This window comes from Methylobacter psychrophilus (genome assembly GCF_025583945.1).
Lineage (GTDB): Bacteria > Pseudomonadota > Gammaproteobacteria > Methylococcales > Methylomonadaceae > Methylobacter_C > Methylobacter_C psychrophilus.
In genome coordinates, this window is sequence record NZ_JAOEGU010000035.1 from 1 (window position 1) to 41,161 (window position 41,161).

The 41,161-nt window shown below is 41.8% G+C and carries 47 protein-coding genes, 1 tRNA gene and 1 pseudogene; 30 read left to right on the forward strand and 19 right to left on the reverse strand.

Going from position 1 to position 41,161, the window contains the following annotated elements:
* Positions 1–889: pseudogene (locus N7974_RS14530) on the forward strand (IS630 family transposase); the annotation flags it as partial.
* Positions 890–1,041: 152 nt separating this feature from the next.
* Here the strand turns inward: N7974_RS14530 and N7974_RS14535 are convergent.
* Genes N7974_RS14535 through N7974_RS14550 form a run of 4 tightly spaced genes read right to left on the reverse strand, consistent with a single transcriptional unit; the run spans position 1,042 to position 2,498 of the window.
* Complete coding sequence (locus tag N7974_RS14535) at positions 1,042–1,485, reverse strand: hypothetical protein (protein ID WP_262966317.1); 444 nt, start codon at positions 1,483–1,485, stop codon at positions 1,042–1,044.
* Positions 1,485–1,925: a phage holin family protein gene (locus tag N7974_RS14540; protein ID WP_262966318.1), complete on the reverse strand. Its 441-nt coding sequence runs from the start codon at positions 1,923–1,925 to the stop codon at positions 1,485–1,487. Before N7974_RS14540 ends, N7974_RS14535 begins: the two co-directional genes overlap by 1 nt.
* 13 nt (positions 1,926–1,938) lie before the next feature.
* Positions 1,939–2,169 carry a DUF883 family protein gene (locus N7974_RS14545; RefSeq protein WP_262966319.1) on the reverse strand — a complete coding sequence of 77 codons (231 nt, stop codon included), beginning with the start codon at positions 2,167–2,169 and terminating at the stop codon, positions 1,939–1,941.
* A gap of 14 nt (positions 2,170–2,183) precedes the next feature.
* The gene (locus N7974_RS14550; protein WP_262966320.1) at positions 2,184–2,498 is read right to left on the reverse strand and encodes a BON domain-containing protein; all 315 of its coding nucleotides are present in this window, start codon (positions 2,496–2,498) and stop codon (positions 2,184–2,186) included.
* A gap of 495 nt (positions 2,499–2,993) precedes the next feature.
* Here N7974_RS14550 and N7974_RS14555 point away from each other — a divergent pair, with 495 nt between their 5' ends.
* The 5 genes from N7974_RS14555 to N7974_RS14575 all read left to right on the forward strand — a co-directional run bounded on the left by N7974_RS14555 (position 2,994) and on the right by N7974_RS14575 (position 7,058).
* Entirely contained in the window at positions 2,994–3,896 is a 903-nt protein-coding gene (locus N7974_RS14555) for a L,D-transpeptidase family protein (protein WP_262966321.1), read from the forward strand.
* Between the two features lie 260 nt (positions 3,897–4,156).
* Entirely contained in the window at positions 4,157–4,666 is a 510-nt protein-coding gene (locus N7974_RS14560) for a DUF1993 domain-containing protein (protein ID WP_262966322.1), read from the forward strand.
* A gap of 345 nt (positions 4,667–5,011) precedes the next feature.
* Entirely contained in the window at positions 5,012–5,542 is a 531-nt protein-coding gene (hemG, locus tag N7974_RS14565; protein WP_262966323.1) for a menaquinone-dependent protoporphyrinogen IX dehydrogenase, read from the forward strand.
* A gap of 142 nt (positions 5,543–5,684) precedes the next feature.
* Positions 5,685–6,473 carry a bestrophin-like domain gene (locus tag N7974_RS14570; protein WP_262966324.1) on the forward strand — a complete coding sequence of 263 codons (789 nt, stop codon included), beginning with the start codon at positions 5,685–5,687 and terminating at the stop codon, positions 6,471–6,473.
* 225 nt (positions 6,474–6,698) lie between these two features.
* Positions 6,699–7,058, forward strand: coding sequence for a hypothetical protein (locus N7974_RS14575; protein WP_262966325.1), 360 nt, complete (start codon positions 6,699–6,701; stop codon positions 7,056–7,058).
* A gap of 35 nt (positions 7,059–7,093) precedes the next feature.
* On the opposite strand, the gene N7974_RS14580 is transcribed toward N7974_RS14575, so the two are convergent.
* From N7974_RS14580 to N7974_RS14590, 3 genes are all read right to left on the reverse strand, one after another.
* Positions 7,094–9,049, reverse strand: a complete 1,956-nt coding sequence (locus N7974_RS14580) for a heavy metal translocating P-type ATPase (RefSeq protein ID WP_262966326.1) — start codon at positions 9,047–9,049, stop codon at positions 7,094–7,096.
* Between the two features lie 143 nt (positions 9,050–9,192).
* Entirely contained in the window at positions 9,193–9,759 is a 567-nt protein-coding gene (locus N7974_RS14585; protein WP_262966327.1) for a cytochrome b/b6 domain-containing protein, read from the reverse strand.
* Positions 9,760–9,915: 156 nt separating this feature from the next.
* The gene (locus N7974_RS14590) at positions 9,916–10,842 is read right to left on the reverse strand and encodes an MlaA family lipoprotein (RefSeq protein ID WP_262966328.1); all 927 of its coding nucleotides are present in this window, start codon (positions 10,840–10,842) and stop codon (positions 9,916–9,918) included.
* Positions 10,843–11,717: 875 nt separating this feature from the next.
* On the opposite strand from N7974_RS14590, the gene N7974_RS14595 reads away from it, so the two are divergent.
* Positions 11,718–12,224 carry a hypothetical protein gene (locus N7974_RS14595; RefSeq protein ID WP_262966329.1) on the forward strand — a complete coding sequence of 169 codons (507 nt, stop codon included), beginning with the start codon at positions 11,718–11,720 and terminating at the stop codon, positions 12,222–12,224.
* 113 nt (positions 12,225–12,337) lie between these two features.
* Here the strand turns inward: N7974_RS14595 and N7974_RS14600 are convergent, their stop codons facing one another.
* Both N7974_RS14600 and N7974_RS14605 read right to left on the reverse strand, forming a co-directional pair.
* The gene (locus N7974_RS14600) at positions 12,338–13,426 is read right to left on the reverse strand and encodes a D-alanyl-D-alanine carboxypeptidase family protein (protein ID WP_262966330.1); all 1,089 of its coding nucleotides are present in this window, start codon (positions 13,424–13,426) and stop codon (positions 12,338–12,340) included.
* A 297-nt stretch (positions 13,427–13,723) separates the two neighbouring features.
* Complete coding sequence (locus tag N7974_RS14605; RefSeq protein WP_262966331.1) at positions 13,724–14,713, reverse strand: glycoside hydrolase family 17 protein; 990 nt, start codon at positions 14,711–14,713, stop codon at positions 13,724–13,726.
* A gap of 867 nt (positions 14,714–15,580) precedes the next feature.
* Between N7974_RS14605 and nqrM the strand changes: the two genes are divergently transcribed.
* Genes nqrM through sbcB form a run of 3 tightly spaced genes read left to right on the forward strand, consistent with a single transcriptional unit; the run spans position 15,581 to position 17,666 of the window.
* The gene (nqrM, locus tag N7974_RS14610; protein WP_243217819.1) at positions 15,581–15,772 is read left to right on the forward strand and encodes a (Na+)-NQR maturation NqrM; all 192 of its coding nucleotides are present in this window, start codon (positions 15,581–15,583) and stop codon (positions 15,770–15,772) included.
* A 48-nt stretch (positions 15,773–15,820) separates the two neighbouring features.
* Entirely contained in the window at positions 15,821–16,213 is a 393-nt protein-coding gene (locus N7974_RS14615; RefSeq protein ID WP_262966332.1) for a CBS domain-containing protein, read from the forward strand.
* 4 nt (positions 16,214–16,217) lie between these two features.
* Positions 16,218–17,666 (forward strand): exodeoxyribonuclease I, encoded by a 1,449-nt coding sequence (gene sbcB / locus N7974_RS14620; RefSeq protein WP_262966333.1) that lies wholly within the window; start codon positions 16,218–16,220, stop codon positions 17,664–17,666.
* Between the two features lie 89 nt (positions 17,667–17,755).
* Here sbcB and N7974_RS14625 read toward each other — a convergent pair whose 3' ends face one another.
* From N7974_RS14625 to N7974_RS14630, 3 genes are all read right to left on the reverse strand, one after another.
* On the reverse strand, positions 17,756–18,082 hold the full coding sequence (locus N7974_RS14625; protein WP_262966334.1) for a hypothetical protein: 327 nt from the start codon (positions 18,080–18,082) through the stop codon (positions 17,756–17,758).
* Positions 18,028–18,288, reverse strand: coding sequence for a DUF6538 domain-containing protein (locus N7974_RS20790; RefSeq protein ID WP_394813123.1), 261 nt, complete (start codon positions 18,286–18,288; stop codon positions 18,028–18,030). Before N7974_RS20790 ends, N7974_RS14625 begins: the two co-directional genes overlap by 55 nt.
* A 57-nt stretch (positions 18,289–18,345) precedes the next feature.
* Positions 18,346–18,432 (reverse strand) — tRNA-Leu (locus tag N7974_RS14630).
* 223 nt (positions 18,433–18,655) lie between these two features.
* Between N7974_RS14630 and rnr the strand changes: the two genes are divergently transcribed.
* The 15 genes from rnr to N7974_RS14705 all read left to right on the forward strand — a co-directional run bounded on the left by rnr (position 18,656) and on the right by N7974_RS14705 (position 32,444).
* A complete protein-coding gene (gene rnr / locus N7974_RS14635; protein WP_262966335.1) occupies positions 18,656–20,947 on the forward strand; it encodes a ribonuclease R in 2,292 nt (763 codons plus the stop codon).
* Between the two features lie 115 nt (positions 20,948–21,062).
* The gene (gene rlmB / locus N7974_RS14640) at positions 21,063–21,818 is read left to right on the forward strand and encodes a 23S rRNA (guanosine(2251)-2'-O)-methyltransferase RlmB (RefSeq protein WP_262966336.1); all 756 of its coding nucleotides are present in this window, start codon (positions 21,063–21,065) and stop codon (positions 21,816–21,818) included.
* A complete protein-coding gene (gene ccmA, locus N7974_RS14645; protein WP_262966337.1) occupies positions 21,818–22,441 on the forward strand; it encodes a cytochrome c biogenesis heme-transporting ATPase CcmA in 624 nt (207 codons plus the stop codon). Before rlmB ends, ccmA begins: the two co-directional genes overlap by 1 nt.
* Complete coding sequence (gene ccmB, locus N7974_RS14650) at positions 22,441–23,115, forward strand: heme exporter protein CcmB (protein ID WP_262966338.1); 675 nt, start codon at positions 22,441–22,443, stop codon at positions 23,113–23,115. Before ccmA ends, ccmB begins: the two co-directional genes overlap by 1 nt.
* Before the next feature lie 411 nt (positions 23,116–23,526).
* Positions 23,527–24,291, forward strand: coding sequence for a heme ABC transporter permease (locus N7974_RS14655; protein WP_262966339.1), 765 nt, complete (start codon positions 23,527–23,529; stop codon positions 24,289–24,291).
* Positions 24,288–24,440 (forward strand): heme exporter protein CcmD, encoded by a 153-nt coding sequence (ccmD, locus tag N7974_RS14660; RefSeq protein WP_262966340.1) that lies wholly within the window; start codon positions 24,288–24,290, stop codon positions 24,438–24,440. The genes N7974_RS14655 and ccmD overlap by 4 nt, the downstream gene beginning before the upstream one ends.
* 6 nt (positions 24,441–24,446) lie before the next feature.
* Positions 24,447–24,890: a cytochrome c maturation protein CcmE gene (gene ccmE / locus N7974_RS14665; protein ID WP_262966341.1), complete on the forward strand. Its 444-nt coding sequence runs from the start codon at positions 24,447–24,449 to the stop codon at positions 24,888–24,890.
* A 1-nt stretch (position 24,891) separates the two neighbouring features.
* Positions 24,892–26,835, forward strand: coding sequence for a heme lyase CcmF/NrfE family subunit (locus tag N7974_RS14670; protein WP_262966342.1), 1,944 nt, complete (start codon positions 24,892–24,894; stop codon positions 26,833–26,835).
* 161 nt (positions 26,836–26,996) lie between these two features.
* Positions 26,997–27,527 (forward strand): DsbE family thiol:disulfide interchange protein, encoded by a 531-nt coding sequence (locus N7974_RS14675; RefSeq protein ID WP_262966343.1) that lies wholly within the window; start codon positions 26,997–26,999, stop codon positions 27,525–27,527.
* Positions 27,527–28,003, forward strand: coding sequence for a cytochrome c-type biogenesis protein (locus N7974_RS14680; protein WP_243217235.1), 477 nt, complete (start codon positions 27,527–27,529; stop codon positions 28,001–28,003). Before N7974_RS14675 ends, N7974_RS14680 begins: the two co-directional genes overlap by 1 nt.
* Entirely contained in the window at positions 28,000–29,241 is a 1,242-nt protein-coding gene (gene ccmI, locus N7974_RS14685) for a c-type cytochrome biogenesis protein CcmI (RefSeq protein WP_449566811.1), read from the forward strand. The genes N7974_RS14680 and ccmI overlap by 4 nt, the downstream gene beginning before the upstream one ends.
* Positions 29,238–30,623: an oxygen-independent coproporphyrinogen III oxidase gene (gene hemN / locus N7974_RS14690; RefSeq protein ID WP_262966344.1), complete on the forward strand. Its 1,386-nt coding sequence runs from the start codon at positions 29,238–29,240 to the stop codon at positions 30,621–30,623. The genes ccmI and hemN overlap by 4 nt, the downstream gene beginning before the upstream one ends.
* Before the next feature lie 7 nt (positions 30,624–30,630).
* Positions 30,631–30,843, forward strand: coding sequence for a SlyX family protein (locus tag N7974_RS14695; RefSeq protein WP_243217237.1), 213 nt, complete (start codon positions 30,631–30,633; stop codon positions 30,841–30,843).
* Between the two features lie 166 nt (positions 30,844–31,009).
* Positions 31,010–31,474: a peroxiredoxin gene (locus N7974_RS14700; protein ID WP_262966345.1), complete on the forward strand. Its 465-nt coding sequence runs from the start codon at positions 31,010–31,012 to the stop codon at positions 31,472–31,474.
* 199 nt (positions 31,475–31,673) lie between these two features.
* On the forward strand, positions 31,674–32,444 hold the full coding sequence (locus N7974_RS14705) for an SDR family NAD(P)-dependent oxidoreductase (protein ID WP_262966346.1): 771 nt from the start codon (positions 31,674–31,676) through the stop codon (positions 32,442–32,444).
* A 55-nt stretch (positions 32,445–32,499) separates the two neighbouring features.
* On the opposite strand, the gene N7974_RS14710 is transcribed toward N7974_RS14705, so the two are convergent.
* The 5 genes from N7974_RS14710 to N7974_RS14730 form a co-directional block, all read right to left on the reverse strand.
* Positions 32,500–33,159: a TlpA family protein disulfide reductase gene (locus tag N7974_RS14710; RefSeq protein ID WP_262966347.1), complete on the reverse strand. Its 660-nt coding sequence runs from the start codon at positions 33,157–33,159 to the stop codon at positions 32,500–32,502.
* 12 nt (positions 33,160–33,171) lie between these two features.
* Complete coding sequence (gene trhO, locus N7974_RS14715) at positions 33,172–34,164, reverse strand: oxygen-dependent tRNA uridine(34) hydroxylase TrhO (protein ID WP_262966348.1); 993 nt, start codon at positions 34,162–34,164, stop codon at positions 33,172–33,174.
* 192 nt (positions 34,165–34,356) lie between these two features.
* Positions 34,357–34,821 carry a bacterioferritin gene (gene bfr, locus N7974_RS14720; protein WP_262966349.1) on the reverse strand — a complete coding sequence of 155 codons (465 nt, stop codon included), beginning with the start codon at positions 34,819–34,821 and terminating at the stop codon, positions 34,357–34,359.
* 12 nt (positions 34,822–34,833) lie between these two features.
* The gene (locus N7974_RS14725) at positions 34,834–35,049 is read right to left on the reverse strand and encodes a (2Fe-2S)-binding protein (protein WP_262966350.1); all 216 of its coding nucleotides are present in this window, start codon (positions 35,047–35,049) and stop codon (positions 34,834–34,836) included.
* Positions 35,050–35,369: 320 nt separating this feature from the next.
* Positions 35,370–36,092 (reverse strand): retropepsin-like aspartic protease family protein, encoded by a 723-nt coding sequence (locus N7974_RS14730; RefSeq protein WP_262966351.1) that lies wholly within the window; start codon positions 36,090–36,092, stop codon positions 35,370–35,372.
* Positions 36,093–36,246: 154 nt separating this feature from the next.
* Between N7974_RS14730 and N7974_RS14735 the strand changes: the two genes are divergently transcribed.
* Positions 36,247–37,089: a transglutaminase-like domain-containing protein gene (locus N7974_RS14735; protein WP_262966352.1), complete on the forward strand. Its 843-nt coding sequence runs from the start codon at positions 36,247–36,249 to the stop codon at positions 37,087–37,089.
* Between the two features lie 200 nt (positions 37,090–37,289).
* On the opposite strand, the gene N7974_RS14740 is transcribed toward N7974_RS14735, so the two are convergent.
* The gene (locus N7974_RS14740; RefSeq protein WP_262966358.1) at positions 37,290–37,742 is read right to left on the reverse strand and encodes a DUF1249 domain-containing protein; all 453 of its coding nucleotides are present in this window, start codon (positions 37,740–37,742) and stop codon (positions 37,290–37,292) included.
* A gap of 8 nt (positions 37,743–37,750) precedes the next feature.
* A complete protein-coding gene (locus tag N7974_RS14745) occupies positions 37,751–38,155 on the reverse strand; it encodes a 6-pyruvoyl trahydropterin synthase family protein (protein ID WP_262966353.1) in 405 nt (134 codons plus the stop codon).
* Between the two features lie 259 nt (positions 38,156–38,414).
* Between N7974_RS14745 and accA the strand changes: the two genes are divergently transcribed.
* From accA to N7974_RS14765, 4 genes are all read left to right on the forward strand, one after another.
* Positions 38,415–39,383: an acetyl-CoA carboxylase carboxyl transferase subunit alpha gene (gene accA / locus N7974_RS14750; RefSeq protein WP_262966354.1), complete on the forward strand. Its 969-nt coding sequence runs from the start codon at positions 38,415–38,417 to the stop codon at positions 39,381–39,383.
* A gap of 173 nt (positions 39,384–39,556) precedes the next feature.
* Complete coding sequence (locus N7974_RS14755; RefSeq protein WP_262966355.1) at positions 39,557–39,790, forward strand: exodeoxyribonuclease VII small subunit; 234 nt, start codon at positions 39,557–39,559, stop codon at positions 39,788–39,790.
* Positions 39,783–40,679 carry a (2E,6E)-farnesyl diphosphate synthase gene (ispA, locus tag N7974_RS14760; protein ID WP_262966356.1) on the forward strand — a complete coding sequence of 299 codons (897 nt, stop codon included), beginning with the start codon at positions 39,783–39,785 and terminating at the stop codon, positions 40,677–40,679. The genes N7974_RS14755 and ispA overlap by 8 nt, the downstream gene beginning before the upstream one ends.
* Positions 40,680–40,857: 178 nt before the next feature.
* On the forward strand, positions 40,858–41,161 hold a 304-nt coding region (locus tag N7974_RS14765), incomplete at its 3' end, for a 1-deoxy-D-xylulose-5-phosphate synthase N-terminal domain-containing protein (RefSeq protein WP_317451614.1).

Consider the following 41,161-nt stretch of genomic DNA (forward strand, 5'->3'; position numbering starts at 1 on the left):
GAGCAAAGTCAATTCGCGTTAAAAGCCGTACTATTGATGGTGAGAATGAAGCCCGTTTGATCGCGTTAAGTTGTGGCGATGCACCTGAAGGGCGTAGCCGCTGGACATTACGTTTACTTGGACAGCAGATGGTTGAGCTGGGTTATATCGAAAGTGTATCGCATGAAACTATCCGGCAAACCTTAAAAAAAACGAGTTAAAACCTTGGCAAAATAAAGAGTGGTGTATTCCGGCTAAAAAAAATGCTGAGTTTGTTTGCGCTATGGAAGATACGCTTGATGTTTACAAGCGACCTTATGATGAAGCGCAACCACTAATTTGCATGGATGAAAGCAGTAAGCAACAGATTAAAGACACGCGAACACTAATACCGGCAAAGCCTGGCACCGTCGCTCGGTACGACACGGAATATGAACGTAATGGCGTGAGTAATGTTTTTATGTTTTTTGAACCCTTACGGGGCAAACGGTTTGTTGAAGTAACCGATCAAAGAACGGCTATTGATTGGGCGCATCAGATCCGTAATCTGGTTGATGTCCATTACCCGCAGGCTAAACGTATTACCCTGGTTATGGATAATCTGAATACCCATACTGGCGCCTCTTTATATAAGGCATTTGAGCCAAAAGAAGCGAGAAGAATTCTTGAAAAACTGGAAATACACTACACGCCCAAGCATGGTAGCTGGTTAAATATGGCTGAAATAGAATTAAGCATCCTGTCACGGCAATGTATGGATCGCCGCATTCCAGATCAAGAAACTTTAAAAACAGAAATTTCCGCGTGGCAAGAAAAAAGAAATGCTATTGCTCGCTCTATGAAATGGCGATTTACCACTGAGGATGCGCGGATAAAACTGAAGAAACTTTATCCGACATTATCAGATTGACTGAGTACTAGCGATATAGATGAAAATGTGCCAAATAAGGTCGTTATGAGGCCATAATAACGTCAAAATAGGAAAATTCAGATTAACACTGGAATTTTTTTATCTTCATCTGGAGTCATTCCTTCGATAGTCGACATTCTCGGATAGCAGTCCTAGTGCATTGAGCTTCGATGGTTTTTCTCGCCATTTATATCGTTTGACACCGGATGTCCGGGTTGATTGGGTGCTTGACGATTTGAAGACGCTCTTGATTGCTCGAAGGTCTTCATTATCCACGCTATAGGTAAAGCCATATATAAAGTATGTGCCGAGGCAATGAGGTTCAGTGCCGTTGTTAATGGTAAGGTATCTGTAGTTATTGACTTATCTGTATTGCTAAGGTTGTCAGGTACTCTGCGCTTGGTAAGTTCGCCAATGATAAAGCCGATGCCACCGGCCAGTAGTAAAGTTGTTGGAGTGGTCATTTGTTGGTGTATTTTACGAAGCAAGGTTGTGGAACGAACACTGACCTTGCGCTGACGGATTAATGCAAGCTGCTCCATATCTTTGATTTGAGCTTCAAGAGATTTGGATTTACTTAGGCAGGTCTTCATCATTACTTCTCCGTATTCTGAAGCTCTGGGGAAATGGGCTGAAGGGCCCGAAGGGTCGACGGAAACTGCATATTGCGGCTCTTGTCGCGTATTACCCCACAAAGGATTATCGCAAGCAACAAATTTAAAGTGACCGCCAGCAGAATGGCACTACTGGCCATTACCACGCCATTTTCGATCAGCCAGAGAGCTACAGCAGCCATTAACCCCAACCAAGCGCTACCAAGCAAGATGGCGATTATTACGCCTGCTATGATCATGATTATCAGGCTATTACCGGCTTGCTGTGTCTCCAGTATGGCAAGCTGAAAGCGAGCCAAGATTAAGCCACGCAGTTCGTGCCATAACGCTTGGGCATCTTTAAGTACGCCGGAACTACTTGGCGTATCGTTACTATTTGAATCCTGCCCCTGGGTGTTTTTTTCCAGGGCATCCGGGTTCATGATAATTTACGATTTAACGTTTACTTAACAGACGGCTCAGAAAGAATCCTGCCGCTGCCGCGATACCTAACGATGCCATAGGATTTTCGCGGACATAACTACGGCAAGTCTCTACCAATTGTTGTTCGGAAATTTTTAGTTCTGCACCTTTTTCGTTGATAGTTTCGGCGGCTTGATTGCTTGCATTGGCGATTTTATCAATAGTCTCATGTGCAGATTTGGATGCTTTTTTGATTGTTTCCATAATGGTTTCCTTGTCTATTTAAGTTTCATGTCATTATTAACTGACTTTACGCCACCAACGTCACGAGTCAGTTTAACCGCTTTATTAATATCTGCACGCGAACTTACAAAACCGCTCAATTGCACGATGCCCTTGAAAGTTTCAACGTTAATTTCTGCAGAATTTAAACCAGGCTCGTTGAGTATGGCTGCCTTAACCTTGCTGGTGATGATGCTGTCATCAACGTATTCGCCGGTTGCTTCATGCTTTTGCGTTGATGCACAACTCACGCTAGCCAATAATGTCAGTGCCAAAAAAAATGCGGAAAAAAATCTGCCAAGTTGTTTCATAGGTAAATCTCCAATTAAGTGTTTATTCCGTTAAGCTAAAAGCCTTTGCAAGGCTTAAGGCGAGTTCAAGAATCAAGAATCGGTAAGGTATGGTTTTAAATGACTCCCAGATTTTGGATGATTCTGGAGACAGTCAATACTACAATTTCACTATAACTACAAAACTAAACACAGTCAGTACGATAGCGCACATAACGGCTTGTGAAAAGAGCCATGTAGAATTTTTAAGGAATATATGCTGTCAGGCTTTTCGTATCAAGAATAAAATAAGTAGTAAGGGAGATTAATGTAGTGGCTTATAAAGCACTATTATCTACAATATGTAGACTCAATGGTATCGTTGGTTAGTCTGTGTGAATTACAATAGCTATTGATTATAAGTGCTATGAAATAATGCTGTCGTTTAATTAAACGGGCCTATTCAATGCGATAAATAGTCCATTGCTGTTGCAATGCAGCATAGATCAGCACAAATAAACAATCCATCCATCCATTATGAAAGCATTATTCGCATTGATAGTTCTCGTTTTGCTGACCGGGTGTGGTAGCTTTACACTTGCGCTAAAATCTGTGCAACGATTCTATGCTGATTTGCCAAAATCAAAGGTCGTCACAAGGGTTTCAGTTAATAAGGACAATGTTTCCGGGTTAAAAACGTCGGCGCCTGTGGAGACGTTGCCACCACCATTAACGACAAATTCTACAGAGAGTGCAGGCACTTCGCCAGGAACATCAACAGTCGCTCCGACGACGCCATTGAATTCGGGTTCGTTTACTCCTTCCAGAATTCTTAAAGTCGGCTCACAAGGCGAGGCGGTATTGGCTCTGGAGAAACGGCTTATGGAACTTCGTTACGACGTGGGGACTGTCGATGGTTTTTACGATCAACAGACGTTGCAGGGTGTTTTAGCGTTTCAAAAGTATGCCCAATTAAAGCGCACTGGTACATACACATTAAAAACACAAGAAGCCTTGCCACAAGCAGAAGTTCCTTCAGGATTGCATCCCGAGATGGGGTTGCCGCGTATCGAGATAAATCTTACGCGTCAGGTGCTGATGCTTTTTGATAAGCAGGGACTCAACCGTGTTATCGCGGTATCAACCGGTTCGAATCGCAAGTATTGCGAAATATCGAAAAAATCGGGAGAGCAGGTTTGTGGTGTGGCTCGCACGCCGCGTGGCAAGTTTCGCATTCAATGGAGAATTTCCGGTTGGCGCGAAAGTGATCTGGGTAAACTTTATAACCCATTGTATTTTAATGGCGGATTTGCCATTCATGGTTCACCGTTAGTTCCGGCCGACAACGTGTCTCATGGTTGTGTCCGAATATCCATAGCAACGTCACAATGGTTTTATGATACTGTAAAAGACGGTACGCCGGTTATTGTGTTTGATTGATTTTTACCGATCTGTTTATGTTAACGACACTAACGCTGTCTATATAATTATCTGCATAACACCCGTGAGTTATTTAGAACCATGAATTAATTTCGCACGGTACGCCCTACATAAAGTAATGTGGTTTTATCAACGTTTAATTTTATAGGTGGTTACCTTGTGGAACGACCCCGTGTTGAATTTACCAAACCCGGCTTATCCATGAGATACTTACCGACAGTGTAAAACAATAACTTTAATCAATTAACCGAGCAAAATCTATGTCCAATTATATGTACACCACGTCCGTACCCGTTTTTAAACAGTTATTGACCAGCCTCAGCGCTATTTTGAGTAAAGCGGAAGAATATGCCACTGAAAAAAAATTTGAACCGCAAGTATTACTGGATGCGCGGCTGTTTCCTGATATGTTCCCTTTGAACCGTCAAGTGCAAATTGCCGCTGATTTTGCCATTAGTGTAACTGCCCGGCTGGCGGGTATTGAGGTACCTGCTTATGATACTAACGAACAGACATTTTCCGAATTACAAGAACGAATTGCCAAGGCCCTGGCTTTTATCGAAAGTCTGACACCTGTGCAATTTGAAGGTAGTGACAAGCGTGAAATCGTGTTGCGCCCAGGGACACCAAAAGAGAAAAAATTGTTGGGTAATACCTACTTGTGCAACTACGGGTTGCCGCAATTTTTCTTCCACATCACCACTGCCTATGATATTTTACGGCATAATGGACTGGAAGTTGGTAAAGGCGATTTTATGGGTGCTTATTAAGTCTGTATGTTCAAGAGTAAAGTAATTGCAGTGCATGATGACTATTTTACTAATGCTTGAAACTTGATTCAAAAAGATCAATTAAAGTCGCCAGTTTCCAGTGAATGGTTGGTCTGAGTTGATTGTTGTTTTAGTCTGGTTATTTGTCAGACGTTAACAGGAAAACTGACAAGAGGTGAGCTACTAATGATTGTAAGCTCTTTTTCAGTGAAATCATGTTAACGTTGGACATATAGACTTTCAAAAAATTAAATTTCCAATTTGCGTCGCTGTAAACTTATACAGATATAATTCCTTGAAGGGATAGTATCTGTCGACAAAGAAATTATTTATCTGAAAATCCATATGGCCAACATTCTTATTGTTTATTCAAGCACTGACGGGCAAACTCAAAAAATTTGTCATCGACTGCGAACTGTCATTGAGCAAGAAGACCATCTGGTTGCCGTCATTTCGGTTACTGAGGCGACCCAACTCGATTTGGCGAAGTTCGATAAAATTGTCATAGGAGCCAGTATCCGCTACGGACACCACAGCTCCGAAGTTATTACGTTTATTGAGAAAAACAGGCGGCTTTTGGACAGGAAACCGAATGCTTTTTTTTCGGTAAATTTGGTTGCCCGCAAACCAGAAAAATGCAGGCCGGAAAACAATCCTTATCTGCAAAAATTTCTCAGACAAATAGTCTGGAAACCTAAAGAAATGGCTGTTTTTGCCGGTAAGCTTGATTATCCTGGTTACCGGTCTTTTGACCGTTCACTAATCAGGCTGATTATGTGGATGACCAAAGGTCCGACCGATCCTATGGCCGTTATTGAGTTTACCAATTGGCTGCAGGTAGATTTGTTTGCTCGGCTTATCATTGATATGAAGTAGTTGATAAGGGTATGCTGCTTTTTTTGATCATATTTTTGTCGTACACATTTTTAGATAAATCAGCTATGTCGAACGATATGGGAAAATTCCGTATTGACTCATAAACGATCAACAGATAGCATTTATTTTTTAGGAGAAATACATGCCTTTAAATCAATGGTTGCTGTTTTATGTTCCGACTACTTTGCTGGCTATTTTAGTGATCGGGTTATTCCTTGGGGTAACCATAGGTTCGCTTTTTCTGGTCAGAAGGTTTATTCCCTTTCACCAGCTTAAAACCCATAATGATGTGGCAGGTTTTATCTTCTCCACCATCGGCGTTATTTATGCCGTATTGCTGGCTTTTATGGTTATTGTCTCTTGGCAAAACTTTGCCAGGGCTGACAGAAATGTTGCCCAAGAAGCTATTTGTATTGAAGATCTTTACCGGGATTCTACCGGTTTTCCGCCTGTTTTTAAGAATGCTGTGAGATTGGCGCTAAGAAACTATGCCTCTGCTATTGTTAACGATGAATGGACGACACTGGCAGTTGGGAAGCGCAGCGAAAAGGTGCAGGCCGCTTCCGATATAATTTGGGATCTTTATACGTCTTTTTTGCCTGAAAATGAAAGTCAGGCAATATTTTTTGAACAATCCGTGGTGAAATTAAATGAAGCCGCTGAACTGCGACGTGAGCGGATATTGGCCGCAGGGCCTGGGATTCCGCCGATTCTTTGGGTTGTATTGTTATCCGGCGGCTTGATTACGATACTGTTTACGATATTTTTTGGAACAGAAAACTTTGTCGCTCAATTGATTATGTCCTCAATGTTGTCTACCCTGGTCGCCTTGTCGCTTTTTACCATTATGACGCTTGACTTTCCGTTTACCGGATCGGTGACGATATCAACGGATACCTTTAGAACAGTACTGGTGCATTTTAAGCTTTAAACAGAAGACCTGTATAGCTTGCCTTTGAAGCCAAGGTGCGTTTGGTACACCAACCGTGCTTGATTGATTAAGGGCTCTATAGTCTTTCAGAAATTAAATTTCCATTCATGTCGTTGTAAGTTCATACAGATACCATCCCTTGAAGGGATGGTATCTGTATGCATCGAAATTATTTATCTGAAAACTTATATATTGTGACAAAGCTGTGTAGAGTAGAGAATCATTATGAAAGATTATCCGAAAAATATTAACCGACTGCTCCGGCAATACCTGATTAAAGCTTATGGGCAAGAATTACACCGTGAGCTGGAAAAATTGGATCTCGATTTTGCTCAGTGGCGTGATGGAAAAATAGATAACGGTGAGCTTAATTATCGGGTCCATCAATACCACGAAGGTCCTTCCCGTGAGCTATACAAAAAATACAATAACTCGTTTGATGATATGAATGTTGCTTATGCCATTGTGACAGGCATACTCAATCGGGATGAAATTCCGACTCAATTACTGGAAGCTATTTCCGATTCGTTGGCATATTATCAGGCAATTAAAGAACAAGGCAACTTGAAAGAGCCGGGTGAATAATCCTCGAAAACACTGAGTGTAAAGTGGCTGATTTATCAAAAATCGGAGAGTGTTTTTGGTGGGATGGCGGCTCTTAAGGCATTTAAAACAGCCAGCACATCAATAACTTCCTGGGTTACGGCTCCTGCTACCGGCGACAGATAACCCAAGCCGGCAAAACCCATACCGATCAAGCTTAGCGCCATACCACCTACCGCGCTTTGCAAGGCAATTTTACGCATTCGCTCACCGATATGAAACAGCTCATCGACTTTTAACAACGAGCTATCCATAATCACTGCATCTGCTGATTCGCCGGTAATATCACTGTTTTGACCAAAGGCTATACCAATAGTCGCGGCGGTTAAGGAAGGGGCATCATTGATACCATCACCCAGAAATATGGTTTTTGCCATTTTTGTTTCTTTGCGTACCAATTCCAGTTTCTGTTCAGGGCTTTGGCTAAAGTAAACATGTTTAATGCCAACTTGTTCTGCCAGATAACGCACTTCGGATTCCCTGTCACCGGACACCAGCATCACCCGTTCAAACAAGTGATTAGGTTGCAAGTGATTGATAAAGGAAGAGCTGTCAGTGCGAACTTCATCACGAAATTGCAGCGTTCCGGCATAATACCCATTAATTAGTACAACACATTCAAGGCCTCCTGACAGGGGCGGCAATTCTTCAGTGCCAGTCAATGCTGTTTCAATAAAATTTTTACGGCTGGTTATTTGTATCTGTTTACCCATTACGGTGCCGGTAAGGCCTTTACCGGGTAATTCGGCGATATTGGTTACCGTTAATAAAGATAATCCAGCTTTTTCTGCGGCTTTAATAATTGCACCGGAAAGTGGATGTTTTGAATAACGCTCCAGACTGGCTGTTAGGGTTAATACGTCTTGCTCAGTCTGGTTTTTTCCGGGTATCAAGCCCGTTAATGAGGGGCGACCATAAGTTAGCGTGCCGGTTTTATCAAAAATTGCAGTGCGGCAGGTACCTATCGTTTCCAGAATAGCCGGATTTTTGATGATAATTTCCCGTCTGGCTGCCAGCGAAATTGAGCTGATAATGGTAACGGGTATGCCAATTAATAAAGGGCAGGGCGTGGCAACAACCAGTACGGCCAGAAAACGAACGACATCGTCACTGATTAGCCAGGCAGTTAGGGCAATGAGTACCGCTAATGGCGTATATAACGCACCCAGTTGATCGCCCAGTCGTCTGATGTTGGGACGATATTGCTCGGAAGAGCGCATAACTTCCATGATTTTTGCATAACGGGAATCAACAGAAAGTTTGTCGGCACGAATAGTTAAGGCCGAATCACCGTTAATCGCGCCGGATATGACCAGTGAACCTATGGTTTTCGACATCATATAAGGCTCGCCGGTTAAATAGGATTCATCCATTGTGCCGGTTCCTTCCAGAACGGTACCGTCAACGGGACAAATTTCATGAGGGAGGACCAACAAGATATCGTTGATAGTTACCTGTTCTGTAGTAATGTCGGTTAGCGTATCAGCTGATTTTTTATGTGCCACTGACGGCATACGCTTGGACAGCGCTTCAAGTACTGAAGACGCTTTACGAACGGCATAGTGTTCGAGGGCCGCACCACCCGAGAGCATTAATACCACCAGACTTCCGGCCAGATATTCATCCAGTAAAATTGCCGTGACGATGGATATTCCTGCCAGTAAATCGGCACCAAAATCGCCGTGACATAGTTTTATGATGAGCTGATAAAGTAAAGGCATACCACCCAGTAGCAAAACCGCCAACAGCGGTAGTTGTACCAGTACAGTAGAAAAGGTTGTCTGTCCCTGATAGAGGGAGGCAATTGCTGACGTTAAGGCAGTATTGATGGACAGTGTATAAACGTCATGACCTGTATCAAGCCCATACCTTAGTATCAGATAACAACTAATACCGAGTATGCTCAAAATGGCAATGCCATTTTCATACTTTGAAGTGGCTACAACTTGCTGCTCTTTATTGGCGGTGGTCATGTTTTTTGTAGTGTTGGGTTAGCATAGCCAATACTCAAGATGGTGATTGCAGAATTTATTTTATGTCGCTAAAGGCTGCATGGTCCTGATCCAGAAAAAAGCAGTATAACAGGTCAATTCAATGCAATGCAGATCGACACGACTTATTTTTCTGCAGGTTTTTTAAGGCCGTTCCACATCGCTTTTGCCAGATTTTCGTGGTGTATAACACTTTCAGCGATTACCCCGACAATATGTACAATCACCAAGAATAGGGTCAAATTGGCAAAGAACTCATGAGTCTCTTCCCATAAATCTTCCCTACTTGAGTCTATAATGCCGGCTAATGGTCCTGCACCCTGATCTGCACCATAAACAGCAAATCCTGTGATGGAAGTCAGTAACAGACTAACGAGTAACAACATAATCATGGCAGCACCGGCAGGGTTGTGGCCAAGAAAACGTTGAGCATTTAAGGAAATCAGGTCTTTGATATAGGCAATTGATTGAATCGGGCTACATAAAAAATTTGAGAATCTGGCATAGTCATTGCCAATAAATCCCCAGATTAACCTAAACACCAGTAAACCAAATATCAGATAACCCGCCCAAACATGAATTGTTAATAAATCATCTTCAGTCAGGTAAGCGATAATGAATCCGGCAACCAGTAGCCAGTGAAAAATTCTAAGTGGAAGATCCCATACTTTAACAAGTTGTTGTGACTTCATTTCATACTCCTTAGATCTAGGGGGTATTGCTACGCTATCGTATAAATTGTCGTTGGTCAGGGGGTGGGTAGTAGAGCTAATTACCTTAAACCGGCTGGTTGTAGACTATCGAACCAGTTACCAGGATAAGGTAATTTATTTGCCAATGATGACTATTTATTTGGGTTCCGACAAGTCTAAAAAATGTTCAGGTTTTTTATCAGTCGATGGTGATTTTGAACCATCTGATTTATTACTGCCGTCACCACTGTTATTGCCAGGAGTTGCATTTGAAGATCCTTTTCCATTAGTTGTACCGCCACTGGTTCCGGATTCAAAGTTATCATCAAACAGATCGGGATCAGTGTCTTCAGGAGGATTACCATCATGAATAAGATAATCACGATTTTGTTCATATGAGTTTTTAATAAAGTCGTAACGATCGACCGCACCTTCATCAAGTATTTTTTCAGTGGTCATCAAATTTGCGCGTTTATCAGTCACATCAACGACTTTGGCACCTGCTGTTGCTGCGGTTGCCGCAGCGCCGCCAAATATAGAAACATAAGTCAATGGGTTAAATAACGCATCGCCGACCAGTCCAATCGTATCTCTTGGTGAGCTTGGCCCAAAGAGTGGTAATACCAGATAGTTGCCTGATGGAACCCCCCAGAATCCTAAGGTCTGCCCGAAGTCTTCTTTATGTTTAGGCAAATCAATCATGGTTGCTACGTCAACAAAACCGGCAACACCTGCTGTTGTGTTAATCAGGAAACGACTTGCATCCATGCCACTTTGTGCCATTTTAAATTGCAATACATCGTTGATGGTTACGCCAATATCGTTAATATTACTGAAAAAATTGGTTACACCTTCATCAACAAAATCGGGTGTTATCCATTGATAGCCTTTTGCTAATGGTTTTACAATAGCTTTGTCGAGATTGTCATTGAATGATTGAGTACCCTTGTTCCAGCCTACCCAAGGATCATTCTGTTCAGGTTCGACAGCCGTTGGCGTTGATGCACAACCTGCCAAGGTAACCGAAATGATCAAGCTACTCAATAATAGCGGTTTATGGATAGTGGTTTTTTTTGTACTCATGATTAATCTTTTCCTGGATGGTTAGTATTGTTGCTATGTAGCATTACCCGATGACGCTCATCATTTTATTCTTTTTTTTTAGTGGATACACTCTAATATAACCTGTCATGGTACCGGTTTTACGAGCCCGTCAATTACATATTATCGGAAAATAAATGAACATATTTAACGCTAAATAACGGCTTATATCAATTTCTTTTATTTTTCTGAGGTATTGAAAATTTGTCAGCATAAATAACATTAAAATAAGTAAAGTCTTAATTACAAGCTATCGTACATTATGATGGCACAGTCGGAGACTTATTATGTTCAATCAAGGGCTTAATTTTTACTTTTATTGGTTTGACTATTACAATACTTCAGGTGGTAGGTTATTGAAATAATATGGTTTTTGATAAATCATCTCAAAAATTCGATTATCATTACTAATAAATAACTTTTTAATTTTCAATTGGTTAATATTTAATGCAATACTGTATTTTGCATGATTTTGATTTAATTCTCCACAAGCCTTGTTATTCGTGAAGTACTAATTATAAAAGCTATCCGAAGTATTGTTCATGAGAATCTTCTCGTAAATTGGTCATCAATGAGATTCAAAATACTATTTTCTATCACTTGATGCAGATTCTATACACGAGACCGAACTTAGTCTGTGCGGTAACGAACTGATTAGAAATGAGTTCACGATGCGCATTACGATAGTTGATATGGCTATCACTAAACCGGGCACATATGTCAGCAAGAATCTTTCTTCTTTTTTTACCGGCTTGTTGTATATTGATTTGTATTTGAAATAACTCAGTTTATAAATGTGACAACGGGTGAACGCTATTTTTTAAGGGTATTTTTTTTATGGATATTAACTGACCGCCATGCCGATTTTTATTGTTTTTAGCCTTACACTTTGTTTCTTGGTACAAATTTCCAGTCCATTACAAGCCATGCTGGCAGAACAGTTGTTGACTTATAGTAGTTTAGCGATCGCTGTTATCAGTATTTTAACCAGTATGATTAAAAAAATATCGGTCATAATTTGCTACGATATTTTTTCCAGCAGTATTTTGTTGGTTTGGTTTGGTTACTGGAAACCGTTGTTTAACAATGATTCACCGATATTTTTTTTCTATCCACTTTATTTTGCCTTGTTTGCTGCTTTTGTATCGTTATTTTTTATTAGCCAGCGGCATAAAATTGATGAGGAAAGTTTTGGTTTTATGTTGTCCCTTGCTAAAAGAAGCTTAATTCAGCCTTGGGTTATAATGACTTTTGTTTTAGGCAGTCTGGCGTTGCCCGAAAACTTCACGTTATACCCTGTCCTGATGACAATTTTGATACTAAGATTTACTTTGGCGAGTTGCCTGGAAGGCAGAGACCAGTAAGGGATTTAGTATTTTTAGGCTAATGATTACATGATTTATAAACGTACATAAAATAAGTTGATATTTTATGTACGTTGTCTGGCGGTATGCGCTTAGGTTGTTTTAGATGATATCTATCGATGATAGCGGGTTTTGCTGGATTTAGGCTTGGCTTTACTGACAGTTTTCTTGCTCTTGATAACGACTTTTTTGTGACTGACAACTTTACTTTTACTGCTAACCTTGGTTTTCTTAAAATTTTTGCGATTGCCAGTGTGTCGACTCTGACTAATGTATGTCGGTTTAAGGTTATTATCGTTGGAACCTATGGCGGTAGGTGCCATATTTCCGCAACCCAGTTGATAGGGCGGTGTGCCTGCTGAGTTGCTTACCATGGTAGTGATGTTTTTGGCGGGATAAGGGGTAAATTTATTGGCAAAACCATTATTCATCATGCTGATCATTAACTGATAACGTTCTGCACTGGTCATTCCACCCAATATTACCCCGATCAGATGTTTGCCATTTTGACTGGCGGCAGAAATAAGATTGTAACCAGAGCCACAGGTGAAACCGGTTTTCATACCTTCAGCGCCCGGATAACTGGCGGTAAATTTGTTGATTCCGCGTAGTTCACGGCCCTTAAAATTAAAGCTGTGTGCAGCAAAATAAGGGTAATAGTTAGGGAAGTTTCGTTGTGTCTTCCATGCCAGTATAGCCATATCACGTGAAGTTGTGACTTGCCATTGGTGGGGAAGGCCTGTTGCATTCATAAAATGGGTATCGTACATCCCCAGATTATGCGCTTTGGTAGTCATTTTAACGGCAAAGCTTTCTTCAGTACCGCCAATATGTTCCGCCAAAACGACAGAGGCATCGTTCGCCGAACGGGTGATAAGCGCTAAAATCGCTTCTTGAACCGTCAACGATTCACCTTGCCTCAATCCCAGTTTGCTGTTGGGTTGGCGTGAAGCATGATTGGATGTCGTTAAGGTATCGTAAAGATGAATTTGACCTGCTTGTAACGCATCAAAGGTCATGTAAAGGGTCATCAGTTTGGTAAGTGAAGCCGGAAACCATGAGTGAGTTGCATTTTCTTCGTGCAATACGCTACCGTTATCCGCATCAATTATTATCGCAGCATGGCGTCCATAACTGGATGCCGGTAGCAATAATAACCAGACGGGCATCAAAATAAGTAGTATCGATTTCACAGTTTTCATTTAAAAAGGGGGCCTCTAGTAGTTTATGGATTATGTATTTACTGGCTGTTGCAGAGTAAATTTAAGCTATACTTATTTGGAATGGTTTGATTTGTTGAGAATTTATTAAATAATATAAACGATTACAGTGGGTTACCGGTTTTTAAGGCAATAAAAAACAATCGATAACCTAAAGCGAATAAAATCATTGTCCAATGAAGTCAAGATTCATTGATTACCGTAAGCCGGTATTCTATCAAACGATACGCAATGATAATATGGTATTTTGCTAATGATTGGCACAATCATCTTGTTCCATTAGTGGATAGTTAATTTCTTGCTACAATTGTAAGGAGATTCGCCGAGACATATTCCCCAAAAACTGCCAAAACCACCTTCTTCACCGGCTTTCCAGTTTTCTGAAAATGCCTCAAATACCACGCCGGACCATTTTTTTTTGGCCAGTTTTTTAAATGTCGATTCAACGACCAAGGCTTGGTTTTTCTTGCCGGCTATACCGCAATGCTGTTTGGTTTTGTTATTGACTTCCGTGCCGCCTTCCGGACCATTCGGCCAGCCAAATTCAGTGATCATAATTTCTTTTTCGGGATTTACCCGGCGAACGTCTTCAAGCCGTGCAATATGAAAATCAGCCGCTGTTTCTGCGCTGGTACAGGTATGGATGCCGGAATACTTATTTTCCCACCAAGGAAATATATTGATGCCTATCCAATCAACCTGTGCTGAAAAACTGGTCTGTCCGCACTCTAATGATCGATTGCACCATTCCCACCAGGTATCTATGGTAGTAATTGGCTGGCTTACACCGGCTTTGCGTAAAGCATCGATACAACGGGTTATTTCACCATCAAAAGCATAGGCATGACGGGTTCTTACTTCAGAACCGCAGCTTAGTTTTATGATGGTTTTCGGGAAAGCTTTGGCAACTTCAATGCCTTTGGCAATGGATTGTGAATTAACAGTGAGGTCATCATCTAGCCAGAGAATGGCAATGACTTTAATATCTCGAGCTTTCGCCGCTGTAAAAATAGTGTCCAGACCGTTTAGAACACCATAAGTCATGATGCAACGAAAAGGGGTTTGCTTAATTAATTTATCCAGTAATTCATTGATTAATTCTTTGGAAGGATGCTCACCATAATTGGGATTAAATTTTCCCACATAGGGACTGAATGCAGCACATTGTAGTACCTCTTGCTGGGGATCTTTATTCTGCTTACTTGCCGATGCATTATGTCCATAGCTTAACAGCACGATATAAATCACAAACAATAAGAAATGCTTCATCAAACCCTCATCAATAAATTAAATCATAGTGGACGCTCTGGTCGTTGCGTGACAATATGATAGGCGATTTTTATTTGCGGTCGTCAATTTTATTAATACTGATGCATTTGATTCGTTTATTTATAGACAGATGAACATTTCGTTTTACTCTTTATCGGTAGCCTAAATACTTTATTATGCTTGACTTTGATTTGTGCACAGTAAAAATCAATCGCTTGAATGTCTTTCATTTAAGTTGTTGACAACTGCAGGATTACCAAGTGATAACCCGTAACTCATTGATAATTATAATTGCCAACAGATTGTCGTATTTTTATACGATTTGACAAAATTGTAATAAAAACTGCACTTAAGAGTTAAATATAACAAGCTATACACAGAGTTATCCACAGGTTCTGTGGGTAACTGGTCTTAGCTTACTTCCGGTATTTTTCTCGTTGAATTTGCCAGCGTTAGCCTATTGGATTTTCAGTTAAATTTAGCAGCTATTTTTTGTCATTGTCACGATTATTAGTCCCGGTAAGTATGCTTGATGTTTTCACTAAAAAATAATAACCAGAAAAATACTGAATATTTATAGACGCGGGATGCTAAAATTAAACCATTAGCAATGGCTTGTTAAAGTCGATAAGTAGTTTTTTGTAGACTCTTTTTGATAAAAGCATCTCCGATATTGCCATGCGATCAAAATCCATAGTTTGAATAAAATGATAATTGACAGCCGAATAGCTACAAGGCCAGCGGCCAATGCAGGTAAATGGTTTTTTTGAGAAAAACTTCTAAACCTGCGTTTTTTAATATTTAAAACAGCAAACAAGATTGAGGTAAGAATGACATCAATCTGTGCCAACTTTATGAGGTAGTATCATGACTTATTTTTTAGTAACTTTTGTAGTGATGTTAATCGTTATTGCCATTATGGCAATCGGTGTTATTTTTGGCAGACGCGCCATTAAAGGCTCATGTGGTGGCGGTATGAGCAAGGCAGAATGTGTTTGCGTAGAAAAATGTGATAAAAGAAAGAAGATGGATGCAGAGGCCCGTTTAACGCAAAGTTGATTTACGCTTCAGCAGACCAATAATAAAAATACTAATGAGGAATTTATTATGCTGGTAAAAATTACGGTAGCAGATTACATGGCTAAAAGATTAGTCACCTTAACCAAAGATACAAATGTGATTGATGCGATCAAGAAATTGTTGGATCATAAAATCACCTGTGCTCCGGTTGTTGATTTAAAGGGTCATTTGGTTGGCATGTTTTCTGAAAAAGACGGTATTAAGGTTTTTTTAGAAGCGGTTTACAATCAAGGCATGAGTGGCAAAGTCGGTGACTACATGACCATAGATACGATCAGCGTTGATGCCAAGTCCACTATTGTCGATCTGGCTGAACAATTTCAGAAGTCATCGGTCAGAAGTTTTCCGGTATTTGATGAGGGGGAATTTGTTGGCGTTATTAGTCGTGTCGATGTCTTAAGAGCTTTAATGACCATTTAGCAAGATGCCCGAACGCAATCCCAATACACAAACCTTTTATTGGCACGATTACGAAACTTTCGGCATCGATCCTCAGCGAGACCGGGCGGTACAATTTGCCGGTCTTCGCACCGATGCTGATTTTAATGTTATCGAAGATCCTCTGGTTATTTATTGTAAACCGGCACCGGATTGCCTGCCAAACCCTGATTCCTGCCTGATTACCGGCATTACCCCACAGTTGGCTGAACAAAAAGGCGTTTGTGAAGCCGAGTTTATTGGCCGGATACATCAACAACTTGCCCAACCCAATACCTGTACCCTGGGTTATAACAATCTTCGTTTTGATGATGAAGTTACCCGTAACTGCCTGTATCGTAACTTTTATGATCCTTACGCACGCGAATGGCAAAATGGCAATTCCCGTTGGGACCTTATTGATGTGGTCAGAGCTGCAAGAGCATTAAGGCCTGAAGGCATAAATTGGCCGGTTAATGATGACGGCAGACCCAGTTTACGACTGGATCAATTAACGGTTGCCAATGGCATTGCTCATGAAGCTGCGCATGATGCAATGTCAGATGTTTATGCAACCATCGGCATGGCCAAATTAGTCAATCAAGCCCAGCCAAAATTATATCAATTTCTGTTGCAAAATCGCGGTAAAGCCAAAGTTTTGGAGTTGCTGCAGTTAGGCAGCTTTAAACCGGTTGTACATATATCTGGTATGTACTCCATCGTTAAGAATGGCCTTGCCATTGTCTTGCCCCTTTGCAAACATCCGACCAACAATAATGGCATTATTGTTTACGATTTGTCGGTTGATCCTGAACCACTACTGACTTTATCAATAGAAGCCATTCAGCAACGACTATTTACCGCGACGGATGACTTGCCCGAAGGGGTAACGAGAATACCGCTAAAAACCGTGCATATTAATAAATGCCCGGTTGTTACCCCAGTGTCTGTTATCAAGCCGGACGATGCACAGAGACTGGCGATTGATTGGGCTTTATGTCTAAGCAATATTGAAAAAATTAAAGCGGCTAATGGTTTGGATAAAAAGTTGGCCGCTGTATTTAGCGGTCATGCTTATGCCGAGCAAGATTCCGACCCTGATTTATCTATCTACAGTGGCGGCTTTTTCTCTGAACCCGACCGGCAGAAAATGGTAAAAATCAGGGAAATGTCTCCAGAGCAGTTGGCAACATCAGCCATGTGTTTTAACGATCCCCGTCTGCCTGAAATGCTCTTTAGATATCGGGCACGTAATTATCCCGAAACACTCAATGCTGACGAGCAGTTAAAATGGCATGAGCTTTGCAAAAATCGGTTAACCGGTCGGCAAGCAGGAGCCAGTATTACCCTGGATGCTTATATGGCACGACTGTATGAATTACGCAGTAACAGCAATAGTAATATGGCTATTATTAACGCCCTGGATGCTTATGCCGCTGAGTTGTGCAAAGATTAAAGCTTTCACCACGAAGACACGAAGAAAAAACAGAGGGTGATTGATTTTTATCTTATTATTCGAATATCTAATTGTAACTTATAGATTAATTATATTTGTGGTAGCAGTATTAGGGTCAGGTCTGCTTTTTCAGATAAGCATTCGTTGACTTGATTAAGAATGGGTACGTTTTCGCTAATTCTTGTTGAGCCAGGGTTGCTGCTCTGTGCAGTCATTATGAAAGAATTGATATCTTCGGTTGTAAATGCGGCGTTACGTAGCGCGATAATTTCCTCAACAGGAAAGTTTAAATCTTTATTGCCATCCTTGTCCGTTTTGACAGTAAAGCCAAGAATTTTGCTTGGGTCGATGCGCATATTTTTTATGGATTCTTGATGGACGAGTTGGCTAAAGTAGTCATCATAGCTATTAGCCAATTTTTTGCATCCTGAAAACAGGTAGTTTTCAAAGAGATGATAAATTTAAGGCAACCGAATAACAGCCTTAGCAGGACGGGAATCCGGCGTCTGTAATAATAAGTTTGACGGCGTTTAATGAGGTAATAGGGCGAAGGGGGTGAGCATGGCTTCTCTCCTGTTCGACATACTGCGTGCAACAATATGTGTAGCAGTTTGTGTAACACAGAGAAATTTACTCTCCTCAAACACGTGGTAGATCAACAAGAAAGGAACATGATTTTTGGTACCGAGAAGAGGACTTGAACCTCCACGAGCGTGCGCTCACTAGCACCTGAAGCTAGCGTGTCTACCAATTCCACCATCCCGGCAAAGAGTTGCTGTAAAAGCAAAGTGAACGCGCACTATACTCATACCCTCTATTTTTGTCAATTAAAACTATAGACAAGGTTAGGTGAAATTGCGGCGTTGGATAAGATTAATGGTATAAGTTCAAAAGGATTTTCTATTTTTCAATTCTCATCGTTAAGCTAAGCATGTATCATATAAAGAAATTACTTAATTGTGTCAATTATCTTGTATCTTATTATTTAAATGTCATCGAAGTCTAAAAAAGACGTTGATTTTAATTCAACAAAAGATCCATACGCTCAGCGCGAAGCTGAAAAGTATGAAAACCCCATTCCTAGCCGCGAGTTAATACTTTCAGCGTTAGAGCATGCGGGAAAACCGTTGTCGCGCGTTGATATCGCCAAGGCATTTTCTCTTGAAAATGAAGATGACCTCGAAGCCCTCCGCCGACGCCTTAGGGCAATGGAGCGTGATGGTCAATTATTGTTTAATCGCGGACAGCAATACTGTCTGGTTAATAACAAGGATTTAATTGTTGGCCGTATTATTGGTCATCCGGATGGCTTTGGTTTTGTCCGGCCGGATGATGGTTCCGATGATTTGTACTTGTCACCCCGCGAAATGAATCCCTTGCTACATAATGACCGGGCTATGGTACGTATAGCGGGGATTGACAAGAAAGGCCGACGTGAAGGCGCAATTGTTGAGATTCTGGAAAGAAATACTCACCAGATAGTCGGACGTCTTTACAAGGAAGACGGATTTACCTATGTTGTGCCTGATAATAAAAATATCGCACAAACGCTTTTAGTGCAGAAAGGTGGTGCTGGTAAAGCCAAGCAGGGGCAAATTGTTATTGCTGAAATTACCGATCAACCGACTAAATTACGTCAGCCTATTGGCCGGGTTATTGAAGTATTAGGTGATCATCTTGCGCCCGGTCTGGAAATAGAAATGGCGATTCGTTCTCACCAATTGCCGAATATATGGCCGGAAGAACTGCTGGAAGAAATCAAGTCGCTGAGTGCAGAAGTACCTGAATCTGCCAAGGAAGGTCGCGTTGATTTGCGAAATACGGCACTGGTCACCATTGATGGTGAAGATGCACGGGATTTTGATGATGCTGTGTATTGCAAAAGAACGCCAAAAGGCTGGAAATTACTGGTAGCGATTGCCGACGTTTCGCATTATGTGCAGGTCAATAGTGAACTGGATAAAGAGGCTAAAAATCGTAGCACTTCGGTTTATTTTCCTGAGCAAGTCATTCCCATGCTGCCGGAAATATTATCCAATGGTTTGTGTTCACTCAATCCTGATGTTGATCGCTTGTGTATGGTTTGCGAATTAGGCATAGACGAACAGGGGAAAGTTGTAAGGTCACGTTTTTATGATGCGGTCATGCGTTCTCATGCACGTTTGACTTACAACGAAGTTGCAAAAATGCTGGTTGATGGCGATACGGTTCTGGCTGAAAAATATAAGCCAATAATGCCGCATTTACGTGAGCTATATGCACTTTACAAAGTCATGCGCGTGAGTCGTGAAGAGCGTGGGGCAATGGACTTCGATACCCAGGAAACCCGAATTGTTTTTGGTGAAGAACGGAAAATTGAAAAAATAGTGCCGGTAGTGCGTAACGACGCGCACAAGCTGATTGAAGAGTTTATGATTACCGCCAACAGTGCGGCAGCGAAGTATTTGAATGCTAAAAAAATACCCAAGCTGTTACGGATACACGATGGTCCAAGTGCGGATAAGTTACTTAATCTGAAAACCTTTTTGGGTGAATTAGGCTTAAAATTTGGTGGTGGTGTTAATCCGACACCGTTGGATTATATGCACTTGGTGGAATCGGTTAAAAATCGGCCGGATGCGCATTTAATTCAGACTGTTTTATTGCGATCCATGTCGCAAGCGGTTTATAGTCCTGATTTAAAGGGCCATTTTGGCTTGGCATTGGAGGCTTATGCGCATTTTACCTCGCCTATTCGACGTTATCCTGATTTGTTGGTGCATCGCGCCATTCGTCATTGTTTACTTGGCAAGAAAATAGAAACATTTTTTTATGGCGTTCCCGACATGATTTTGTTGGGTGAGCATTGTTCGGCCAATGAGCGACGCGCTGATGATGCGACTCGCGATGTAGTCAGTTGGCTTAAATGTGAATATATGATGGATAAAATCGGTGAAGAATTTCCCGGTATTATTTCAGCAGTGACTTCATTTGGCTTTTTTGTTGAGCTTGCCGATATTTATGTAGAAGGCTTGGTACATATCAGTAATCTGGGGCAGGATTATTATCATTTTGATCCGACCAGTCACCAGTTAAAAGGTGAACGCACCAATGTCAATTTCCGTTTAGGCGATAGCGTATTAATCAAGGTTGCCCGTGTTGATCTTGATGAAAAGAAAATGGATTTTGAATTGGTGCAAAAAGACGGTTCTGCAAAAAAAGCCGGTGCTGTAAAAAAAGCAGAAGGTACGGATAAGCCTAAAAAAAGACGCAGAAAAAGGAAGCCGTCACCTAAGGCTTAGCCCCTTTTAGCCTGCGATTTCCGATCTGACGATGCGGGATGCAGGCTCTTAAAGCTTCCGATGTAAAGTATCAAGCTTCCTATTCAAAACGAAAGTTCTTCACAATTCATAATAAATGAAATCAAGCAAATTATTTGGTCTACATTCCGTACAAGCAGCACTCGATTATTCCCCTAAAAAAATTCATAAGGCATGGGTTGATAGCAGTCGACAAGATAAACGCCTGACTCAGGCAGTTGAAGACTTGTTGGCATTGGGCATTGAACCTGAAAAAGTCGATAGAAAAAAGCTGGATCGTCTGGCTGATGGCAGTAATCATCAAGGCATTGTGATTGAAGTTGAAATGCCGGGTGAGCTGTCAGAAAGTGAGTTAAAAACGGCAGTTGAAAACCTGTCAGAAACACAAACCGCTTTGTTCTTGGTGCTCGATAATGTTCAGGATCCGCATAATTTCGGTGCGTGCCTTAGAACAGCTGATGCGACGGGCGTACAAGGCGTTATTATAACCAAAGATAATGCCACGGGTATTACGCCTACGGTTTGTAAAGTTGCCAGTGGCGCTGCAGAAACCGTACCGGTTTATCAGGTGACTAATTTGGCCCGTACCTTGCGCTGGCTGAAAGGCGAAGGCTTATGGATTATGGGTGCAGCGGGTGAAACGGCGCAGACTGTTTATAGCGCCGATTTTACCGTGCCGATGGCTTTGGTTATAGGGGCTGAAGGTAAAGGGTTAAGACGATTGACCAAGGAGCAATGTGACGTATTGGTATCGTTGCCTATGTTGGGTCAGGTAGAAAGCCTTAATTTGTCCGTTGCTACGGGTGTATTGCTCTATGAAGCAGTACGTCAGAGATCACTTGCCGCTAAATAATGGGTATAAAACCGGCTTACCTGCTTAAAGGTACTGACTTAAGTTGTATTCGGGATGACCGTGTCTTGTTTGAAGGGCTGGCATTTGAGCTGGTTTCCGGTCAGGTCTTGTTGCTGGAAGGCAAGAATGGCAGCGGTAAAACCTCGTTATTGCGTATTTTATGTGGTTTTCGGGAACCTGATGCCGGTCAGGTATTTTGGTGCGGTGACACCATTAATGATAGTCAGTATTACGTTGATATGGCCTATGTTGGCCATTTGGACGGCGTTAAAAAAGAATTGACGGTGCTGGAAAATTTAAAAGTATCCTTGGCATTAGGCAGTCCCGGACAATATTCGATCGAACAGGCACTGACTAATGTACATTTGGCAGGCTATGAGGACGTATTGGTTCAGGCATTGTCTGCGGGTCAGAAAAGGCGCTTGTCATTGGCGCGACTGTTGATTACCAAGAATGTCGTGTGGATACTTGATGAACCGTTTACGTCGCTGGATAAACAGGGTATTGCCTTGATTGAAAGCTTAATGTCTGCGCATTGTACCAGTGGCGGCATGATTGTTTTAACATCACACCATGACATCGAATTACACGATGTTGATGTACAACGAATTAACTTATCCTGATGTCTTTATCCCGTGCATTTTTTGCCATTATTCGACGCGATTTGGTGTTGGCTTTGCGCCGCCGCTCGGAAATTGCCAATCCCCTGTTCTTTTTTATTTTGGTTATTACCCTGTTTCCTTTAGGCATTGGTGCTCAACCGCATTTGTTACAGGCTATTGCCCCAGGTATTATTTGGGTTTCCGCATTATTGGCGGCAATGTTGTCGTTGGATGGCTTGTTCCGCTCGGATTTTGACGACGGTTCTTTGGAGCAAATTTTATTAAGTCCTTATCCGGCGTCTATTTTGGTATTGGCAAAGATTATTGCCCACTGGTTGGTGACAGGATTGCCGTTGTTGATAGTGGCACCATTATTGGCAATTTTTTTAGGCATGCCGACGCATTCGCTAGGTATTTTATTATTAACCTTACTGCTGGGAACGCCGGTGTTAAGTTTAATTGGCGCGATTGGCGTTGCCTTAACGGTAGGTTTGCGCCGGGGCGGCATGATTTTATCTTTACTGGTTTTACCTTTGTATGTTCCGGTATTGATTTTTGCCAGCAATGCCGTAGAAATAGCCGGTAGTGGTTTACCTGTCGGTGCCCAGATCAATATTTTAATTTCAATTTTATTGATGGCTTTGGTGCTGGCTCCTTGGCCAACAGCCGCTGCATTAAAGATGAGTATTAACTGATTTACAGATGCTTTACATCTTTTTTAAAGATATAAAGATCTAATAATATCGTTATATTGCACATGATGATTGTTTTATGATGGTTATAGAAACCATATCTTTTGACTTGATAAAATATTTTAAGCGCTCATAAATGCTTAAACCTGATTTTTAGCCGGCTTTACGGTTCATTTAAAATCAGCAAGGTTAACCGTGTGTAGTATGCTTTCCTCGTGGCTTTTAATATAAATTGCATAACATCAAGTATTAATCACCACTATCCCGTAAAATAACGGCTTACCTTATTAACCTGGAGCAATAGACTATCAGCCTGGCCAACCAACTGTTTGTTGTTAACTTGGAGCCGTGTAGTCAACTGGTACCAATGGATTTGTTCTTCCCAATATCGAATTTACCTTTAATAAAATTCTTATGTTTTTAGTTCCGGATTCCGTAGGTCGATTTTTTCATCGTATGGCATCACCCCCGCATTTTTACGCGTTTACCGAGCGCTTAATGCCGTGGTTGGTGGTTATTTTTGTGTTGTTGACGGCCGCAGGGCTTTACGGTGGCTTGTATCTTGCACCCGCCGATTACCAGCAAGGTGATAGTTATCGCATTATTTATATTCATGTTCCCAGTGCCTGGATGTCATTATTTATTTATATAGTCATGGCAGTTGCGGGGGCGATTGGCCTGATTTGGAGGATTAAACTAGCTGAAATCGTGACCATCAGTAGTGCGTCTATCGGTGCCAGTTTTACCTTTATCGCTTTGGTTACCGGTTCGCTATGGGGAAAGCCCATGTGGGGAACCTGGTGGGTTTGGGATGCCCGTTTAACGTCTGAACTGATTTTGTTGTTTTTATATCTGGGTGTTATTGGTCTTTATGAAGCGATAGATGATAAACGTGTGGCGTCCAAAGCGGTGGCTATATTGGCTCTGGTTGGCGTAGTTAATATCCCGGTCATTCATTATTCGGTTGAGTGGTGGAATACCCTGCATCAGGGACCTACGGTAACCAAAATGGATAAGCCCTCCATTCATGTGACTATGCTGATACCGTTGTTGTTAATGGCTTTATCTTTTAATGTTTATTATGTGATTGCCTTGATACAGCGGATGCGTGTTGAGTTGCTTCAGCGGGAACGCAATTCACAGTGGGTTAAAACAATGGTCTTGGAGAAAAAACGATGAGTATACAAGAATTTTTTGCCATGGGCGGTTATGCTTTATATGTCTGGACCTCTTATGGTCTGACTTTAATTGTCCTATTGGCCAACATTATTATTCCTGTCGTACAACGTAAACAGTTTTTTCGTCAAAGCCTAAAGCAAAAGCGGTAAGAAATTATGAAGCCAGCCAGAAAACAGCGTTTAATTCTTATAGCCTTGATGGTGATCGGGGCGAGTATAGCAACGGCATTTGCCTTGAAATCTTTTAATGAAAATTTGATGTACTTTTTTTCGACAACCGATGTCATCGAAGGAAAAGCGCCCAAAGATACCTTGTTTCGCTTGGGTGGAATGGTTATTAAAGGCAGTGTTGAAAGGCCCAATGACGGGTTGATGGTACGTTTTAAGTTAACTGATTTCAGTAAAGAAGTAACGGTCGAATATACGGGCATTTTGCCGGATTTGTTTAGGGAGGGGCAGGGTATCGTTGCCCATGGCAAGTTAAACACACAAGGTGTTTTTATTGCCGAGGAAGTGTTGGCCAAACATGATGAAAATTATATGCCACCGGAAGTCAAAGACAGTTTAAAAAACCAGCCAACAGCAGGGAAAGGTCAATAGTATGATTGCAGAACTTGGACAATTTTCACTGATTTTAGCCTTATGCATGGCGCTGGTATTAGGTATCGTACCGATTATAGGTGCATTTCGCAGTCAGGCCGGCTGGATTGCCGTTGCCAAACCTGCCGCATTTGCGCAATTGCTGTTTATGGCTTTGTCTTACGGTTGCCTGACTTATAGTTGTTTGACGCATGATTTTTCGGTTAAATACATCGCTACTAATTCCAATACTTCATTGCCGGTCCTGTATTTAATTTCAGGTGTATGGGGCGCTCATGAAGGCTCATTATTATTGTGGGGTTTGGTGTTAACCATATGGACCGGTCTGGTGGCGCAGTTTAGTAAAAGTATTCCGGCTGCTACGTTGGCCAGAGTGTTGGGGGTAATGGGCCTCGTTTCCATCGGTTTTATTCTGTTTTTACTACTGACTTCCAACCCGTTTGAACGTCTGTTTCCTGCCCCTTTGGAAGGACGTGATTTAAATCCTTTATTGCAAGATCCCGGTTTGGCAATCCATCCCCCTATGCTTTATATGGGTTATGTGGGTTTTTCTGTGGCCTTCGCTTTTGCCATTGCCGCTTTGCTTGAAGGTCGATTGGATGCTGCTTGGGCGCGGTGGTCCAGGCCGTGGACTAATATGGCCTGGATGTTTTTAACCATGGGTATTGCCTTGGGCAGCTGGTGGGCTTATTACGAATTAGGCTGGGGTGGTTGGTGGTTTTGGGACCCGGTAGAAAATGCCTCATTTATGCCCTGGTTGGTAGGAACCGCTTTAATGCATTCGTTAGCCGCTACTGAAAAACGTGGTGTGTTTAAAACATGGACCGTTTTATTGGCTATTTTTGCCTTTTCTTTAAGTTTATTAGGTACCTTTTTGGTGCGTTCCGGGGTATTAACGTCGGTACATGCCTTTGCCAGCGATCCTGCGCGTGGCCTGTTTATTTTGATATTTTTGGCGGTCGTGGTCGGCGGTTCGTTATTGCTATACGCAGTCAGAGCGCCATCGGTCAAGAGCAGTGCCACTTTTGATCTGGTATCCAAAGAATCTGCAATTTTACTCAATAACGTACTCTTGGTAGTAACTGCTGCCAGTATTTTACTGGGTACCTTATATCCCTTGGTTATTGATGCCTTGGGCTTAGGCAAGATTTCTGTCGGCCCACCGTATTTTAATGCCGTGTTTGTCCCCTTAATGGCACCACTGTCGATTGCCGTGGGCTTGGGGATGTTATTACGCTGGAAAAAAGATTCTCTTGGTCAGTTGGCATTGCGGGTGCGTTGGATTATCGCAGCCTGTGTTGCCGGTGGATTGTTACTGCCCATATTGATGCCTTTTTATTCATGGGGAGCCGCTTTGGGTTTAACGTTGGCGTTGTGGACGGTTGCGGTTACCGTACTGTCATTTATTGATCGCCTTGGAGTTAAAGGTTTTTCATGGCAACGACTGCAAACTATACCCGCCGGTTTTTATGGCATGACCATCGCGCATTTAGGCATTGCCGTCTTTGTGACCGGTATTACCTTAACATCCGTGTACAGTGTTGAGAAAGATGTGCGCATGGCACCCAGTGAAACTATCGATATGTCCGGTTATATTTTTGAGTTTCATGGTGTAAAACAAACCAAGGGCCCCAATTATGTGGCTCAACAGGCCTTTGTAACCGTCAGTCACGACGGCAAGCAGGTTGCCCAGCTTGAACCACAAAAACGGGTTTATCAGGTACAGACCATGCCGATGACGGAAGCTGCGATTGATGCCGGATTATCCAGGGATTTGTTTGTTGCCATTGGTGAACCACTAGGTGACGAAGGTGCCTGGAGCTTACGGATTTATTACAAAGCCTTCATTCGCTGGATATGGATGGGCGCAGTATTTATGGCGGTCGGTGGTTTGTGTGCTGCTTGTGATAAACGTTATCGAGTTGCCAGAATACCGGCAGACTAGCCTTACAATGACTTTTTTGAAAAATAATCTTAAGAACTGTTGAATGATGAAACTGAAAAAGTTATCTGCGCAGGTTAGTTAGAATATCATTTCAGTTTTATTCGATAACATTGTTAATGCTAAACCATTTTTAGAATACGGCACCTTAAAAAACCAACATAATGCTTAAGTACATCATTCCCCTAATTTTATTCATCATCCTCGCGGTATTTTTGGCGCTGGGTTTAAGCCTTAAACCCGGCGAGATTCCATCGCCGTTACTTAACAAACCAGCACCGCAATTTTCAGCTCCCAAACTGAATGCACCGGAAGAAAAATTAACGCCTGCTGATTTAAAAGGTAAAGTCTGGCTATTTAATATTTGGGCGTCATGGTGTGTATCTTGCCGTGCCGAACATCCCATATTGAACCAGTTAGCCCGGCAACAGGCAGTGGTTATTGTTGGTTTAAATTATAAGGATGAACCAATTAATGCCAAAAAATGGCTGGATACGTTGGGTAACCCCTATAACGTCAGTATTATGGATCAGGATGGGCGTATCGGCATAGACTGGGGGGTTTACGGTGTGCCGGAAACTTTTGTTATGGATAAAACAGGCCTGATTCGTTATAAACATACCGGACCTGTTACTGCGGAAGATGTGCAACAAATTTTCCTTCCTTTGATTGCAAAATTACAAACCGAGTCTTAATGAAGCATTTATTGTTTGTTTTTCTGTTGATGCTGTCTTGTAGCATTTATGCCGTTGATTCCCGTCAATTGTCTGATCCGAAGCAGCAAGAAAGTTATGAAACGTTAACCTCGGAGTTGCGTTGTCTGGTGTGTCAAAACCAAACTATCGGTGACTCTAATGCCGAACTGGCAGCAGATTTACGCAGGCAAGTTTATGAAATGTTGGAACAGGGCAAATCTAAAGAAGAAATTGTCCGGTTTATGACCGATCGATATGGCGACTTTGTGTTGTATAAGCCGCCTTTTAAAGGAAAAACCAGTGTGTTATGGATCGCTCCGGTGGTTTTTTTATTAGTTGGGTTAATCACGGTATTTTTCGTTATTCGGCGTAAAAAAGCCGTTGCCAGTTTGCACCCTGATGCTGGAGCTTTGCAAAGGGATGTTGAAAAACAAAAAAAAATTCGTAGTTTGCTGGAAAAAGGTGACCGCTCTTGAATATGCTATTTTTACTGATTGTCAGTATCCTGATATTAATTGCTTTTTTGCTTATTCTGCCGCCGTTATGGCGCAAACAACCTGCTCAAGCGACTGACCTTGATCAGCGTAATATACTGATTGCGCAAAATCGCCTCGCCGAGCTTAAAGAAAGCAGACAATCAGGTGCACTAAGTCAGGCCCAATATGATGAACAATTAGTCGATCTTGAGCAGGCATTAAGTGATGATCTGGAAATAAAAAGCCATGTTACCTCAACACAAAGTCAGGGCAGGTGGCTAGTTTATGTGTTGGTTTTAGGTATTCCTTTGCTGGCGGGATCACTTTATTTAAGTCTGGGTAATTATCAAGCGATTAGTCACAGTGCTGAAATGGCGATTGACCCGGATACACTCAAGCTTGCCGAAGTTAACAAAATGGTTGCAGGTTTGGCTGAGAAGATGAAGGCAACTCCTGATGATGCAAAAGGTTGGATTATGTTGGGTCGCTCTTATAAAGCCTTGGAGCAATATCCCAAAGCCGTTGAAGCTTTTGCCAATGCGTATCGATTGTTGGGTGATCAGGTCGACATTATGTTGCTTTATGCCGATGCTATTGCTTATGCAAGTGATAAAAATTTGGCAGGAAAACCCACTGAATTGGTGTTTAAAGCCTTGGCTTTGGAACCTGATAATATGAATGCCTTATGGTTGGGTGGTATGGCCAAAGCCCAACAAGGTGATCCTGCTACGGCGATAAAGTTATGGAGAAAACTGGCTGCGTTGTTGCCACCCGAATCTGATGCCCAGAAAGAGATAAACGCTTTACTGGCTAAAATTGAAAGTAGAGACGCGATTAATCGCGTCTCTACACCAGAAGCTACCCAATCCACCCAAGCAGCCAATGTGGTTGATATTGCCATTGAGGTAAAGGTCAGTCTGGCTCCTGAATTACAAAAATCAACCAGCCCGGATGATACTGTTTTTGTATATGCTCAGGCATTATCAGGTCCTAAAATGCCTTTAGCCATCGTTCGTAAACAAGTTTCCGATTTGCCGTTAACCGTCAGTCTAAATGACGCTATGGCAATGATGCCGAACATGAAATTATCCAACTTTGCTCAGGTTAAATTACTGGCGCGTATTTCCAAATCTGGTAATGCCATATCTCAACCGGGTGACTTAATTGGTGTTATTGATCAGGTTGCTCTAACGGACAAAAATGATCATATGATAGTCATTAACGAAGTCGTTAAATGATCGATCAATCCCTCAAATTCGACTTAGGTCTTATCAATCGCTATGATAAGGCCGGGCCGCGTTATACCTCATACCCTACGGCATTGGAATTGCATGACGGCTTTGGTGATAAAGAGTATCGCCAACATATAGCCAAATCCAATGCCGCCGGTGGCCCGTTATCGTTGTATTTTCATATTCCTTTTTGCGATACCGTGTGTTTTTATTGTGCCTGCAATAAAATCGTCACTAAAAACCGCAATCATGCAGAACCTTATCTGGACAATCTGTATAAAGAAATTGCCCTGCAAGGGGCTTTGTTTGATTCCAGTCGGGTGGTTAATCAACTGCACTGGGGCGGTGGTACACCAACTTTTTTAAGCTACCAGCAAATGCAGAAATTAATGATGGTAACCCGTCAGCATTTTTTGTTAAAAGATGATGATAGTGGTGAATATTCCATTGAAGTTGATCCCAGAGAAACTCATTCCCAAACTATTAAACAACTGCGTGAACTCGGTTTTAACCGAATCAGCTTGGGCTTGCAGGATTTTGATCCTGCCGTACAAAAAGCCGTCAATCGTATTCAAAGTGAAGAGCAAACCTTTAGTGTCTTGGAATCGGCTCGTGCCGAAGGTTTTCGCTCAACCAATATTGATTTAATCTACGGCTTGCCGCTACAAACGGTAGCCACTTTTGCCAGGACTATCGATACCATACTGGCAGTTGCACCCGATCGCTTCTCGATTTTTAATTATGCCCATATGCCGGCACGCTTTAAAACCCAGCGGCAGATTAACGATGCCGACCTGCCAAGCGCAGAAGTTAAGCTGGATATTTTACAAATGGTTGGGCAAAAACTGATGGCAGCCGGTTATGTTTATATTGGCATGGATCACTTTGCCAAACCGGATGACGAGCTGGCGATTGCCCAGCGGGAAGGCAATCTGTATAGAAATTTTCAGGGTTATTCAACGCATTCAGATTGTGATCTGATAGGTTTTGGTATTACGTCCATTGGCAGGGTAGGAGATGCTTATAGCCAAAATGTCAAAGAACTGGATGAGTACGCCCGGCTTATCAGTGAAAATAAATTGCCTGTTTTTAAGGGGGTTGAACTGGATGATGACGATAAGTTACGCCGTGCCGTGATTACCCAAATAATCTGTCACTTTGCATTAACTTTTACAGTTATTGAAAAGGAATTTTCCATCAACTTTAGCGATTATTTTGCCAAAGAACTCCAGTCACTGGAGCCGATGCAAGCCGATGGCTTGCTAACCGTATCCGCTACCGGGATGCAGGTATTACCGGCCGGTCGCTTATTGATCCGCAATATCTGCATGGTCTTTGACAAGTATCTGGCGCAAAAACAATACCACCAATTTTCAAAAGTTATTTAAAACCCTTATGAATGATAATCGAATAATAGAACTGGAAATCAAGATTGCTTATCAAGAAGATTTGCTGCAAGAACTCAATAAAATAGTCGGTCAGCAACAGCAACAGATAGGTCGTTTGGAAGCAACGTGCAAGTTGCTTAATGAACGCATAAAAAGTTTGTCCACTGAAGGCAGTGGTGGCGGTGGTGAACATGTTGAAGAAGTACCGCCGCATTATTAGTATCAGTGCATTTGGTAATATTATCGGGCCTTCTGGTTGCCGGTTGATTTTTATTGAAACAGGCGATGTCTGGACTTTACGTGGTTAGCTGGCTATTATGCCGGGTACGCTATTTTTATATGGCGTTATACTTTACTATTTCGTGAGTTTATTAAAGGAGATTTTTATGCTGGAAAACCAACAAAAAGCGCCATTGTTTAGTTCGCCCAATCAGCTTAACGAGCTGGTTAATTTGTCTGATTATGCAGGTAAAAAGAATGTCGTTTTATATTTTTACCCTAAAGATGACACGCCAGGTTGCACCATAGAAGCTAATGATTTTACCAAGCTTGCTGAAGAGTTTGACAAGTATGATACGGTTGTCATCGGTGTCAGCAAAGATTCTTGCCAAAGTCATGTCGAATTTATTAATAAATTTGGTTTAAAAATCGATTTGTTGGCTGATACCAGTGGCGAGCTTTGCGAAAGTTACGGAGTATGGCAAGAAAGAGATAAAAATGGTGTTAAGAGTATGGCTATTTTACGCTCTACTTTTATCATCGATAAAGAAGGTACGCTCGTTGATGTCGCTTATGGCGTAACACCGGATAATCATGCTCAGGAAGTTCTGGAAAAAGTAAAAAGTCTTTAGTTTACGTTTTTATACAAAATTTAAATAAGCCAGGCTCTGTTTTCCTTTGGGAGAGCTACTCACTTAAGCCGGGACAGATACCATCCCTTCAAGGGATGTTATCTGTAAAATCGTCCCGCTTTAAATGGGTAGTCCTTTGGGAGCAACAGAGCTTGGCTTTATACTTTTAAAGTAAGTCATTATTTTTAGGAGTACCCACATGGTACCTGAGCAAAAATTGAATCTAACCGGTAAGGTGGCCTTGGTTAGCGGTGCCGGAGTCGGCATTGGCCGAGCCGTGGCGTTGGCCTTGGGACAGGCTGGTGCATTTATTGGCATACATTACCATTCCAGTAAGGAAGGTGCTGAAAAATTGCTGGATGAATTATTGGCACAAAATATTAACGCGCTGTTATTGCCAGCTGATCTGACCAACGAGGCAGAAGCCAACGCCGTTGTTGATAAGCTGGCCGCAAAAGCCGGGCATTTGGATATTTTGGTCAATAACAGTGGTGGCTTGGTTAAGCGTGCCAAAATTGAAGATTGCACCTTGGAAAATTGGAACAAATCTTTAGATCTTAACCTCACCAGTGCTTTTTTATTGACAAGACAGGCTATTCCGCATCTCCGGGCAACCGGCAGTGGTCGTATAGTCAATATTCTTTCGCTTTCGGTACAAACGGGTGGTGCTAACGGCGGTGGCTCTTATGCCGCAGCTAAAGGCGGTCTTATGGTATTTACCCATACTCTCGCCAAAGAACTGGCTCCCCATGTACGCACTAATTCGGTAATGCCGGGAACGGTAGAAACCCAGCATCATGAGATTCATTCTACCGCCGAGATGCTGGAAAATTATCGTAAACAGACGCCGTTAGGACGAAATACGTTTGCTGAAGAGGTGGCCAGTAGTGTGCTTTTTCTTGCCAGTGATATGTCATCGCATATTAATGGTGCCTTGATCGATATTAGTGGTGGCAGGTTTTTACGTTAAACAACTAACCCTCATCTTTAAATCAAGTTTGGCAGGAGTTGCTTAATTTGTTGGACTATTCCTGCAACAAAGCGAGTATTTTATCTTCCAGATCAGGGTGCGTGCCAAATCCACAATCTCTTAACAAGCCTTGTTTATCCACCAAGATATATGACGGCGTGCCTTGCAGGTTAAAAAGTTCAAATGTTTCAGCATGATACGTCAAGGATTGAAGATAATGCTCTACTTGCTGCCAGACTTTTTTTTGCCAGGGTTTTGTTTGTTGCTCAAAATCAGGAACGCGTTGGTTGATAAAAATGGCTATTTCACCTTGAGTGATGTCAGTTTGGCGTTTTTGTAAGCGATCCATTGCTACTGGAAAAGGGATATTAAAGGGCAGACGATCGGCTATTAATTTTCCCTGCTGGTTTAGCGCACGGTGTGTTTCACCAATAACTTCGCCTTTTTCAAGTAAGCGGGTTAAATTTTCCAGATTGTTTTTATCAAAGTCTTCAAACGCAGTTGCAACACCCAATACGGATAAACCGTGATCGAAATAGCGTTGATACAAATCTATTGCCTGTGGCAAAGCATATAAAAAACAACCCGGACAATTCACCTGAAAAACTTCTACCAGTACAACGCGATCTGATAACTGATCAAAATTGCCGGGCTCACCCTGAACCCAGTCGGATACTGATAATAATGGCGCTTTTCGGCCTATTTGTGCCGTCATTATTTTAATGCATCAGGCATCATGGTTATGCTCTTGCAACATTTTTTGATGGCGCTGTAACTTCGCTTCACGTTTGGCAATCAGTGATTTTGCCGCATCAGCACCGATATGCGCTTCACCACGCTGTCTAGCCAATTCCATTTGTTTTTCACGTTCCATAAAACGTGATTTCTGAACGTCAGTGACTTTATTATAACAATGTGGACAGCTAACACCTTGTTGGTATTTATCGCTGGCCTTATCGGCTTCAGTAATCGGTAAACGACAGGCGTTACATTGATCGTAGTTGCCTTTTTCAAGTTGCAAATTAACCGTGACGCGATCATCAAAAACAAAGCATTCGCCTTCCCACAGGGTTTCTTGTGCCGGCACTTGTTCCAGATATTTTAAAATTCCGCCTTTAAGGTGATAAACCTCATCAAAACCTTGTTCTTTTAAGAAAGCGGTCGATTTTTCGCAACGAATTCCACCCGTACAAAACATGGCTATTTTTTTATGTTTTTCAGGGTCGAGGTTTTCCTTAACATAGCGGGGGAAATCACGAAAACTTTCGGTATTGGGGTTGATGGCATTTTTAAATGTGCCTACTTTAAATTCATAGTCATTGCGCGTATCGACCAAAATAACATCAGGATCTAAGATCAGTTTATTCCAGTCTACAGGGCTGACATAGGTGCCCACAACACGCTTGGGATCAATGCCTTCTATGCCCATGGTGACTATCTCTTTTTTGAGTTTAACTTTGGCGCGGTTAAAAGGCAGGCTATCGGTGAAGGATTCTTTATGGTCTATATCAGAGAGGCGAGGATCGCTACGCAACCAGTTCAGGACATTGTCTATAGCGGCGCGTGATCCGGCTATCGTGCCGTTAATGCCTTCGTTGGCCAGTAGCAAGGTACCGCGCACCTCATTGGCATCCATTACATCATGCAAGGGCTGACGTAGAGCCTGAAAATTTTCCAGGGTGACAAATTTGTACAACGCACAAACGACTATTTGGGTCATGTTACATCCTCATTGCGAGCTGGAACGTAAATCCAGAGCAAAAAAAGGGTAATTATACGTGAAAAGGTAAAGGTTGTCGGTTATAAAAACGCCCCGGCCGAGAATACTTTGGCTATGTATTTATTTTGGCAACGCAGACAAGGCATAAAAAGACCAGCAAGCCGGGACTATTATTCGCAGGAAATCATTTGATCACATTTGTGATTGTAAATAATTCTGTAGCCCTACCTGGTCAATTAATTCGAGTTGGGTTTCCAGCCAGTCCAAATGTTCTTCTTCGTTTTTAAGTATATGTTCAAAAAGATCTCTGGAAACATAATCACTGATGGTTTCGCAATAAGCAATGGCATCTCTCAGTGGAGGAATTGCTTCATGTTCCAGTTTTAAATCACATTTCAGCATTTCCAGTGGATTTTCACCAATTAATAATTTGCCAATATCTTGTACGTTGGGCAAGCCTTCCAGAAAGAGTATGCGTTCAATTAATAAGTCCGCATGCTTCATTTCATCGATAGATTCGTGATATTCCTTTTCATTGAGCTTTGCAAATCCCCAGTTTTTATACATGCGGGCATGTAAAAAATATTGGTTAATCGCGGTAAGTTCATTGGTCAGTGCTTTATTGAGAAACTCAATAACTTTTTTATCGCCTTTCATACGATACCCATTTTATAGTGCGTTAAGGACAGGTTGATTTGCTACAGTTGGCATTATAGGTTGTTGCTGCAGGTGATCGTCAAGTAATTCTTTAACATATTTATTGCACTTTCCACAGTCACCACCAACACCAAAGCAATGGAATAACTGCCTGCGAGTACATATCCCGCTGTCAATGGCATTTTTTATTTGGCTATCGGTTACACCTTTGCAAACGCATACGTACATGAAGTATCTCCACAATGAATCTCACTTTTACAAATGATAACAATTCTCATTGAAAAAATAAAGAAGACTTTTTACGCTCTCTTTTTGATGCCTTTTAAAGTTGCTGGAGATAATTATTTGATAGGCATCAAACAACATGTTGTATTTCGAGAGAAAAAGGAAGTAATTTAGCTTAATATTTTTTATCTGTAATGTCTACTTCTCGCGATCACTGATGCGGAAAACAGAAACACATTAACCCTTTGTAATATATGATTTTAAGCACATTTGAAAATCCGCAATAGTAACCGCACGGAGTATGAATTGTGGATGGAATACCATTATTTTTTAAACAGCGTAATTAATTGCGATTTATCATCGATATTTATTTGATAGCGCCCTAAAGCACTCATTCCCAATAACCTGTTTTTTCCTAGAAGCTGATCGGCAATAAAAGCGACATCGACGTCTTCAATAATTTCCCCGGCAATTCTTAGTTCCTGTAACTTACCAATTTTTGCATCGGTTGTACCATTTGCAGTTTGCATTTTTTTATGGGTAAAAGTGCTATCTGCCAAGCCTAATTGAGCTATCATGGATTCTGGCAAAACAACTAAATCTGCACCTGTATCGATGATCATATCAACCGATTGCCAGTTGTTAGCCTTACCTGAAATGGCGACGGAAACCATAAAATGATTACCCTGTTGAGTGGTTGGTAAAATAATACGCTCGACTTCTGTTTTTTGTTTTTTATTAACAATGACGATGCGTTCAATTTGTCCCTTATTATTTCGACTGATGATGTGATTATAGGAAGCCAGGAGCTGCTCAATTTGCTGTTCTGAATTACCTCGGGTAATAATTTTTTCTTCATTTTGGATTTTCTCCAAGCCGGTTATTTGAATGGCCATCCGGCTTTGCAGAGACTGGATTTGGCCAAATAAATCGCCAGCATCTTCAGTATTCTGTGCTGCAGCGCTTATGGCAAAAAATACCAGGAAAAAAGTAGCAACTAAACGCAAGTGTTTATTAGCAGAGATAGTAGGGGCAATTATTAACATAAAATTTTCAATCTATTTCAAGTAATCAAGAGGTTGTTGACGGCAAAGAAAAACACAAAACGTTTTGAAAAGCTAATTTTGGTTATACTTGACATAGTGCTTACAGCAGTATTTTACGTCTATTCATTTATAACACGGTAAAAGGTTACCCATCATGACAACTATTCAAGTAGGCTGCGATTTAACGTATTCTGTCACCAGTTCGACCAGTTTTATGTTTAATGTGGCGGCAGCGCGAACTGCACACCAAAATATCATTGAGGAAACTCTGCAGTTAACTCCTACTGTTCAATATGAAGCCGGCAGTTTGGGTTCTGAAGCCATTCAAGTGTATCGGTTAACCGTTGAACCCTGCGATCTACAGCTCCAATACCGAGCTATTGTAGATTTAAGTCCTGAAATGTACGATACCTCCGGTATTATTGAGACCGGGTATTCCCAATTGCCAAACGAGGTATTACTTTACCTTAATCCAAGTCGTTATTGCGAGTCTGATCGTTTGGCTCATTTTGCCTTGCAAACCTTTGGCAACGTCCAACCCGGATTTTCCAGAGTTACTGCAATTTGTGACTGGATTAATGCTAATCTTGACTATCAAGCAGGCAGTACCGGCGAAAGTACCAGTGCTTGCGACGTTTTGATACAACGAGTCGGTGTATGCCGGGATTATGCACATCTGGCTATTGCCTTGTGTCGGGCATTATGTATTCCGGCACGTTATGTTTCAGGATATGCGGTGGCTTTGCAACCGCCTGATTTTCACGGTTTTTTTGAAGCTTATCTGGGCTCTCGCTGGTATTTGTTTGATGCCACGCGTATGGCGCCGGTGGAGGGATTTGTACGTATTGGGACGGGTCGCGATGCCGCCGATGCTTCATTCGCTACCATCATTGGTGCAGCGACGCTGACGACTATGGCGGTCTGGGCTGAGCAAACGAGGCCGGATCAAATTACCACTCAAATGGTACAACAGTCGGCGGTTTCAACAACCAATTAATTTGTATATAGGCTTTCAGAAATTAGATTTCCAACTCATGTTGCTGTAAGCCCATACAGATAACATCCCTTGAAGGGATGGTATCTGTCAACATGGAAATTATTTATCTGAAAATCTATAGATGCCGTCGATAGCGTTGCTGACATTATCGTGAAATGCTTCGCACAAAAAAGCCTCGATAGGCATGCTTAAATGCAAGGTCAGCTTAGCGCAACGTAATCTACTGTTGTGCTAAATTGATAGTTTTTCTTTAAGCAGTGGTCCAGCCATTTTTGCAAAAAATAGTTTAAGCGCCATTTGTAATTCATGATTTCTCGGCTTAAACCAGGGTTTTTAAAGACTTGTGCTACGCTGGCACGGGCATGATCACTTAATACTTCAGCCAGTTGTGCATCCAAATAAAGCCGTATTTTGAGGGCAGGTTCCATAAACTCATCCCTGTTTTTGTTAAAACAATGGCTAAGTTGAACCGTCATTGTGTAAGGGGTGCTTTCAATAACGGTAATATGAAGGGTTGTGTTTTGGTATGCAAGCCCTACAGCAGTTTCTTTAAGGCCAAGTAAATCCGGGATTAACTTAAGCAACTTTTGGTAGTTGGATTCGCAGATTTGTTCCAGGCAGAATGATTTGTTGACCGGATTAACAAAGCTCATGACCAGTATCAGTTTTCCCGGTAGCAGGCATTGGCACTTGCTGTTTCCCATAATACAACCTGGGCAACGTTAAACCCCGCCTGTTTTAGGTGTTGGTAAATCATCTTGCTTAATACTTCAGCAGTGGGATGTTCATCAAGAGCAAGAAAACGTTCGTTGTTTGCTGTCAGCATCGGGATAATCGGGTCATCTTTATGGAGTAGAAAATTATGATCCAGAGTATTGTCGATATAAGCTTCTACGCAATCTTTAATATCAGAAAAGTCGCAAACCATACCTTGATCATTAAGTTGCTCCTGTTGGATTGAAATGGATGCTTTGACGCTATGGCCATGTAAGTTACGGCATTTACCGGCGTGGTTCATTAGTCGATGCCCGTAACAAAAATAGACTTCTTTGGTAATTGTAAACATAAGTTAAGAGAAGAGAAGCGGTTGAGTTGATGGTTTGACAGGCTTACCACGAACGGTTTAAAAGGAATGCTACGTTGAGTTATCAGGTCGTAATTTTGTAGCTGTAATGTAGGGAGAATTGGTATGGCTTGGGTGAAAGTTTACTATAGAATTGTTCGTAAAGGTGGTTGATTATCATTGATTATGTAATTAATTTAGAAATAATTACATAATTTCTATAAAATCTACCGTTTAATCACGCAGCTCAGATGACGCCTCTATGGATCTAAAATTTCTTGATTTCGAACAACCTATCGCCGAATTAGAAGCGAAAATCACAGAACTCCGCAATGTAGAGTTTGATAATAAAATCAATATTTCCGATGCACTTAAGCAATTGGAAGAGAGAAGCCAGGCACTAACGGAATCAATTTTTAGTAATCTGTCTGACTGGCAAATTTCTCAACTATCCAGGCATCCAGGGCGACCTTATACCCTGGATTATGTTGAGCATATTTTTACTGATTTCCATGAATTGCATGGTGATCGGGCTTATGCTGACGATCCTGCCATTGTGTGCGGATTGGCGCGTCTTGATGGGTTGCCGGTGATGATTATTGGTCATCAAAAAGGCCGCGATACTAAAGAAAAAATTTATCGCAATTTTGGTATGCCTCGTCCTGAAGGCTATCGTAAGGCTTTGCGTGTCATGAAAATGGCAGAGCGTTTTAAAATTCCGGTTATTTGTTTAATCGATACTCCGGGTGCTTATCCCGGCATTGGTGCAGAAGAGCGTGGGCAGAGTGAAGCCATTGCCAGAAACCTGTTTGAAATGGCCAAGCTGAAAACCCCTGTTATTTGTACCATCATTGGTGAAGGTGGTTCAGGCGGTGCGTTGGCGATTGGTGTTGGTGACCGTTTAATTATGCTTGAATATAGCACTTACTCGGTTATTTCACCGGAAGGTTGTGCATCCATATTGTGGAAGAGCGCCGATAAGTCGCAATTGGCAGCCGAGGCTATGGGTATTACGTCTGACCGGGTTCGTGAGCAGGGTTTTCTGGATGAAGTTGTCAGAGAGCCTTTGGGCGGCGGTCATCGAAATTTCAAGATTATTGCCTTGAATTTAAAAGAAGCACTGAGTCGTCATTTGGCAGAATTAAAAGATCAAGATGTTGATGTGTTATTGGAAACTCGTTATCAGCGCATTATGAGCTTTGGTGTTTATATCGAGGAAGCAGGTAAGTAGTTACTGGTTTATTTTTGCATCATCGAGAAAAACCATGGTTTCTTTCGATTGAAAAACCGGTTTTTTTACAATGAAATTTGCCAGGGCGGATACTTCCTAATCTGCTGTTGGTTAATTTCATATATAATGCAGCATTTATTGATGCGTCATATTATTTAAACATTTTTATTTACATGCCGAAAAAGAAAAGTACGACTTTATTTGAAGATTCACTGGCAGAACTTGAACAATTGGTTACTCAGTTGGAGCAAGGTGAGGTTTCGCTGGAACAGTCATTAAAGTCTTTTGAACGCGGGGTGGCGCTTACCCGAACCTGTCAAAAAGCCTTGCAGGAGGCAGAACAGAAAGTTCAGATTCTTATCGAAAAAAACGGCACTCAAACCCTGGAGCCATTTACCGATGAGTAATGCGTTAAAAGAATACCTTAGCTTTTGTCAAAATCGCATTGAAAAGGCTTTGGATGATCGTCTTCCTGCCGGGCAGTTGCTTCCGCAAAAACTTCATCAGGCGATGCGTTACAGTGTACTTGATGGTGGTAAGCGTATGCGTCCGGTACTTACCTATTGTACCGGAAAGGCACTGGGTATTGCCCCTGAAGCTCTCGATGGCCCGGCTTGCGCTGTTGAATTTATTCATGTGTATTCTTTAATACATGATGATCTTCCGGCGATGGATGATGATGATCTCAGGCGTGGTAAAGCAACTTGTCATGTCGCTTTTGATGAAGCAACCGCTATTTTGGCTGGAGATGCGTTACAAGCTTTGGCATTTGAAATATTGGCTCATGATCCCAGCATTACAGCGACGGCACAAGATCGCTTAAAAATGATTATTGCTTTGGCAAAAGCGAGTGGCTCTCAGGGGATGGTTGGTGGTCAGGCAATTGATTTGCAATCGGTAGGCATGAGTTTAAATTTGCCTGAGCTGGAAAATATGCATATCCATAAAACGGGCGCTTTAATTCGTGCCAGTGTCAAACTGGCAACACTGGCAAAAGCTGATATTGACCCGACTGTCGCGACAAAGCTGGATCATTATGCCAAATGTATTGGTTTATCCTTTCAGGTTAAAGATGACATTCTTGATGAGGAAAGTGATACGGCTACGCTAGGTAAAACACAGGGCAAAGATCAAGATAACGATAAGCCTACCTATCCTGCCTTATTAGGATTGGCTGGTGCCAAACAAAAAGCACAAGAACTTCATGAGAAAGCGCTGGACAGTTTGTGCATTTTTGGCAAGGAAGCGGACTTATTGCGCGATTTATCGCTTTACATTATTCAGCGAACTCACTAATAACCGACTTGATTGATCGGGATTTAATGTGGATAATCAACAGATGATTAAGTAATTAGTCACTTCTCATTAGTTACCGATAAATTTGCCAGATCTTTGCATGTAAGGCATTGAAGATCTGTATTCTAAATAGTGAGATGCCACAAACACCGTGCCGACTCAAGGAATCGACTTACACATGAATAAATCAGGAAGTTTTCCCCTATTAGACGCTATCAATAGTCCAGCTGATGTACGTAAACTCAGTAAAGACCAGCTTAAACCCTTGGCGAAAGAACTGCGGGATTATTTAACGCATACCGTGAGTATTTCTGGCGGCCATTTTTCTGCGGGTTTGGGTACAGTCGAGCTTACCGTGGCTTTGCATTATGTTTTTGATACCCCGTCTGACCAGTTGGTTTGGGATGTGGGGCATCAGGCGTATCCGCACAAGATTTTGACCGGCCGCAAAGAGCGGATGACGACTATCCGTACCCTCAATG

Coding starts and splice junctions, on each gene's coding strand:
- N7974_RS14535 (WP_262966317.1), bottom strand. CDS start 1,485: ATGATGAAGACCTGCCTAAGTAAATCCAAATCTCTTGAAGCTCAAATC.
- N7974_RS14540 (WP_262966318.1), bottom strand. CDS start 1,925: ATGAACCCGGATGCCCTGGAAAAAAACACCCAGGGGCAGGATTCAAAT.
- N7974_RS14545 (WP_262966319.1), bottom strand. CDS start 2,169: ATGGAAACAATCAAAAAAGCATCCAAATCTGCACATGAGACTATTGAT.
- N7974_RS14550 (WP_262966320.1), bottom strand. CDS start 2,498: ATGAAACAACTTGGCAGATTTTTTTCCGCATTTTTTTTGGCACTGACA.
- N7974_RS14555 (WP_262966321.1), top strand. CDS start 2,994: ATGAAAGCATTATTCGCATTGATAGTTCTCGTTTTGCTGACCGGGTGT.
- N7974_RS14560 (WP_262966322.1), top strand. CDS start 4,157: ATGTCCAATTATATGTACACCACGTCCGTACCCGTTTTTAAACAGTTA.
- hemG (WP_262966323.1), top strand. CDS start 5,012: ATGGCCAACATTCTTATTGTTTATTCAAGCACTGACGGGCAAACTCAA.
- N7974_RS14570 (WP_262966324.1), top strand. CDS start 5,685: ATGCCTTTAAATCAATGGTTGCTGTTTTATGTTCCGACTACTTTGCTG.
- N7974_RS14575 (WP_262966325.1), top strand. CDS start 6,699: ATGAAAGATTATCCGAAAAATATTAACCGACTGCTCCGGCAATACCTG.
- N7974_RS14580 (WP_262966326.1), bottom strand. CDS start 9,049: ATGACCACCGCCAATAAAGAGCAGCAAGTTGTAGCCACTTCAAAGTAT.
- N7974_RS14585 (WP_262966327.1), bottom strand. CDS start 9,759: ATGAAGTCACAACAACTTGTTAAAGTATGGGATCTTCCACTTAGAATT.
- N7974_RS14590 (WP_262966328.1), bottom strand. CDS start 10,842: ATGAGTACAAAAAAAACCACTATCCATAAACCGCTATTATTGAGTAGC.
- N7974_RS14595 (WP_262966329.1), top strand. CDS start 11,718: ATGCCGATTTTTATTGTTTTTAGCCTTACACTTTGTTTCTTGGTACAA.
- N7974_RS14600 (WP_262966330.1), bottom strand. CDS start 13,426: ATGAAAACTGTGAAATCGATACTACTTATTTTGATGCCCGTCTGGTTA.
- N7974_RS14605 (WP_262966331.1), bottom strand. CDS start 14,713: ATGAAGCATTTCTTATTGTTTGTGATTTATATCGTGCTGTTAAGCTAT.
- nqrM (WP_243217819.1), top strand. CDS start 15,581: ATGACTTATTTTTTAGTAACTTTTGTAGTGATGTTAATCGTTATTGCC.
- N7974_RS14615 (WP_262966332.1), top strand. CDS start 15,821: ATGCTGGTAAAAATTACGGTAGCAGATTACATGGCTAAAAGATTAGTC.
- sbcB (WP_262966333.1), top strand. CDS start 16,218: ATGCCCGAACGCAATCCCAATACACAAACCTTTTATTGGCACGATTAC.
- rnr (WP_262966335.1), top strand. CDS start 18,656: ATGTCATCGAAGTCTAAAAAAGACGTTGATTTTAATTCAACAAAAGAT.
- rlmB (WP_262966336.1), top strand. CDS start 21,063: ATGAAATCAAGCAAATTATTTGGTCTACATTCCGTACAAGCAGCACTC.
- ccmA (WP_262966337.1), top strand. CDS start 21,818: ATGGGTATAAAACCGGCTTACCTGCTTAAAGGTACTGACTTAAGTTGT.
- ccmB (WP_262966338.1), top strand. CDS start 22,441: ATGTCTTTATCCCGTGCATTTTTTGCCATTATTCGACGCGATTTGGTG.
- N7974_RS14655 (WP_262966339.1), top strand. CDS start 23,527: ATGTTTTTAGTTCCGGATTCCGTAGGTCGATTTTTTCATCGTATGGCA.
- ccmD (WP_262966340.1), top strand. CDS start 24,288: ATGAGTATACAAGAATTTTTTGCCATGGGCGGTTATGCTTTATATGTC.
- ccmE (WP_262966341.1), top strand. CDS start 24,447: ATGAAGCCAGCCAGAAAACAGCGTTTAATTCTTATAGCCTTGATGGTG.
- N7974_RS14670 (WP_262966342.1), top strand. CDS start 24,892: ATGATTGCAGAACTTGGACAATTTTCACTGATTTTAGCCTTATGCATG.
- N7974_RS14675 (WP_262966343.1), top strand. CDS start 26,997: ATGCTTAAGTACATCATTCCCCTAATTTTATTCATCATCCTCGCGGTA.
- N7974_RS14680 (WP_243217235.1), top strand. CDS start 27,527: ATGAAGCATTTATTGTTTGTTTTTCTGTTGATGCTGTCTTGTAGCATT.
- hemN (WP_262966344.1), top strand. CDS start 29,238: ATGATCGATCAATCCCTCAAATTCGACTTAGGTCTTATCAATCGCTAT.
- N7974_RS14695 (WP_243217237.1), top strand. CDS start 30,631: ATGAATGATAATCGAATAATAGAACTGGAAATCAAGATTGCTTATCAA.
- N7974_RS14700 (WP_262966345.1), top strand. CDS start 31,010: ATGCTGGAAAACCAACAAAAAGCGCCATTGTTTAGTTCGCCCAATCAG.
- N7974_RS14705 (WP_262966346.1), top strand. CDS start 31,674: ATGGTACCTGAGCAAAAATTGAATCTAACCGGTAAGGTGGCCTTGGTT.
- N7974_RS14710 (WP_262966347.1), bottom strand. CDS start 33,159: ATGACGGCACAAATAGGCCGAAAAGCGCCATTATTATCAGTATCCGAC.
- trhO (WP_262966348.1), bottom strand. CDS start 34,164: ATGACCCAAATAGTCGTTTGTGCGTTGTACAAATTTGTCACCCTGGAA.
- bfr (WP_262966349.1), bottom strand. CDS start 34,821: ATGAAAGGCGATAAAAAAGTTATTGAGTTTCTCAATAAAGCACTGACC.
- N7974_RS14725 (WP_262966350.1), bottom strand. CDS start 35,049: ATGTACGTATGCGTTTGCAAAGGTGTAACCGATAGCCAAATAAAAAAT.
- N7974_RS14730 (WP_262966351.1), bottom strand. CDS start 36,092: ATGTTAATAATTGCCCCTACTATCTCTGCTAATAAACACTTGCGTTTA.
- N7974_RS14735 (WP_262966352.1), top strand. CDS start 36,247: ATGACAACTATTCAAGTAGGCTGCGATTTAACGTATTCTGTCACCAGT.
- N7974_RS14740 (WP_262966358.1), bottom strand. CDS start 37,742: ATGAGCTTTGTTAATCCGGTCAACAAATCATTCTGCCTGGAACAAATC.
- N7974_RS14745 (WP_262966353.1), bottom strand. CDS start 38,155: ATGTTTACAATTACCAAAGAAGTCTATTTTTGTTACGGGCATCGACTA.
- accA (WP_262966354.1), top strand. CDS start 38,415: ATGGATCTAAAATTTCTTGATTTCGAACAACCTATCGCCGAATTAGAA.
- N7974_RS14755 (WP_262966355.1), top strand. CDS start 39,557: ATGCCGAAAAAGAAAAGTACGACTTTATTTGAAGATTCACTGGCAGAA.
- ispA (WP_262966356.1), top strand. CDS start 39,783: ATGAGTAATGCGTTAAAAGAATACCTTAGCTTTTGTCAAAATCGCATT.